The organism is Cellulomonas iranensis NBRC 101100 = JCM 18110, from assembly GCF_001552375.1.
Taxonomy (GTDB): Bacteria; Actinomycetota; Actinomycetes; order Actinomycetales; family Cellulomonadaceae; genus Cellulomonas; species Cellulomonas iranensis.
This window is the reverse complement of the sequence record NZ_BCRB01000026.1, coordinates 1-44,764: the sequence shown is the minus strand read 5'-3', so window position 1 is coordinate 44,764 and position 44,764 is coordinate 1. Positions and strand designations below refer to the sequence as shown.

Annotated in this window: 37 protein-coding genes and 2 pseudogenes; 18 read left to right on the top strand and 21 right to left on the bottom strand. The window is 75.5% G+C overall.

Going from position 1 to position 44,764, the window contains the following annotated elements; all coding sequences use genetic code 11:
- Positions 1–59: 59 nt before the first annotated feature.
- The 6 genes from CS2_RS07805 to CS2_RS07780 form a co-directional block, all read right to left on the bottom strand.
- The gene (locus CS2_RS07805) at positions 60–1,019 is read right to left on the bottom strand and encodes an SPFH domain-containing protein (protein ID WP_070319541.1); all 960 of its coding nucleotides are present in this window, start codon (positions 1,017–1,019) and stop codon (positions 60–62) included.
- A 107-nt stretch (positions 1,020–1,126) separates the two neighbouring features.
- On the bottom strand, positions 1,127–2,044 hold the full coding sequence (locus tag CS2_RS07800) for a cation diffusion facilitator family transporter (RefSeq protein WP_062101444.1): 918 nt from the start codon (positions 2,042–2,044) through the stop codon (positions 1,127–1,129).
- Positions 2,041–2,406 (bottom strand): ArsR/SmtB family transcription factor, encoded by a 366-nt coding sequence (locus CS2_RS07795; protein WP_082739962.1) that lies wholly within the window; start codon positions 2,404–2,406, stop codon positions 2,041–2,043. The genes CS2_RS07800 and CS2_RS07795 overlap by 4 nt, the downstream gene beginning before the upstream one ends.
- Before the next feature lie 103 nt (positions 2,407–2,509).
- On the bottom strand, positions 2,510–4,987 hold the full coding sequence (locus CS2_RS07790; RefSeq protein WP_082739961.1) for a heavy metal translocating P-type ATPase: 2,478 nt from the start codon (positions 4,985–4,987) through the stop codon (positions 2,510–2,512).
- A gap of 62 nt (positions 4,988–5,049) precedes the next feature.
- Positions 5,050–5,280 carry a heavy-metal-associated domain-containing protein gene (locus tag CS2_RS07785; protein WP_070319538.1) on the bottom strand — a complete coding sequence of 77 codons (231 nt, stop codon included), beginning with the start codon at positions 5,278–5,280 and terminating at the stop codon, positions 5,050–5,052.
- Between the two features lie 172 nt (positions 5,281–5,452).
- A complete protein-coding gene (locus CS2_RS07780) occupies positions 5,453–5,830 on the bottom strand; it encodes a metal-sensitive transcriptional regulator (RefSeq protein ID WP_082739960.1) in 378 nt (125 codons plus the stop codon).
- 80 nt (positions 5,831–5,910) lie between these two features.
- On the opposite strand from CS2_RS07780, the gene CS2_RS07775 reads away from it, so the two are divergent.
- Positions 5,911–6,369, top strand: coding sequence for an RrF2 family transcriptional regulator (locus CS2_RS07775; RefSeq protein WP_046530933.1), 459 nt, complete (start codon positions 5,911–5,913; stop codon positions 6,367–6,369).
- 121 nt (positions 6,370–6,490) lie between these two features.
- Here the strand turns inward: CS2_RS07775 and CS2_RS07770 are convergent, their stop codons facing one another.
- On the bottom strand, positions 6,491–6,904 hold the full coding sequence (locus CS2_RS07770; RefSeq protein WP_046529561.1) for an NUDIX hydrolase: 414 nt from the start codon (positions 6,902–6,904) through the stop codon (positions 6,491–6,493).
- Between the two features lie 182 nt (positions 6,905–7,086).
- On the opposite strand from CS2_RS07770, the gene CS2_RS07765 reads away from it, so the two are divergent.
- On the top strand, positions 7,087–8,082 hold the full coding sequence (locus tag CS2_RS07765; protein WP_082739959.1) for a sulfite exporter TauE/SafE family protein: 996 nt from the start codon (positions 7,087–7,089) through the stop codon (positions 8,080–8,082).
- A gap of 109 nt (positions 8,083–8,191) precedes the next feature.
- On the opposite strand, the gene hemL is transcribed toward CS2_RS07765, so the two are convergent.
- The 6 genes from hemL to hemE all read right to left on the bottom strand — a co-directional run bounded on the left by hemL (position 8,192) and on the right by hemE (position 15,635).
- Positions 8,192–9,568: a glutamate-1-semialdehyde 2,1-aminomutase gene (gene hemL / locus CS2_RS07760; RefSeq protein ID WP_070319537.1), complete on the bottom strand. Its 1,377-nt coding sequence runs from the start codon at positions 9,566–9,568 to the stop codon at positions 8,192–8,194.
- Positions 9,568–10,560 (bottom strand): porphobilinogen synthase, encoded by a 993-nt coding sequence (gene hemB / locus CS2_RS07755; RefSeq protein ID WP_062103829.1) that lies wholly within the window; start codon positions 10,558–10,560, stop codon positions 9,568–9,570. The genes hemL and hemB overlap by 1 nt, the downstream gene beginning before the upstream one ends.
- The gene (locus tag CS2_RS07750) at positions 10,557–11,831 is read right to left on the bottom strand and encodes a uroporphyrinogen-III synthase (RefSeq protein WP_070319536.1); all 1,275 of its coding nucleotides are present in this window, start codon (positions 11,829–11,831) and stop codon (positions 10,557–10,559) included. The genes hemB and CS2_RS07750 overlap by 4 nt, the downstream gene beginning before the upstream one ends.
- Complete coding sequence (gene hemC / locus CS2_RS07745; RefSeq protein WP_070319535.1) at positions 11,828–12,850, bottom strand: hydroxymethylbilane synthase; 1,023 nt, start codon at positions 12,848–12,850, stop codon at positions 11,828–11,830. Before hemC ends, CS2_RS07750 begins: the two co-directional genes overlap by 4 nt.
- A gap of 203 nt (positions 12,851–13,053) precedes the next feature.
- Positions 13,054–14,574: a protoporphyrinogen/coproporphyrinogen oxidase gene (locus tag CS2_RS07740; RefSeq protein WP_233421108.1), complete on the bottom strand. Its 1,521-nt coding sequence runs from the start codon at positions 14,572–14,574 to the stop codon at positions 13,054–13,056.
- Entirely contained in the window at positions 14,571–15,635 is a 1,065-nt protein-coding gene (gene hemE, locus CS2_RS07735; RefSeq protein WP_070319534.1) for a uroporphyrinogen decarboxylase, read from the bottom strand. Before hemE ends, CS2_RS07740 begins: the two co-directional genes overlap by 4 nt.
- A 47-nt stretch (positions 15,636–15,682) precedes the next feature.
- Between hemE and CS2_RS07730 the strand changes: the two genes are divergently transcribed.
- Positions 15,683–17,026 (top strand): glutamyl-tRNA reductase, encoded by a 1,344-nt coding sequence (locus CS2_RS07730; protein WP_070319533.1) that lies wholly within the window; start codon positions 15,683–15,685, stop codon positions 17,024–17,026.
- A 315-nt stretch (positions 17,027–17,341) separates the two neighbouring features.
- Here the strand turns inward: CS2_RS07730 and CS2_RS07725 are convergent, their stop codons facing one another.
- On the bottom strand, positions 17,342–18,196 hold the full coding sequence (locus CS2_RS07725) for a UCP033725 family protein (protein WP_233421109.1): 855 nt from the start codon (positions 18,194–18,196) through the stop codon (positions 17,342–17,344).
- A 207-nt stretch (positions 18,197–18,403) separates the two neighbouring features.
- A complete protein-coding gene (purB, locus tag CS2_RS07720) occupies positions 18,404–19,852 on the bottom strand; it encodes an adenylosuccinate lyase (RefSeq protein ID WP_070319532.1) in 1,449 nt (482 codons plus the stop codon).
- A 229-nt stretch (positions 19,853–20,081) separates the two neighbouring features.
- Between purB and CS2_RS07715 the strand changes: the two genes are divergently transcribed.
- The 3 genes and pseudogenes from CS2_RS07715 to CS2_RS07705 all read left to right on the top strand — a co-directional run bounded on the left by CS2_RS07715 (position 20,082) and on the right by CS2_RS07705 (position 29,046).
- Complete coding sequence (locus tag CS2_RS07715; protein WP_070319531.1) at positions 20,082–27,815, top strand: DNRLRE domain-containing protein; 7,734 nt, start codon at positions 20,082–20,084, stop codon at positions 27,813–27,815.
- Between the two features lie 13 nt (positions 27,816–27,828).
- Positions 27,829–28,308 carry a hypothetical protein gene (locus CS2_RS07710; protein WP_070319530.1) on the top strand — a complete coding sequence of 160 codons (480 nt, stop codon included), beginning with the start codon at positions 27,829–27,831 and terminating at the stop codon, positions 28,306–28,308.
- 115 nt (positions 28,309–28,423) lie between these two features.
- Positions 28,424–29,046 (top strand): annotated as a pseudogene (locus tag CS2_RS07705) (DDE-type integrase/transposase/recombinase).
- Here the strand turns inward: CS2_RS07705 and CS2_RS19520 are convergent.
- Positions 29,043–29,325: pseudogene (locus CS2_RS19520) on the bottom strand (integrase core domain-containing protein); the annotation flags it as partial. The pseudogenes CS2_RS07705 and CS2_RS19520 sit on opposite strands and share 4 nt — an antisense overlap.
- Before the next feature lie 99 nt (positions 29,326–29,424).
- Between CS2_RS19520 and CS2_RS19515 the strand changes: the two are divergent.
- Positions 29,425–29,700: a hypothetical protein gene (locus CS2_RS19515; protein WP_070319529.1), complete on the top strand. Its 276-nt coding sequence runs from the start codon at positions 29,425–29,427 to the stop codon at positions 29,698–29,700.
- A 122-nt stretch (positions 29,701–29,822) separates the two neighbouring features.
- On the opposite strand, the gene CS2_RS07695 is transcribed toward CS2_RS19515, so the two are convergent.
- Together CS2_RS07695 and CS2_RS07690 are read right to left on the bottom strand one after the other, a co-directional pair.
- Positions 29,823–30,950 carry a class I SAM-dependent methyltransferase gene (locus CS2_RS07695; protein ID WP_082739958.1) on the bottom strand — a complete coding sequence of 376 codons (1,128 nt, stop codon included), beginning with the start codon at positions 30,948–30,950 and terminating at the stop codon, positions 29,823–29,825.
- Positions 30,951–31,006: 56 nt separating this feature from the next.
- The gene (locus tag CS2_RS07690; protein WP_070319527.1) at positions 31,007–33,010 is read right to left on the bottom strand and encodes a hypothetical protein; all 2,004 of its coding nucleotides are present in this window, start codon (positions 33,008–33,010) and stop codon (positions 31,007–31,009) included.
- Positions 33,011–33,277: 267 nt separating this feature from the next.
- On the opposite strand from CS2_RS07690, the gene CS2_RS07685 reads away from it, so the two are divergent.
- From CS2_RS07685 to CS2_RS07660, 6 genes are all read left to right on the top strand, one after another.
- Positions 33,278–34,090 carry a DUF4129 domain-containing protein gene (locus tag CS2_RS07685; RefSeq protein ID WP_070319526.1) on the top strand — a complete coding sequence of 271 codons (813 nt, stop codon included), beginning with the start codon at positions 33,278–33,280 and terminating at the stop codon, positions 34,088–34,090.
- Positions 34,087–34,638: a hypothetical protein gene (locus CS2_RS07680; protein WP_070319525.1), complete on the top strand. Its 552-nt coding sequence runs from the start codon at positions 34,087–34,089 to the stop codon at positions 34,636–34,638. The genes CS2_RS07685 and CS2_RS07680 overlap by 4 nt, the downstream gene beginning before the upstream one ends.
- Positions 34,635–35,627 carry an AAA family ATPase gene (locus tag CS2_RS07675; protein WP_070319524.1) on the top strand — a complete coding sequence of 331 codons (993 nt, stop codon included), beginning with the start codon at positions 34,635–34,637 and terminating at the stop codon, positions 35,625–35,627. The genes CS2_RS07680 and CS2_RS07675 overlap by 4 nt, the downstream gene beginning before the upstream one ends.
- On the top strand, positions 35,624–36,997 hold the full coding sequence (locus tag CS2_RS07670; RefSeq protein ID WP_070319523.1) for a DUF58 domain-containing protein: 1,374 nt from the start codon (positions 35,624–35,626) through the stop codon (positions 36,995–36,997). The genes CS2_RS07675 and CS2_RS07670 overlap by 4 nt, the downstream gene beginning before the upstream one ends.
- Positions 36,994–37,620 carry a hypothetical protein gene (locus tag CS2_RS07665; RefSeq protein ID WP_087508445.1) on the top strand — a complete coding sequence of 209 codons (627 nt, stop codon included), beginning with the start codon at positions 36,994–36,996 and terminating at the stop codon, positions 37,618–37,620. Before CS2_RS07670 ends, CS2_RS07665 begins: the two co-directional genes overlap by 4 nt.
- Positions 37,621–37,754: 134 nt before the next feature.
- A complete protein-coding gene (locus CS2_RS07660; RefSeq protein WP_070319521.1) occupies positions 37,755–38,027 on the top strand; it encodes a hypothetical protein in 273 nt (90 codons plus the stop codon).
- Positions 38,028–38,781: 754 nt separating this feature from the next.
- Here the strand turns inward: CS2_RS07660 and CS2_RS07655 are convergent.
- Positions 38,782–39,204, bottom strand: a complete 423-nt coding sequence (locus CS2_RS07655; RefSeq protein ID WP_156442044.1) for a hypothetical protein — start codon at positions 39,202–39,204, stop codon at positions 38,782–38,784.
- Positions 39,205–39,649: 445 nt separating this feature from the next.
- Positions 39,650–40,027 carry a phage holin family protein gene (locus CS2_RS07645; protein ID WP_046529540.1) on the bottom strand — a complete coding sequence of 126 codons (378 nt, stop codon included), beginning with the start codon at positions 40,025–40,027 and terminating at the stop codon, positions 39,650–39,652.
- A 105-nt stretch (positions 40,028–40,132) separates the two neighbouring features.
- On the opposite strand from CS2_RS07645, the gene hisC reads away from it, so the two are divergent.
- Positions 40,133–41,200 (top strand): histidinol-phosphate transaminase, encoded by a 1,068-nt coding sequence (gene hisC / locus CS2_RS07640; RefSeq protein ID WP_070319518.1) that lies wholly within the window; start codon positions 40,133–40,135, stop codon positions 41,198–41,200.
- A gap of 28 nt (positions 41,201–41,228) precedes the next feature.
- On the opposite strand, the gene CS2_RS07635 is transcribed toward hisC, so the two are convergent.
- Complete coding sequence (locus CS2_RS07635; protein WP_046529528.1) at positions 41,229–41,408, bottom strand: hypothetical protein; 180 nt, start codon at positions 41,406–41,408, stop codon at positions 41,229–41,231.
- 134 nt (positions 41,409–41,542) lie between these two features.
- Here CS2_RS07635 and CS2_RS07630 point away from each other — a divergent pair, with 134 nt between their 5' ends.
- The 4 genes from CS2_RS07630 to CS2_RS07615 all read left to right on the top strand — a co-directional run.
- Positions 41,543–41,842 (top strand): DUF805 domain-containing protein, encoded by a 300-nt coding sequence (locus CS2_RS07630; protein ID WP_201775274.1) that lies wholly within the window; start codon positions 41,543–41,545, stop codon positions 41,840–41,842.
- Positions 41,843–41,986: 144 nt separating this feature from the next.
- A complete protein-coding gene (pdhA, locus tag CS2_RS07625) occupies positions 41,987–43,147 on the top strand; it encodes a pyruvate dehydrogenase (acetyl-transferring) E1 component subunit alpha (RefSeq protein ID WP_070319517.1) in 1,161 nt (386 codons plus the stop codon).
- Positions 43,144–44,208, top strand: a complete 1,065-nt coding sequence (locus tag CS2_RS07620) for an alpha-ketoacid dehydrogenase subunit beta (protein ID WP_070319516.1) — start codon at positions 43,144–43,146, stop codon at positions 44,206–44,208. The genes pdhA and CS2_RS07620 overlap by 4 nt, the downstream gene beginning before the upstream one ends.
- Before the next feature lie 17 nt (positions 44,209–44,225).
- Positions 44,226–44,764: biotin/lipoyl-containing protein (locus CS2_RS07615; protein ID WP_305764279.1), on the top strand; the 539-nt coding region annotated here is incomplete at its 3' end.

The following is a 44,764-nucleotide window of genomic DNA, read 5'->3' as shown; positions in this document are numbered from 1 at the left end:
GGCGGGCGTGGTCGCGTCGTCCGCGCCCCCGCCCGCCGCGCCCGTGCGCTCGTCGTCGGTCACGCGTACAGGCTCCCGGCGTTCACGACGGGTGTCGCGCGGGACTCGCCGCACAGCACGACCAGCAGGTTCGACACCATCGCGGCGCGGCGCTCGTCGTCGAGCTGCACGATGCCGTCGGCCTCGAGCCGGCCGAGCGCGCCCTCGACCATCGACACCGCGCCCTCGACGATGCGCTCGCGGGCCGCGATGATCGCGCCGGCCTGCTGACGCTGCAGCATGGCCTGCGCGATCTCGGGGGCGTACGCGAGGTTGGAGATGCGCGCCTCGATGACCTCGATGCCGGCGATGACGACGCGGGCGGCGACCTCGGCGGCGATCTCGGCGGAGATGACGTCGGTCGCGCCGCGCAGCGAGGTCTCGCCGTCGTCGGCGTGGTCGTACGGGTGGGACATCGCGACGTGGCGCAGCGCGGACTCGGACTGCACGCGCACGAAGTCGGCGTAGTCCTCGACCGCGAACGTCGCGGTGGCGGTGTCGGCGACCTGCCAGACGACGATCGCGGCGATGTTGATGGGGTTGCCGTCGGCGTCGTTGACCTTGAGCTCGTTGGTCTCGAAGTTGCGCACGCGCACCGAGACGTTCTTGCGCGTCGTCAGGGGGATGGTGAGGACGAGCCCGGTGCGGCGCACGGTGCCGACGTAGCGGCCGAAGAGCTGCACGACGCGGGTCTGCCCGGGGCTGATGACGGCGAGCCCGCTGAGCAGCAGGACCGCGGCGCCGACGCACAGGGCGCCGAGGAACCCGAGCGCGTCGACGCCGCTGGCCTCGGCCTCCATGAACAGCAGGATCGCGCCGGCGACGGCGACGAGCACGAACAGCAGCGCGATGACGGCCCCGCCGGCGCCGGTGGACCACGCGGACCGCTCGGCGACGTCGACGCGGGCGCCGGCGTGGCCGACGGGACGGCCGCTGGGGTCGCCTCCGACGGACTCCTGCGGCGGGGCGGTGTCGGGCATGGGGACCTCCGGGGGACGGGCGCCGCGGCGCGGTATCAAAGTGATATCACTTTAGCAGCGCCCCGCGGCGTCCGGTGCGGGACCTCCGACCGTCACCCGTCCGGCCGTCAGGCGTGCCCGAGGAACTCGTGCGTCCGGTGCGACGCGGGCTCGATCTGGAACGTCGAGTGCGCGACCGACACCTCGAAGTGCGTCGCCAGGCACTCCTGCAGCTGGTCGAGGATCCGCGGGCCGTGCCCGTCGCCGAAGCACGAGTCGTCCACCACCACGTGCGCCGTGACCACCGGCAGGCCCGTCGCGACGAGCGACGCGTGCAGGTCGTGCACGTCGAGCACGTGGTCGACCTCGAGCAGGTGCGCGCGCACGTCGTCCAGGTCGAGCCCGGGCGGGGTCGACTCGAGCAGCACCGACGCCGTCTCGCGCAGCAGCCGCGCGGCGCGCGGCACGATCAGCACGCCGATGAGCAGGCCCGCGACCGCGTCGGCCTGCTGCCAGCCGGTCGTCGCGATGACGATCGCGGCGACGATGACGCCGACCGACCCCAGCGCGTCGTTGAGGACCTCGAGGAACGCCGCGCGCATGTTGAAGCCCGACGAGCGCCCGCCCGCGAGCACGGTGAGCGACACGACGTTGGCCACGAGGCCGATCACGCCGAACACCACGAGCTCGGTCGACGGCACCTCGGGCGGCGCCGTGAGGCGACGCACGCCCTCGACCAGCACGTACACGCCGACCGCGAGCAGCACGGCCGACTGCGCGAGCGCCGCGAGCACCTCGGCGCGGCGGTACCCCCAGGTGCGCCGCGCGGTCGCCGGGCGTCGCGTGAGCTGCGCCGCGACGAGCGCCATGAGCAGGCCCGCGGTGTCGGTGAGCATGTGCGCGGTGTCGACCAGCAGGGCGAGGCTGCCGGTGAGGTACGCGCCGACGGCCTGCGCGACCAGCACGGTCGCGGTGAGCCCGAACGCGACGGCGAGGCGCCCGCGGTGGTCGGTGCCGCCGTGCGCGTGGTCGTGGCCGTGGCTCACCGGTCGGCCCCCGCGAGGTGCGCGCACTCGTCGGGGTGCGGGCCTGCGTCGAGCAGCGACTCGGCGGCGGCGATGAGCCCGGCGAGGCGCTCGGGGTCGGCGATCGCGTAGATCGACGCGCGCCCGCGCTGCCGGACGGTGACGAGCCCGCAGTCGCGCAGGCACGCGAGGTGCGCGCTGACGGTGCTCTGCGCGAGCCCGAGGTGGTCGGTGAGCTCGCGGACCTGGTGCTCACCCGTGAACAGGTGGCGCAGCAGGGTGAGGCGTGCGGGCTCGCCCAGCGCGCGGAACAGTGCGGCCGTCGGGGCGGTGAGACCGGCGTCGGTGCTCCAGACGCCCTCATCGTCCTCAGCAGATGTCATCGTCATAGAGCGATGATAGTCCGCGGCCCCCGACGGTGTTACCACCGCCGGGGGCCGCATCCGTCACACCGCGTCAGTCACGCGGGACGTCTCGCCGTGGACGTCACGCGAAGCGACGCAGCCGCAGCGAGTTCGACACCACCAGCACCGACGAGAACGCCATCGCCGCACCCGCGATCATCGGGTTGAGCAGGCCCAGCGCCGCGAGCGGGATCGCCGCGACGTTGTACGCGAACGCCCAGAACAGGTTCTGCCGGATCACCCGCAGCGTGCGCCGCGACAGCCGGATCGCCTGCGGTGCGGACGCCAGGTCGCCGCGCACGAGCGTGAGGTCGGCCGCCTCGATCGCGACGTCGGTGCCCGTGCCCATCGCCAGGCCCAGGTCCGCCGTCGCGAGCGCCGCGGCGTCGTTCACGCCGTCGCCGACCATCGCGACGCGCGCACCGCCGGCCTGCAGTCGCTCGACCGCCGCGACCTTCTCGTCCGGCATGACCTGCGCGACGACGTCCGCGTCGGCGATCCCGACGGCGCGGGCCGTCGCGAGCGCGGCGCCCCGGTTGTCGCCCGTGAGCAGCACGGGGCGCAGGCCCAGCGCGCGCAGCTCGCGCACCGCGTCGGTCGACGTCGGCTTCACCGGGTCGCGCAGCACCAGCACGCCGCGCGCCCGGCCGTCCCACGCCGCGACCACCGCGGTCGCGCCGTCGGCCTCGGCCGCGTCGACCGCCGCCGCGACGTCGTCGGTGCGGACGCCCTGCTCCTCGAGCCAGCCACGCCGGCCCACGAGCACGCGCCGTGCGAGCGCGACGCCGCTGTGCGCGGTGCGGACCACGCCGCTCACGCCGCGCCCCGCGTCGGCGCGGAACTCGCGCACCTCGTCGGCGCCGACCCCGACCCCGTCGGCCCCGACCCCGACGCCCGATCCCCCTGTCGCGAGAGTGCGATCCAGCCCGGTGCTCTCGGTGGGGTTGTCGGATCGCGCTCTCGTGACAGGGCGATCCGGTTCCGGTGCGGCCTCCGCGATCGCGCGCGCGATCGGGTGCTCGGCGAGCCGCTCGACCGCCGCGGCCAGCCGCCGCACCTCGTCGGCGTCCTCGCCCGCGGCCGGCACGACGTCGACCAGGGCCATGCGCCCGGCCGTGACCGTGCCGGTCTTGTCCAGCACGACGGTGTCGACGCGCCGCGTCTCCTCGAGGATCTCGGGGCCCTTGATGAGGATCCCGAGCTGCGCACCACGCCCCGTGCCGACCAGCAGCGCCGTGGGCGTCGCGAGCCCCAGCGCGCACGGGCACGCGATGATCAGCACCGCGACGGCCGCCGTGAACGCGGCCTGCACGCCGCCCCCGGTCGCGAGCCACACCACGAGCGTGCCGACCGCGATCACGAGCACGACCGGCACGAACACCGCCGAGATCCGGTCGGCGAGCCGCTGCACGGGCGCCTTGCCGGTCTGCGCGCGCGCCACGAGCCGGCCGATCTGCGCCAGGCGCGTCTCGGAGCCGACGCGCGTCGCGCGGACCACGAGGTGCCCGGACGTGTTGACGGTCGCGCCCGTGACCTCGTCGCCGGGGCCGACGTCGACGGGCACGGGCTCGCCCGTGAGCAGCGACGTGTCGACCGCGCTCGTCCCCGTCACCACGACGCCGTCGGTCGCGACCTTCTCGCCCGGGCGCACCGCGAACTCGTCGCCGACCGCGAGCCGGTCCACGGGCACGCGTCGCTCGACGCGGCCCCTGGGCCCGTCGACCAGCACCGCGACGTCCTTGGCGCCGAGGTCCAGCAGCGCGCGCAGCGCGTCGCCCGCGCGCCGGCGCGAGCGGTGCTCGGCGTACCGGCCGGTGAGCAGGAACGTCACGACCACGGCCGCGACCTCGAAGTACAGCTCGGGCATCGCGGTGCCGTGGCCCGCACCCGCGGCCGGGAAGAGCGTCGGCGTCATGCGCATGCCGAGCTCGCCCGCACCGCCCAGCAGCAGCGCCCACAGCGACCACGCGCTCGCGGCGACCACGCCGATCGACACGAGCGTGTCCATGGTCGACGACCCGTGCCGTGCCGCGCGCACGGCCGCGCGGTGGAACGGCCACGCCGCCCACGTCGCGACCGGCAGCGCGAGCGCCGCGACGAGCCACTGCCAGCCGCGGAACTGCGTCGCCGGGACCATGCTCAGCACGACCACGGGGACGGTGAGCACGGCCGCGACCCGCAGGCGGCGGCGCAGGTCGGCGCCGCGCGCGTCGACGGGGGCGGACGTGTCGTCGTCGGCGTCGTGCTCCATGCCGGCGTGCTGCATGCCCGACAGCGCGTGCTCGATCTCGTCGTGCGCGCCGTGGTCGCCGGCGCCGTCGTGCGCCGCGTGGTCCGCCGCGGCGCCGTGGTGCGACGCGCCGGGCGCGGGGACCGGGTGCGCGTCGTACCCCGCAGCGCGCACGGCGGCCACGAGGTCGTCGACGGTCGGCGCGGGGGCGCCGTCGGTCGGGGCGATCTCGACGTGCGCGGTCTCGAGCGCGAGGTTCACCGTCGCGGTCGCGCCCGGCACGCGGTTGAGCCGCTTCTCGACGCGCGCGACGCAGGACGCGCAGGTCATGCCCTCGACCGCGAGGTCGATCCCCGCGGCCCCCACCCCGTCCGGGGCGGTCCCGGGCGCGCTCACAGCAGCGACCGGGTGGGCGTGACGGCGTAACCGGCCTCCTCGACGGCGGCCGCGACCGCGGCGTCGTCGAGCGGTGCGTCGGACGTGACGGTCACGGGGGAGGCCCCGCCGGTCACGAGCTCGACGGTGACGTCGGTGACGCCGGGCAGCGCGGTGAGCTCCTCGGTGACGTGCTTGACGCAGTTGCCGCAGGTCATGCCGTCGACGCGGAACGTGGTGGTGGCCATGGTGGTGCTCCTTCGGTGCGGGTGTCCGGTGCGGCGGGGGCCCGGGCGAGCGGGCGGGGGCGGCCGGGGCGACGCGGACGGCGGGTGGGTGGCGCGGCTCCGGGTGGGGGGCCGTGCCGCGGGACGTGTCGCGGCGACCCGGGGCGGGTCGGACGCGAGGTGCGGGGGTGGGTCAGCTGCGCACGAGGCGCGCGATCGCGGCCGAGGCCTCGCGGACCTTCTCGGCGCCCGCCTCGGGGGACTGCCGCGCGGCGTCGACGACGCAGTGGCCGAGGTGGTCCTCGACGAGGCCGATGCTCACGGCCTGCAGCGCCTTGGTGACGGCGGCGACCTGCGTGAGGACGTCGATGCAGTAGACGTCCTCGTCGACCATGCGGGCGATGCCGCGGACCTGGCCCTCGATGCGGCGCAGGCGGCGCAGGTACTCGGCCTTGGCGGGCGAGTAGCCGTGCGTCGCGTGGTCGTGCTCGGGGGCGTCGGCGGAGGGTGCGACCGCGGGAGGGTCGGCGTGGGGGGTGTCGTGCGTGACGCGTGCCGTCTCGGTGGACATGCGTCGATCATACCCCTGGGGGGTATACGCACAAGCGTGTTCGCGCCCGGCGGACGCCCCGCGCAGGGGATGATCGACCCATGCGTGTCTCGGCGAAGGCGGACTATGCGGTGCGGGCGTGCGCCGAGCTGGCCAGCAGGCCGGCGGACGACTCGGTCTCGAGCGAGGTGCTCGCCGAGGGGCAGGGCATCCCCACGAGCTTCCTCGAGCGGATCCTCGGGGACCTGCGCCGGGCCGGCGTCGTGACGAGCGTCCGCGGTCGCGCGGGCGGGTACCGGCTCGCGCGTGGTGCCGACGAGATCACGCTCGCCGAGGTCATCCGGGCCGTCGACGGCCCGCTCGTCACGGTGCGCGACGTGCGGCCGCCCGGGCTCACCTACGAGGGGTCGGCGACCGCGCTGCTCGACGTCTGGGTCGCGCTGCGGGCGTCCGTGCGCGACGTGCTCGAGGGCGTCACGCTCGCCGACGTCGTGCAGCGCGAGCTGCCCGAGCTCGTGGTCCGGCAGGCCGCGCGCGAGGACGCCTGGCTCAACCCGTGACGGGCGCGCCCGCCCCGTCACGGTGGCGCGGCGACCTCAGACGGCGCACGGCCAACCGCTGACGGTGGCGCGGCGACCCCCGACGGTCGCGCGGCAACCCCGGGCCGGGCGCCCGGCGTCGTCAGGGTCGGGGCGAGGCCTGCAGCAGGGGCAGCACGCGGTCGCGCAGCAGAGGCGCGAGGTCGGGCGGCAGCGGGGCGTCGGGGTCGAGCCAGCGCAGCTCGGCGATCTCGGCGCCGACCGCGACGGGCGCGTCGAGCGCGTGCTCGAAGACGTCGGCCTCGACCTCGAACCCGTCCTCGTTCGCCGCGGCGGCACGCAGGACGCCGAGGGGGCGCAGCGTCTCGACGCGCAGCGTGAGGCCGACCTCCTCCTGCACCTCGCGCACCGCGGTCTGCGCGGGCGTCTCGCCGGTCTCGGGCTTGCCCCCGGGGAGCATGAACCGCGACGTGCCGCGCTTGCGCACCGTCAGCACCGCGCCCGTCGCGTCCCGCAGCACCACGGCGCTGACCCTGATCACTCCCGCGGTCGTCACGGCGGACGACCCTACGCCCCGTGCCGTGCCGCCGCGCCGTCCGCTCACGAGACGGCGTCTCAGGATGCGACCGATCCTTGAAATCCCGCTAACCAGGTCGGAATTATCAGCAAGGTACGGACAACCGCCCGTGCGCGTCACCCGCTCCCGGCCTCCCCGCCGGCCGCCCCGAGGTGGTCCCCGTGCCCTCCTTGATCCTCCTGGCCCTCGTCGGCCTCGCCGCACAGCTCGTCGACGGCAGCCTCGGCATGGCCTACGGCGTCACCTCGACGACGCTCCTGCTCGCGATCGGCACCAACCCGGCCGCGGCCTCCGCCACCGTCCACCTCGCCGAGATCGGCACGACGCTCGCGTCCGGCGTCTCGCACTGGCGGTTCGGCAACGTCGACTGGAAGGTCGTCCTGCGCATCGGCGTCCCCGGCGCCGTCGGCGCGTTCGCCGGTGCGACGTTCCTGTCGAACCTCTCGACCGACGCCGCCAAGCCCGTGATGTCCCTGCTGCTGCTCGCGCTCGGCGTCTACCTGCTCGTGCGTTTCACGCTCAAGGGCCTGCGCACCGACCGCCAGCACCTGCCGCTGCGCAAGCGGTTCCTCGCGCCGCTCGGCGTGTTCGCCGGGTTCGTCGACGCCACGGGCGGTGGCGGCTGGGGCCCCGTCGGCACGCCCGCGCTGCTCGCGTCCGGGCGGCTCGAGCCCCGCAAGGTCGTCGGCTCGATCGACACGTCCGAGTTCCTCGTCGCGCTCGCCGCGAGCCTCGGCTTCCTGTTCTCGCTCGGCTCGCAGGGCATCGACTTCACGTGGGTCGCCGCGCTGCTCATCGGCGGGTTGATCGCGGCGCCCTTCGCCGCGTGGCTCGTGCGCAAGGTCCCCGGCCGCGTGCTCGGCTCGGCTGTCGGCGGCGTCATCGTGCTCACCAACACCCGCACGCTGCTGCGCTCCGACTGGGTCGGCGTCGGTGACACCCCCACCGAGGGGCTCGTGCTCGCGGCCATCGCGCTCGTGTGGGTCGCGGCCGTGACGTGGTCGGTCCGCGCCTACCGCCTCGACCTCGCAGCCGGGCGCGGCGCCGCGACGACGGCCCACGGGCCGGCGGAGGACGCGGACGCGCCCGGCACGTCGTCGCACGCCCCGCAGGCCGTCGACGCGGAGTCGGCCTCTCCGGTCGCGCCGCGCGCCTGACGCGGCACCCTCGAACGGTGGAGGGCCGGCCCGGCGCACCTGTCCGGAGCCGGGCCGGCCCTGCCACCCGCGCGCGGGCGGCCCGGATCCCGGGCCGCCCGCGTCCGCGTCACTCGGGACGCGTGGCCTCCGCGGCGGCGCGCGCCGCACCCGGCAGCGCCTCGACCACGCGGTCCAGCACCTCGTCGTCGTGCGCCGCGGACAAGAACCACGCCTCGAACGCCGACGGCGGCGCGAGCACGCCCGCGTCGAGCAGCGCGTGGAAGAACGGCGCGTACCGCCAGTGCTCGGACGCCTGCACGCCCGCGTAGTCGCGCGCGCCCTCGGCGGCGGCGCGCTCGCCGAACACGATGCTGAACAGGCTGCCCGCCCACTGGATCGCGTGCGGCACGCCGGCCTGCACGAGCGCGCCCGAGACCTCGCGTCGCAGCCGCGCGGCCGCCGCGTCGACGCGCGCGTACACGTCGCCGTCCGCGAGCCGGAGCGTCGCCAGCCCCGCGGCCGTCGCGACCGGGTTCCCCGACAGCGTGCCCGCCTGGTACACGGGCCCGAGCGGCGCGAGCTGGTCCATGACGTCCGCGCGACCGCCGACCGCGGCGACGGGCAGCCCGCCGCCGATCACCTTGCCGAACGTCAGCAGGTCGGGCGCCCACTGCTCGGCGGCGCCCTCGAGGCCCCACCACCCGGCCGGACCCACGCGGAAGCCCGTGAGCACCTCGTCCTGCACGAGCAGCGCGCCGTGCTCCGACGTCAGGCGCCGCAGCTCGCGGTTGAACCCGGGCAGCGGCGGGACGACGCCCATGTTGGCGGGCGCCGCCTCGGTGATGACCGCGGCGATCGAGCCGCCGTGCTCGGCGAACGCCGTGCGCAGCGCGTCCAGGTCGTTGTACGGCACGACGATCGTCTCGGCCGCGACGGCCGCCGTGACGCCCGCGGACCCGGGCAGCGCGAGCGTCGCGACGCCCGACCCCGCCTGCGCGAGCAGCGCGTCGACGTGCCCGTGGTAGCAGCCCGCGAACTTCACGACCTTGTCGCGGCCCGTCCACGCGCGCGCCAGCCGCAGCGCGGTCATGGTCGCCTCGGTGCCCGTCGACACCAGACGCACCCGCTCGGCCGCGGGCACGCGTGCGCGCACCTCGTCGACCAGCTCGACCTCGGTCGTCGTCGGCGCGCCGAAGCCCAGGCCCCGCGCGGCCGCGCGCTGCACGGCGTCGACGACCTCGGGGTGCGCGTGGCCCAGCAGCGCCGGGCCCCACGACCCGACGAGGTCGACGTACGTGCGCCCGTCGACGTCGGTCACGTGCGCGCCCGCCGCCGACGCGAGGAACCGGGGCGTGCCGCCCACCGAGCCGTACGCCCGCACGGGGGAGTTCACGCCGCCCGGGATGACGGCGGTCGCGTGCTCGAACGCCGCGGTGCTGCTGCCCGTCCACGCCGGGCCGTCCACGGGGCCGGCTGCACCCGCGACGTCGTCCACCTGCGTCATCACCGCTCCTCCGCCAGCCACCCGGCCAGCTCCGTCGCCCAGTAGGTCAGGATCGCATCGGCGCCCGCGCGGCGGATGCTGAGCACCGACTCGGTGATGGCACCCCTGCGGGTGATCCACCCCTGCGCGGCCGCGGCCTCGATCATCGCGTACTCGCCCGACACCTGGTACGCCCAGACGGGCACCGGTGACGTCGCGGCGACGTCGGCGAGCACGTCGAGGTACGACATCGCGGGCTTCACCATGACGACGTCCGCGCCCTCGGCCACGTCGATCGCGACCTCGCGCGCGGCCTCCCGGCGGTTCGCCGGGTCCATCTGGTAGCTGCGGCGGTCGCCGTCGAGCTGCGACTCGACCGCCTCGCGGAACGGCCCGTAGAACGCCGACGCGTACTTCGCGGCGTACGCGAGCACGGCGACGTCGGTGTGGCCGGCCGCGTCGAGCGCGTCCCGGACGACACCCGTCTGGCCGTCCATCATGCCGCTGAGCCCGACCAGGTGGGCGCCCGCCTCGGCCTGCGCGACGGCCATCGCCGCGTACCGCTCGAGCGTCGCGTCGTTGTCGACCGCGCCGCTCGGGGTGAGCACGCCGCAGTGGCCGTGGTCGGTGAACTCGTCGAGGCACAGGTCGGCCTGCACCACGAGGTCGTCGCCGACCTCCGCGACCACGTCGGCCACGGCGACGTTGAGGATCCCGTCGGGGTCGGTCGCGCCCGTGCCCGTCGCGTCGCGGTGCGCCGGCACGCCGAACAGCATGATCCCGCCGAGCCCGGCCTCGACCGCGCGCGCGGCCTCCTGCCGCAGCGAGTCGCGCGTGTGCTGCAGCACGCCCGGCATCGAGCCGAGCGGGCGGGGCGCGTCGAGGCCCTCGCGCACGAACACCGGCAGCACGAGGTCGGCCGGGTGCAGGCGCGTCTGGGCGGCGAGGCGGCGCAGGGCGGGCGTGCGGCGCAGGCGGCGCGGGCGCAGCCGGCCGGGTGAGGGGGTGGTCATGCGGGGTCCTCCGCGGGGGTGGGGGGTGCGGACGGGGCGGGTGCAGGGGTGACCGACGGGGCAGGGGCGGGGGCGTCGGGTGCGGGTGCGCCGGGCGCAGCGCCGGTGCGCGTGACGACGTCGGTGAGCGCCGCGACGAGCCCGGCGAGGGTCTGCCGCTCCGCGACCGCGTCGACGCGCAGCCCCAGGCGCCGGGCCTCGGCTTCGGTGCTGGGGCCGATGACGACGACGAGCGTCGCGGGCGGCGGGGGCCCGAGGTGGTCGAGCAGCGCGCGCACCGTGCTGGCCGACGTGAGCAGCGCGGCGTGCACGTCGCCGGCGTGCCACGCCCGCGCGACGTCGGGGTCCGGCGGACCGGCGGGGACCGTGCGGTAGACGACGAGGTCGTCGACGTGCCAGCCGGCCTCGGTGAGCCCGTCGGCGAACGTCGGCGCGGCGAGGTCCCCGCGGGGGAACAGCACGCGCCGGGCCACGACGTCGTCGGTCCGCCGCGCGGCCGGGCGCAGCTCGCGCACGTCCGCCCCACCGGCCGGTCCCAGGTCCTCGTCGCCCGCGTCCGCCGTCCCCCCGCGCCGCCGGTCGCCCAGCGCCGCGAACCCGTCATCGGTCGCGTCGACGGTGACGGCCGAGCGACCGGTCGCGGGGTCGACGTGGGAGGCGCCCGGGTCCGGGAGCGCCACGAGCGCCGCGACGAGGTCGACGGCCGTCGAGCGCACGGGCGGGACGACGTCGACGGGCACGCCCAGGGCCTCGAGCGCGCGCGCCGTGCCCGGGCCGACGGCCGCGACGCGCACGCCCGCGCGTGCGACGACCGCCGCCAGACCGTCGTCGTGCGCCGCGGCACGCTCGGCGAGCACGGCGACCGCCGCCTGGCTCGTGACGGCGAGCCACCCGTACCAGCCCGCACCGAGCGCGAGCAGCGCGTCGTCGAGCGGCGTGAGGTCGTCGACGGGCAGCGTGCGGACGAGCGGCACGACGAGCGGCTCGGCTCCGGCCGTCGCCAGGGCGACCGCCGCCGGGCTCGTGCGGCCCGGTCCCGTGCCCGCCTCGAGCGGAGGCTGTGGCACCAGCACGCGCCACCCCGCGAGCTCCGGCGAGGGGCGGCGTGCGCTCGCGGGCCGCTCGGACGTCGTGCCGTCGGGGGTCGCGGCCTCGGGCGTGGTGCTGTCGGGCGCGGCGGCGTCGGACGTGGTCTCGTCGGGTGTCGCGACGTGGCGCGGTGCGGCGTCGGACGTGGACCCGTCGAACGCGCCGGCGGCGCCGGGCGTCATCGCACCGGTCCGAGAGGTGCGAGGTCGGCCGCGCCCGCGTCGAGCAGGTCCTCGGCGAGCCGGCGGCCCAGGCGGTCGGCAGCGGCGTCGTCGTCGCCCGGACCCCGGGCGCCCAGCCGCAGCACGCGTGCGCCGTCGACCGCCGCGACGACCGCGTCGAGCACGAGCTCGCCCGTCGCGTCGTCGAGCCGCCCCCACGCGCCGATCGGGGCGGCGCACCCGGCCTCGAGGCGGGCGAGCACGGCACGCTCGGCGACGACCGCGCGGCGGGTCGGGGCATGGTCGAGCGCGCGCAGCGCGTCCGCGAGCGGCGTGGCCGCCTCGGCGTCGGTGGTGCGCACCTCGACCGCGAGGGCACCCTGCCCGGGGGCCGGGGCCAGCACGGCGGGGTCGAACCACTCGGTCACGGCGTCGAGCCGCCCGAGGCGGCCGAGCCCCGCGGCGGCCAGCACGACCGCGTCGAGGTCGCCGCGCGGCGCGTCGGTGCCGACGCCCGGGTGCGGTGCCGCGCCGTGGTCGCCGGTGGCGACGGTGGTCGGGTCGAGCCCGCGCACGCGGCCCAGGCGGGTGCCGACGTTGCCGCGGATGTCGACGACGTCGAGGTCGGGGCGCAGCGCGCGCAGCTGGGCGGCCCGCCGCGGCGAGCCCGTGCCGACGCGGGCACCGGCGGGCAGCGTCGCGAGCGTGAGCCCGTCGCGCGCGCACAGCGCGTCGCGTGCGTCGGCGCGCTCGGGCACCGCGGCGATCACGAGGCCGTCGGCCGGGCCCGTGGGCAGGTCCTTGAGCGAGTGGACCGCGACGTCGCAGCGGCCGTCGAGCAGCGCGTCGCGCAGCGCGGTCACGAACACGCCCGTGCCGCCCAGGCTCGCGAGCGACGCGCGGGTGCGGTCGCCCTCCGTGCGCACGCGCACGGTGTCGACCGCGAGGTCGCCGAGCGCGGCGAGCGCGTCGGCCACGTGGCCCGTCTGCGTGAGGGCCAGGGCGCTCGCGCGCGTGCCGATCCGGACGTCCTGGGGCATGTGTCCAGTGTCGTCCGCGGGTGCGCGGATGTCGAAACAGGGGCGAAGGTCCAGGTGGCCGCGAAATGCGTCTGCCGGATCGTTCTGACAATGCGTCAGGTCGGTGCGTCGGGCGTCGGCAGAATGTGACGCACGACATTCCTGTGAGTATTTCTGACAGGTCGTCAGATCCCTGGCGAAAATGCGTCCGCGACCGCCCGGCGTCAGGCGGGTGCGTCGCCCGCCACCAGCGAGCGCGCGGCCGCCCGCGCGTCCGGCACGACCGACGCCAAGCCGTTGCCGGCCGCCCAGGCGCCGCACACCGCGACCCCCGGCAGGCCCGCGACCGCCGCCCGGACCGCCGCCACGGCCTCCCGGTGCGCGGTGCTCGGGCGCGGCAGCGACTGCGTCCACCGCACCACCGCCGACCCGGCGAGCGCGCCGCGGTCGAGACGCACGCCCAGCAGGGTCGACGCGTCCCGCAGCGCGAGGTCGACCAGCGCGTCGCCCGTCGGCAGGTCCGCCGGGGCGGCGCTCGCGTCGTGGTCGGCGCCGGGGTCGGCGCCCGCCCCGGCCGCGCGCCCGTACGACAGCCGCACGACGTGCCGACCCGGGCCCGCCGACTCCGCGGCCCAGCCCCACTTGGCCGTCGCGTGCGTGAGCGCCTTCGCGCGGACGTCGTCGACCCCCGGCCCCACCAGCACGCCCGTGCCGCGCGGCGCCGCGTCGAGCACGGGCGCGTCGAGCACGAGCGTCACGAGCGTCACGGGCGCGCCGGCGTCGAGCTGCACGTCGCCCAGGGACGTGCCGTCCAGCCCGTCGAGCAGGCGTGCCGCACCCGGTGCGGCGACCACCAGCCGCGCCGTGCGCAGCTCGCGCGCCGGGCGCGGCGGCTTGTGCCGGTCCTGCGTGCCGACGACGAGCGTGCCGTCCTCCGCGCGCTCGACCGACGCCGCGCTCGTGCGGGTCAGGACCACGCCGCCGTGCGCGGTGACGTCCGCGACGAGCGCGTCCACCAGCCGGTGCAGACCACCCGCGACGCCCTCGACCGCGGTGCCCGCCGGGGCGGCCGCGCGCAGCCGTCGCACGCCGCGCGCGAGCGACCCGCGCTCCGCCGCGGCCGCCTCGCGCAGCCCGGGCGCGGCGGTGTCGACCGCGAGGTCGTCGGGGTCGGCCGCGTGCACGCCACCCACCACCGGGTGCACGAGCCGGTCGACCACCGCGGCACCCATGCGCGCCCGCACCAGCCCGCCGAGGGTCGTCTCGCGCGCGCCCACGCGCGCCGGCAGCACGAGGTCGAGCAGTGCCCGCAGCGCACCCGGCGTGCCGAGCGTGCGCCGCACGTCGGGCGCCCACGGGTGCGCGGGGACGCCGAGCAGCCCCGTGCGCGGCAGCGGGCCGTCGCCGCTGGTCAGGTGCACCCACGCGCCGCGCGGCTGCGGTGCGACGACGTCGTCCGCGAGGCCCAGGCCGGCCAGCAGCGCCGCCACCGAGCCGTTCCGCGTCGCGTACGACTCGGCGCCCGCGTCGAGCGTCAGCCCCGCGACCTCGTGCGCCCGCACGACCCCGCCGGGTGCGTCCCGCTCGTCGATCACGAGCGTGCGCAGGCCCGCGTGCACGAGCTCGCGCGCCGCCACCAGGCCCGCGACGCCGGCCCCGACCACGACCGCCTCCCAGGCGGGCGCGGACCCGGCCTCGGGCGGCGTCGCGTCGGTCCCGGGCGCGGTGGCGGCGGCGTCGGTCACGGCGCGTGGACCAGCTCGACCAGGCGCGTCAGGACCGTCGGGTCCGTCTCGGGTGGCACGCCGTGCCCCAGGTTCACGACGTGCCCGGGGGCGGACCGCCCGCGCCGCACGACGTCGCGCACGTGCGCCTCGAGCACGTCCCACGGCGCCGCGAGCAGCGCGGGGTCGACGTTGCCCTGCAGCGGGGTCCCGCCGCCCAGGCGGCGCGACGCCTCGTCGAGCGGCACGCGGTAGTCGACGCCCATGACGTCGGCTCCCGCGTCGCGCATCGCGACCAGCAGCTCGCCCGTCGCGACGCCGAAGTGCACCGTGCGCACGCCCAGGGCGCGGACCCGCGTCAGCACCTGCGCCGACGCGGGCGCGCAGTGCGCGGTGTAGTCCGCGAGCGACAGCGCGCCGGCCCAGGAGTCGAAGAGCTGCCCCGCGCTCGCGCCGGCGAGCACCTGCGCCTCGAGGAACGCGCCCGACATCTCGGCGGCCCACGCCATGAGCGCCGACCAGGCCGCGGGGTCGGCGTGCATGAGGCGCCGTGCGGCGAGGTGGTCGCGCGACGGACCACCCTCGACGAGGTACGCGGCGAGCGTGAACGGCGCGCCCGCGAAGCCGACGAGCGGCGTGCCGCCGAGCGCCGCGACCGTGCGGGCCACGCCCTCGGCGACGGGCGCGAGGCGTGCGGCGTCGAGCGGGCCCAGGTCGCGCAGCCGCTCGACGTCGTCGAGCGTGCGCACGGGCGAGCCCATGACGGGGCCGGTGCCGGGCACGATCTCGACGTCGACGCCCACGAGCTTGAGCGGCACGACGATGTCCGAGAAGAACACGGCGGCGTCGACGCCGTGGCGACGCACGGGCTGCAGCGTGATCTCGGCAGCCAGGTCCGGGTCGAGGCACGCGTCGAGCATCGCGACGCCCGCGCGGGACTCGCGGTACTCCGGCAGCGACCGGCCGGCCTGGCGCATGAACCACACCGGCAGCCGTTCCGGACGCGTCCCGGAATAGGCGCGCACGAGCGCGGAATCCGTGGTGCGGCCGTCGACGAGGGGATGGTGTGGGGCAAGACTCACGCCGTCGATTGTGCCGGACTTTTCCCGGGATGATTGAATCGGGCCCCGTGGTGCTCCTGTCCCTCGTCGCGAGCCACCACGACCTCGACCTCGCCGTCCTCGAGCGTCTGCAGTCCGACGTCCAGGCAGTCGGCCGGGAGGTGGTCGCCGCGACCCCCGCCGTGACCGGTGCCGTCGTGCTCGCGACGTGCAACCGGTTCGAGCTGTACCTGGACGTCGACGACACCGCGCACACGCCGCGCGCCCGCCGCGCCGTCGCGAAGGCCGTGGCCGCGCGCTCCGGCTACGCGCCCGACGCCGTGGTCGAGCACCTGCGTCCCCTGGTGGGCGGCGACGCGAGCGAGCACCTGTTCGCCGTCGCGTCGGGGCTCGAGTCGATGGTCGTGGGGGAGCGGGAGATCGCCGGGCAGGTGCGCCGCGCGCTCACCACCGCACGCCGCGACGGCACGACGACGTCGACGCTCGAGGCCCTGTTCCAGGCCGCGTCCCGTGCGTCGCGCGCGGTCGAGGCCGCGACGGGGCTCGGGTCGACGGGACGGTCGGTGGTGGGTGTCGCGCTCGACCTGGCGGCGCGCACGCTGCCGCGCGGCGGGGCGACGGGCGCCGCCGTGCCGGCCGTCGACGGGCCGGGCGCGCCCGAGACGGCGGCGGAGGCACCGGACGGGGCCGACTGGCAGGCCGTGCGGTGCGTGCTCATCGGCACCGGCTCGTACGCGGGTGCGAGCCTCGCGGCGCTCAAGGCGCGCGGCGTGCGCGACGTGCGTGTGTTCTCGCCCAGCGGACGTGCCGGGCAGTTCGCGGCGCAGCGCGGCGTCACGGCGCTGCCGGCGGGTGCCGACCTGCTGGCGGAGGTCGCGCAGGCGGACCTGGTGGTCGCGTGCTCGGGCGCGGCGGGTGCCGTGCTGGGGGTCGAGGCGCTCGCCGCGGTGCGGCGCACCGCGCAGCGGCCGCTGACCGTGGTCGACCTGGCGCTGCGGCACGACGTCGACCCCGACGTGCGGACCCTGCCGGGCGTCGCGCTGGTGTCGTTGCAGTCCGTCGCGGAGCACGCTCCGGCCGAGCACGCGGCGCTGCAGCACGCGCGCGACGTCGTCGAGCGGGCCGCCGACGACTTCGAGGCGGACCGGCGCGTCCGCGAGTGGGACCCGGCGGTCGTCGCGGAGCGCACGCGCGTGCTCGGCGGGCTCGAGGCGGCCCTCGACGCGCTGCCGGACGCGAGCCCGGACGACGCGCACGCCCGCTCGCTGCGGCGCCGGGCCCGCGCGCAGCTGCACGGGCCCACGGTCGCGGCGCGGGCCGCGGCGCGGGCGGGCGACGCCGCGGGTTACGCGCGTGCCCTGGCCGAGCTGGCCGCCATCGAGGTTCCCGCGGTCGTGCCGACCCGCGGCTGACGCTCGCGCACGAGCGTCGTGCCGCGCGCGTCGTGCGGTCGTGCCGCGCGTCACCGCGTTCCGCGTCGTGCGGCTGCGTGACGTCGTGCGGCGCCGCGGACGCCAGCCCGGCTGCGTGCAAAAAGCGCACCGGGCCTGGTCGGGGGGGAGGACCAGGCCCGGTGCGGTCTGGGGGGTCAGGCGGCGTCGCGCTGACCGTGACCGGGGCGCTGGGCACAGCGCCGCACGGGTTCGTGCCGGTATGTCATGGATGCTAGTGGAGCGGAGTGCCCCGTGTCCGGGGTTTCGCGGACCAGTTCTCACGCGTTCCCGAGGTCACGAGTGAGCCCAGTGCCGCTGCTGCGCCGCCGGCCCGGGTGCCCACGTGTGCGGGACGACCTGGTTGGTCTGAATGTCGGTGAGCTCGGCCGCGTAGACGATCGCCTCGTACACGCCCGCCTCGACGCGCTCGAGGTGCAGCCGCTCCGCGCGCTCGATGTCGTCGCCCAGGTGCGAGATCCGCGCGACGACGTACCGCTGCGCGTCCTGCCACTGGTCGACCACCCGGACCGACAGGCCGTTCCACCGGGCCGTCAGGTCGAGCTCGAACAGCTCGGTGACGTCCTCGCGCGCGACCCGGCGGTACCACCGGCCCGACGGCGACTGGTGGAACCCCGTCTCGGCGAGCGGCGGGTTGGCGAGCGCCAGCACGACCGTGTGCCCGCCGTCGACCACGTCGGCCTCGAGGTACGCGCCGTGCCACTTGGCGACCGGGCCGACGCACCGCGACAGCGACGCGAGCGAGGGGCGGGGTGCGCCGAGCTGCGTGACGGTCCAGCCCGTGCCGACGTCGCCGTACCGCGCGAGCAGCGTCGACGTGCCGTCGTCGTGCACGCGGATCAGCTCCGCGCCCGGGGGGATGCGCGAGTGGCGCAGCCACCACAGCGGGACGATGTAGCCCGGGACGTCGCGGTACTGCAGCTGGGGCGACGACTCGAACCGCAGGATGTCGATGGATCGGTCGTACGGGCTGAACGGCGACCCGGGGTAGCCGAGACCGTGCACCTCGAAGAGCTGGGCCGGGGTCGTCGCGAACGCCACGTCCTCCGCGCGGACCACGTAACCGGCGATGCGGTCGTGGCCCTGCGTGAGGTGCGCCTGCGTCAGCGACGGGGTGATCGCCTTCTGCATGAGAGTCACGGGAGGGCTTCCTTGCCGGATCGGATGAAGGGGAGGATTCCGACGACGGCGACGATTCTGGCGCCCATCCCGGGCGGATGTCCAGGTGTCGAAGCGCCTCGACGGGGATCGCTCCCACTGACAGGTGAGAAATGATCCGAACGGGTGACGCAGACGAGGGACGATCCGACCCCGAACCGGACAGACCGGGCGGCCCGGCTACCCCAGGTGGGCGACGAGTCGTGCCGCCATCCCGGTGTACGCCGCCGGGGACATGACACGCAGCCGCTCGGTGACGTCCGCGGGCAGCCCGAGACCGTCCACGAAGGCCCGCATGTCCTGCGCCGTGAGGCGGTGGCCGCGCGTCAGCTCCTTGAGGCGCTCGTACGGGTTCTCCATGCCGGGGACCCCCGCGACCGACGCCGCGCGCATGGCCGACTGCACGGCCTCGCCCAGCACCTCCCAGTTCGCGTCGAGCTCGCGCTCGAGCATCGCGCGGTCCACCGCGAGCGCCCGCAGGCCGCGGCGCACGTTGTCGATCGCGAGCAGCGAGTGCCCGAACGCCGGGCCGATGTTGCGCTGCGTCGTGGAGTCCGTGAGGTCGCGCTGCAGGCGGCTCGTGACGAGCGTCGAGGCCAGCGTGTCGAGCAGCGCCGACGAGATCTCGAGGTTCGCCTCGGCGTTCTCGAACCGGATCGGGTTGACCTTGTGCGGCATCGTCGACGAGCCCGTGGCCCCCGCGACGGGGATCTGCGTGAACACGCCCCGGCTGATGTACGTCCACACGTCGGTCGCGAGGTTGTGCAGCACACGGTTGAAGCGCGCGACGTCGGAGTACAGCTCGGCCTGCCAGTCGTGCGACTCGATCTGCGTGGTCAGCGGGTTCCACGTCAGGCCCAGGTGCTCGACGAACGTGCGCGAGACGACCTGCCAGTCCGCGTCCGGCACGGCCGCGAGGTGCGCGCCGTACGTGCCGGTCGCGCCGTTGAGCTTGCCGAGGTACTCGTCGCCCTCGATGCGGCGCAGCTGGCGGCGCAGGCGGTGCGCGAGCACCGCGATCTCCTTGCCGAGCGTCGTCGGCGTCGCCGGCTGGCCGTGCGTGAGCGCGAGCATCGGCACCTCGGCGTGCTCGACGGCGAGCGCCGCGACCTCGTCCGTCAGCGCGACCGCGGCCGGGAACCAGACCTCGCGGACCGCGCCGCGCACCATGAGCGCGTACGACAGGTTGTTGACGTCCTCGCTGGTCAGGGCGAAGTGCACGAGCTCGTTGACCTGCGGCAGCACGGTGTCCGCGCGCAGCGCGTCCGGAGCCGCGGCGATGCGCCGCTTGAGGAAGTACTCGACGGCCTTGACGTCGTGGACCGTCGTGCGCTCGATCTCCGCGAGCTCGGCGACCTCCGCGGCGCCGAACGTCGCGACGACGTCCCGCAGGTACCGCTGCTCGTCGGGCGCGAGCTCGGGGGCGCCCGGGACCACGGCGTGCGACGTCAGGTGGATGACCCACTCGACCTCGACCTCGACGCGCGCGCGGTTCAGCGCGGCCTCCGACAGGTGGTCGACCAGCGGCGCGACCGTCGGCCGGTAGCGGCCGTCGAGCGGGCCGAGGGCGATGGCCGGCGTGACGTCGGCGAGGGGGACGCGGGGCGCGGGGGCGTCGTCGAGCGGCATGGCGCCAGTGTCCCAGAGGCGCCGGTGCCCCGCGCCGACCGCCCGCGCCGCGCGCTGCGTTGGGCCGTTCGGATGACGCGCGCGACGTCGTCCTCCCGTTCCCGCCCGCGGTCCCCCGGGGTGCCGCTAGGTTGCCGCCAGCCGCGACGTCGCGGCTGGTCGCGAGGCGTTCGCGACGGGGGGCCGGGGCCTGGCGAGGGCGACCGGTGTGCGTGGAAGAGATGTGCGCATGGCCGGTCTGCTGACCTCGTTCGGCGTGCCCGCGTCCTGGACGGCCCACGTCCCGGTGACCGCGTTCGCCGTCGCCGCGGTGTTCGTCGTCTCCGGAGCGGCTCCTGTCGCGGCGCAGCCGCCGGAGCCGGCGTCGCCCGGCCCCGCGCCCGCGGCGACGTCGGAGACGTCGGCACCGCTGACCGCTCCGGACGCCGCCACGGCCGCGGCGGTCGCGCGGCTCGAGGACGCCCCGGTGGAGGTCCTCGCCGAGCGCACCGAGTACGGCTCGGTCTTCGTGCTCCCGGACGGCACGCGAGCCGCGGGCCACGGTTCCGGCCCGGTGTGGGTCCGCACCGGCGGCGACGGGACGCAGGAGGCGGACTGGGCGGCGGTCGACCTCACGCTCGAGCGCGGTGAGGACGGTGCCGTGGCCCCGGTCGCGCAGAGCGGTGACCTGACCTTCGCGGGAGCGTCCGACGCCGCCGACGGCGTGGACCTCGTCGCCATGACGGACCCCGCGACGGGGACCCGCACGGCGGTCCGCTGGGAGGGCCCGCTCCCGGAGCCCGAGCTGCAGGGGCGTCGCGCCGTCTACGCCGACGTCCGCCCGGGCGTCGACCTCGTCCTCGAGGCCACCAGCACGGGCTTCGAGCAGTTCTTCGTCATCGACGAGCGTCCGGAGCCGGGCACGCGTCCCGACCTGCCGCTGACGGTCACGGCGAGCGGGGACGCGCGGGTCACGGCGGCGGACGACGGCGGCCTCCAGGTCGTCCGCGGCGAGGACGTCCTGGCGACGTCTGCCGTGCCGCTGATGTGGGACGCCGAGGCCGACCAGGACCGCGCCTACCCCGTGACGGAGGACAGGCCGGCGGAGCAGGCGGACGCGCCCGTGCTGTCGCCGATGCCGGCGTGGGTCATGACGCCCGACCACGAGCCGGCCGGCTCGTCGACCGCGCGCCTCGACCCCGGTGCGGACGTGCCGTCCGTCCCGGTCGTCGGGGACGGCGTCGAGCCGCCCGCCGCGGGGACGGTCGAGGTGGAGCGGGAGGTCGAGCCGGCCGCGGACGGTGCGCTCGAGGTCGCGCTCGCGCCGCAGGACGCCTTCCTGCAGGACCCCGCGACGCAGTTCCCCGTCGTCGTGGACCCGGACGTGAACTTCAACTGGGGCTTCGACACGTACGTCCTGTCCGGCTACTCGAACGACCGCTCGGGCCATGCCGACATGTCGATCGGGACGTACGACGGCGGCGCGCACGTCGCCCGCTCGTTCATCCACTTCCCGACCGGCCACATCGCGGGACGGAACGTCCTGGCCGCGCGGCTCGAGCTGTTCGCGTTCCACTCGTGGTCCTGCCAGCCCCGCAACTGGCAGGTGTGGTCCACGTACGCGGCGGGCCCGGGGTCGACGTGGAACAACCAGCCAGGCTGGGGCGGCCACTACTCCACGTCGTCCGAGACGCGGGGCTACTCGGCGTCGTGCGACGACGGCTGGATCAACGCCGACATCACGTCGATGGCCCGCGACTGGGCCGCGGGCGGCGGCCAGGAGGGGTACGTCGGCATCAAGGCCGAGAACGAGCGCGACAACTACGGCTGGAAGCGCGTCTACCAGGCGAACAACGGTGCGTACATCCCGTCGGTGTGGGTCACGTACAACTCGACGCCGAACGTGCCGACGGGGCTCAACGTGTCGCCCCGCAACGCGACCGCGTACAACGGCGTCTACTGGACGAACACGCTCACCCCGCGGCTCTCCGCGACGGTCAGCGACCCCGACGGCGAGAACGTCGACGCGAACTTCTACCTCTTCCGCGGCGCCGGCACGCACGTGTGGGGGTGGGGCAACGGCCGCAACTCGGGCTTCGTGACCTCGGGCGCGCAGGCCTACAAGGACGTGCCCGCCGGGACTCTCGTCGACCAGGAGACGTACTTCTTCATGGTCGGCGGCAGCGACTGGAAGCACGAGAGCGCGCCGTCCGCCAGGTTCACGTTCGGCGTGGACACGACGGCACCCACCGCGCCGCTCGTGACCTCCACCGACTACCCCGACGACAACAGGTGGCGGCGCGCACCGGGCACCGCGGGCGTGTTCCGTCTGGCACCGTCCGCGGCCGACGCCTCGATCGTCGAGTACCAGTGGGCGCTCGACAAGGCGCCCGACCCGAACCAGAAGGTGGCCGCGGTCGGGGGCACCGCCCAGTCGCTCACCGTCACGCCCGCGACCGCCGGGCGGCACGTCCTGCAGGTCAGGGCGGTCGACCGGGCGGGGAACGCGTCCCCGGTGCGCAAGTACGCCTTCAACGTCGGGCTGGCCGGGGTGGTGGCCCCCGAGGAGGGGGCGCGGGTCGTGCGGCGGGTGCCGATCCGCGTGCAGGCGGCGGACGGCTACGCCTACGTCAGCTACGAGTGGCGCCGAGGCCCGGACTCGACGACGCGCGCCGCGGTGCCGGTCGGTGACCTCAGCACGTCGGACGGCCGGGTGTGGACCACGACGTGGCAGGCGCTCCCCACCGGTGACGCGTACACGACGTGGGACGTCGGCGCGACGCTGGGGCACGAGGGCGGGCCGGTGCAGGTCCGCGCGCTGGTGTCGGCGTCAGCCGCCGGGACCGCTCCGCAGGAGACGCAGTGGGTGACCCTCACGGTCGACCCCGACGCCGACGGTGCGGCGTCGGCCGACGTCGGCCCGGGCAGCGTCAACCTGCTCACGGGCGACCACACGCTGTCCGTCACCGACGTCGACGAGTTCGGGCTGTCGGTGGTGCGCACCGCGTCCTCGCGCGAGTCCCGTGCGGGTGTGCAGCTGCACGGCGACCGGCTCCCGGAGACGATGCGCGAGGCGCGGGCGGTGACCGACATCGGTCAGCACACCGCGGCGGTCGCGGTCGACACGACGCGGTTCCACGCCGGCACGTCGTCGTTCAAGGTCACCTCGAAGGGCAACGCCGACTCGTACGCCTCCCTGTACGCGGACACCGGCCCGTTCTCCTCGAACAAGCTCGGACTGCAGGCGGGACGCACGTACCGCGTCTCGACGTGGGTGTACGTCCCCGCGGCCACCGGGCTCACGCCCGACAACCCCCGTGGCCTGGGCATCAACGTCTTCTGGCGCAACGCGGACGGCACGTACAGCAACCCGCCGCTCGTCGGCGCGCGCACCCCGATGCCGACCAAGCGGGACCAGTGGGAGCGGGTCAGCGTCGACGTCACGATCCCGCCGACGGCGACGGAGGCGTTCGCGCGGCTCTACAACGGCTTCACGTCGACGGCCAAGCCGGTCTACTTCGACGACGTCTCGATCCGGGAGACGTGGTCGCCGTTCGGCAAGGAGTGGGCGCTCGGGACCGCCGACGAGTGGTCGGGCACGGCGTACACGCACGTGTCGCGCCCCTACGACGACGTCGCGGCGGTCCACCTGACGGGCGGCGGCGAGATCTGGTTCACGTCCGGCGACGGGCAGAAGTGGTTCCCCGAGCCGGGCGCCGAGACGCTCACGCTGCGCCCCGAGGGCAACGGCTGGCGCCTCACCGAGCTCGACGGGACCTTCAGCCTGTTCACGCGCCCGGGGTCGTCGGGCGACTACGCGATCGCGCAGTCGTCCAGCGCGGTCGCGGAGACCGAGGCGCGGTACGTCTACGCGACGTCGGCGACGGGGCCGGGCCGGCTCGAGCGCATCATCGCGCCTCGCGAGCCCGGGGTGTCGGGCTGCGAGGCCGCCGTGCCCGCGGCCGGCTGCAAGGTCGTGGAGCTGGAGTACGCGACGGCGACGACCGCGGTGGGCGCGACGTTCGGCGACGTCGCGAACCAGGTGCGTGCGGCGTACCTCTGGTCCGCGGAGCCGGGCAAGGCGAGCACGCGCACGGCGGTCGCCGCCTACTCCTACGACTCGCTGGGGCGGCTGCGTCAGGTGTCCGACCCGCGCATCGCTCCCGCGCTCGTCACCACGTACACGTACGACGCGACGGGGCGTCTGGCTTCGGTGGGGGCGCCCGGCGAGAAGCCCTACCGGTACGCCTACGGCCCGGGCGGTGCGCAGCGCACGGGCGCCGGCGACTGGGTCGACGCGGGCGGCGGCCGGCTGCTCACGGCGACGCGCGAGAGCCTCGTGCCGGGGTCGCGGACCGAGGCCGGTCCGGACAACACGACGACCGTGGTCTACGGCGTGCCGCTGACGCGCGGCGCCGGGGGGCCGTACGACCTGGGGCCGGCCGCGCTGGCGACGTGGGCGCAGCAGGACGGCCCCACGGACGCGACGGCGGTGTTCCCGCCGCAGGAGCCGCCGACGGTGACGACCGCGACGGCGTCCGTCCCGGGCCGTGACGGCTACCGTGCCGCGACCGTGCACTACCTCAACGCCTCGGGCAACGAGGTCAACACGGCCTCGCCGGCCGGTGCGGGAGCCCCGGTCGAGGGCTTCGTCGACACGACCGAGTACGACGGCAAGGGGCGCGTGGTCAGGACCCTCGACGCGACCAACCGGCTGATCGCGCTCGGGAAGCTCCCCGAGTCGTCACAGCTCGGCTCGTGGGGGATCACGGGGTCGTCGGCGACGATCGCGCAGGTCCTGGACACCCGGACGTACTACACGCCGGACGACCTGGCGGTGCACGCGACCCGTGGCCCCGCCCAGCGGCTCGCGGTCGGCAACGACCCGAACGCGACGGTCACCGCGCACGCGGCGACGCGGTACGGCTACGACGAGGGTCGCCCGGCGACGGTCGTCGCCTCGCAGCTCACGACGCGTGAGCGGTCGGGCACGGTCGCCCTGGGTGCCGACGTGCGCACGGCCGACTTCCTCGACGGCGCCCTGACCACCTACGGGTACGACCCGCTGGAGGCGGGCGCGGCGGTCACGGGGCCGACGTCGGGCTGGGTGCACAAGCAGCCGACGAGCGTCACGGTCGACGCCGACGGACCGGCGCCGCTGCGTGCGACGACGATCTACGACGTGCGCGGGCGGGTGCTCTCGTCGTCGAAGCCGGGCTCGTCCGGAGCCGACGCCGGCACGGTGCGTTCCGTGCTCTACACCGCCGACGGCTCGGCGGCCGACGCCGCGTGCCGCAACCGGCCGGAGTGGGCCGGGCAGCCGTGCGTCACGCGCTACGCGGGCGCCGTCACGGGGCACGACGCGACGCGCATGCCGGGCCAGCTCACCGAGAAGCGGGTCACCGAGTACAACCGTTTCGGCACCGCGACCCTCACGACCGAGGCCGCCAACGGCCAGACGCGGCAGACGCGGACGGTCGTCGACGCGGCCGACCGGGTCACGGCGGTCGAGATCTCGGGCGGCGCCGGCGCGGGTACGGCGGTGGCCCGGACGACCACGACGTACGACCCGCAGACCGGCGACGTCGTGGCCAACGCGACGGTCGACGCCGCGGGCACGCCGACGGCTGCGGTCGCCAAGGAGTACGACGCGCTCGGCCGGCTCGTGAAGTACACCGACGCGCAGGGCGGCTGGACCGCGACGCAGTACGACCGGTACGGCCAGCCCGTGAAGGTCACCGACTCTATCGGCACGACCCGCGGGTACGAGTACGACCGGACGGCCGACCCGCGCGGGTACGTCACGCGGATCACCGACTCGGTCGGTGGTGCCGTGGTACCCACGTGGGGGCCGGACGGCCAGCTGGAACGCCAGACGCTGCCGGGCGGCGTGACCATGACCTTCGGGTACGACGCGGCGCGGGTGCCCGTGTCCCGGACGTACACGCGTGACTCCGACGGCGCGGTGATCTGGCAGGACTCGGTCGTCGAGAACCACCGGGGCCAGTGGGTGCGCCACACGTCGACCACGGGTGAGCGGACGTACGGCTACGACCGGTACGCCCGCCTGGCCTCGGTGGACGACGTCGGCGCGGTGGGCGCACCGTGCACGTCGCGCCGGTACGGCTACGACGCGCACTCGAACCGCACGTCGTTCTCGACGGCCACCGCGGCGGCGGGGGCGGCCTGCCCCGGGGCCACCGGAGCGACCACCGCGACGTCGACGTACGACTCGGCGGACCGGCTGGTGTCGACGTCGGGCGGCAACGGCCAGGCGTGGGCGTACGACGCGTTCGGCCGGACCACCGCGATGCCGACGGCCGACGGCGCCGGTGTGGCGACGACCGGGTACTTCGTCAACGACCTGGTGGCGACGCAGGAGGTGCCGGGCGCCGAGAAGGCCGCGTGGACGCTGGACCCGTTGCAGCGGTTCTCGACGCAGCGCACGTGGGCGTGGGTGAACGACCAGTGGGCGGCCTCGACCGAGCAGGTCGTGCACTACGACGGCGACGGCGACGAGCCGGGGTGGATCGTGGAGGACGCGACCCGCCCCGACGAGGTGACCCGGTGGGTCGAGGGCGCTGACGGGCAGGTCGCCGTGCAGACCGGTGCCGCGGGCGGGCGGGTGCTGCAGATCGTGGACCTGCACGGCGACGTGGTCGGGACCCTGCCGGTGGACGACGGTGCGTCGGCGGCGTCGTGGTCGGCGCTGCGGTTGTCGTCGTTCGACGAGTTCGGGAACCCGGTGCCGATGAGCGGCGCGGCGTCGTCGAACGCACCGCCGGCGCGGTACGGGTGGCTGGGTGCGGCGCAGCGGTCGGCGGACACGCCGGCGGGCGTGCTGCTGATGGGGGTGCGGCTGTACCACCCGGCGATCGGGCGGTTCCTGCAGGTCGACCCGGTACCGGGTGGGTCGGCCGGCGCGTACGACTACTGCAACGCGGACCCGGTGAACTGCACGGACCTGGGCGGGACGATCGCCTGGGGCAAGGTGCTGGGTGTCGTGGCGGCCGTCGGGGAGGTCGCCTCGATGATCCCCGGGCCGATCGGTGCGGCGTCGGCCGCGGTGTCGGCGGTCGCGTACGCGGCGAACGGCAACAAGGGCAAGGCCCTGGAGATGGGGGTCACGGCCGCGGCCTCGCTCGTGGGCGCGGGCCTGGGTGTCCGTGCGGCCTTCAAGGCGACGTCCGTGTCGGCCAAGCTGGGCCAGCGGGCGAAGCGCGTCGTCGACACGGTCAAACGGGTCGCGGGTCGTGCGTGCTCGTTCGTCCCGGGCACGTTGGTACGGATGGCCGACGGGTCGTTGACGCCCATCGAGGACCTGCAGGTCGGAGACCTCGTCCTGGCTGGTGATCCTCAGACGGGCCAGACGTCGGCCGAGGCGGTCATCACCCCGTTGACGTCGACGGGGGACAAGCACCTCGTGGCGCTGCGGTTCGACGGCGACGTCGAGGCTGTCGTCGCGACCGACAACCACCCGTACTGGGTGCGTGACGCCGGGTGGGTCGCAGCCGGGGAACTGGTCGTCGGCGACACGACGCTCGCGTCGGACGGCGCCGTGCGTACGCTCGTGCAGACCACGGACCTGGGGTGGTTCCAGGACCAGACGGTGCACAACCTGCATGTCGCGGGTGAGCACACGTACTACGTCACCGCTGATCCCGCGCAGGCCGATCAGCTCGTCCACAACGCGGCCGGGCCAGCGTGTGATATCGCCCAGGGGGCGTTGAACAAGCACCTGAGGGGCACGAACGAGCATCGCATCGCGTCGGCGGCCGACCCGAGAGGAAAATCGGTATTCTTTGGGCCGGCTAGTGCGCGCAAAATCGTAGAAATGGCCGTGCGACGAGGCGTTTCGATTGGTTCGGGGGGGCGTAAGATTTGGCGGGCTCCTGTTGCGGTCGGGATGACAGCAAAGGGACGAGTGACGCGGACGGTTATCGTACAGAAGTCGAAACGAGGGTGGCATGGGTTCCCTTACTAACGATGCACTCGTTATGAACGCATTCCTCGAGGTTGCAGTCGGCTCGTGGAGGGTCAAGACCTGGAGTCACCAGGAGAGCCGTAGCCTTGCGGACCGATCGGTGTGGGACTCCGTTGTGAGTGGGCTACCTCTGAGGCTCACGTCTGTCACTAACTCGACGATTCACACGGCATGCGCGTACGAGATCGACTTCGACGGCCGCCCCTCGGGGATTTTCCTCTACCTCTCGACAGTTCTTCCGGCGATGACGATTTTCGAGGAGTCGACGAGGAGATGTCTCGATAGAGACTCGCTTTGCCGGGACGTCGGGGGTGCGATCGTAAGACTAGAGGAGATCGGGTTCCGCTATGTCAACGACAGGCTATGTCGCACCGTGAGTCCCTACCGCGATCCAGAGTTTGACTACCCTCTTGTGTATTTTGAGATGCTCTTCGAGTGGTTCGAGGGTGAAGAGATGTTCAACCCTTCGGATCGGATTGCACCGTGGATCTAGGTGTGACGTCCAGGCAGGTTGTTGGTGGACTCGCCCGTGAGGGTGTGCTGACGCGCGAAGACCTCTGATGTGAAGTGGAGCTGTCGATGAACCGCTTCACGGACCAGAGGCCTTTATGTCCCACGCTAACGCTGCTCTGGCCTCGCGCGCTCGACTGCGCATGGCTCGTCTGATCGTCGAGGAGGGGTGGCCGGTCGCTGTGGCGGCGAAGATGTTCCTGGTCTCGCCGCCCACGGCCCGTAAGTGGGCCGCCCGCTACCGCGACCAGGGCACCGCCGGGATGGTCGACCGCTACCTGCACACCGTCATCGACGACCACTCCCGGGTGGCCTACGTCGAGATGCACGCCGACGAGAAGGCGGCCACCGCGATCGGGGTCCTGCAACGAGCGAGCGCGTGGTTCGCCGAGCGTGGCGTGAGCGTCGAGCGGGTGCTGTCGGACAACGGGTCGGCCTACCGGTCCCACGCCTGGCGCGAGGCCTGCGCCGACCTGCAGATCATCTCCAAGCGCACCCGGCCCTATCGCCCGCAGACCAACGGCAAGATCGAACGCTTCCACCGCACCCTGGCCGACGGCTGGGCCTACGCCCGCTTCTACACCAGCGAGACCGAACGCCGCGCAGCCCTACCCGCCTGGATCCACTTCATCCACTTCTACAATCGCCACCGACTCCACACCGCGCGGTCAGCGGCACGCCCATCAGCAGGATCAACAACCTGCCTGGACATCACATCTAGGTGTTCTGTGTCATGGCGTTGGTGACGCCTGCGTGGAGGCGTGAGGCCGGGGGTCGGTCGCCGGCGGCGGTGTGAGCGCGATGGTACTGGTAGTGGATGTTCCAGGTCGTGATCGCGGCGGCTCGTTCGGCTTCGCTGGTTCCAGACGCGCGCGTGGAGGAGTTCCTCGGCCAGGATCCGGTTGTAGCGCTCGACCTTGCCGCTGTGCCGCGAGGTGTGCGGGCGGATCCGCGGATGCCGGGAGGCGACCGCGGCCACGGTCCTGGTGAACGCGGTGGCCGGTTGACGGATAGTCGAGAGGAGCGGTTGCTCGTGACGTCGAGGTGGGCAGGGAGGGGCGGTAGGGTGCACGACACAAGTGGTCGTGAAATTGGAACGGTGTTCCTCGAGGAGGAGTTTCTCACTCGCCGTCCGGAGCGCGGACCGGGTTTTTATCGAAACGAGAGTGTAACGGTTCCTGCAATTCACCAGCACTACTTGGAGCCGGGTGTCAGATATGACGACGGGATCATCTTCGGTGAGGGGCTCGAGGGGTCGGAGCGGCTCTGGGGCCGCGGGCTCGTCGAGATCGAGGGGGAGTACCTGCCGGTCGTCTGGTGTGGCGAAGCGGAGTCACGCGAGATCGGTCGGCAACTGGTGATGTGGGGGAGTTGAGGGTGTGTTGCGGGCGCGGCCGTTCGTGAGTCGCTCGCGCGCGTAGTTCCGTCGATCGTTCGCCATGCGCTGGCGGTCTCACGCACACTTGCTCAGTCATCAGCGGTAGCGAGCACCCCACGTCACCGTCGCACCGACGCAGTCACCGTGAACTTCGGGTCCCGCCTCACCTGCCGCGTCGGCCCGACGACGCGCTCGAGCACCGGCCGGTACCGCAGGTGGGAGTTCCACACGGCCCACAGCTTGCCGCCGGGGCGCAGCACGCGCGCGGCCTGGGCGAACAGATCGTGGGCGACCTGCGGTGCGATGGTCGCGCCGACGTGGAACGGCGGGTTGAGCAGGACGAGGTCGACGCTCGCGTCGGGCAGGTCGTCGGCGCCGGCGGCGCGCGTGACGCGCACTCGGTCGGCGACGTCGTTCGCGTCCACGGTGGCGCGGGCGGACGCGACGGCGGCGGCGGACTCGTCGGTCGCCACGACGTCGAGGCCGGGGCGCAGGCGGGCGAGCGCGACGGCCAGCACCCCCGTGCCGCAGCCGAGGTCGACGGCCGTCCCGGTGGTCGTCGGCACCGCGTCGAGGTGCCGCAGAAGCGCGCGCGTGCCGATGTCGACGCCGGTACCCGCGAACGCGCCGCCGTGCGCGCAGACGACCAGGCCGAGGTCGGGGTGCTCGGCGCGCTCGGGCCAGCGGCGCGCGGGCCGCTCGGCGGCGGGGCGCGGCGACGACGCGACGAGCGCGCGGGACTTCTGCCGTGCGAGCCGCGCCTCGACCCGGCCCAGGTGCCGCGCGAGCACGTCGTTCATGGCCGTCGTCATGTGCTTGACGCGCCCGCCCGCCACGACCACGACGCCGGGGTGCGCGTGCTCGGCGACGAGCGCCGCGACCTCGTCCAGGGCATCGAGCGCGCGCGGCAGCTGCAGCAGCACGACCCGCGCACCCGCCACGAGGTCCGGTGTCAGCCCGTGCGATGTGAAGCCGCCCAGCCCCAGGCGCTCGGCGTTGGCGTGCAGCGCACGCTCACCGGTCAGCCGGTCCTGGTGCACGCGCACGCCGCTGATCCCGTGCCGCGCGATCGCGCCCAGGGTCAGCGCGCCGTACCGGTCGCCGATCACCACGACGCTCCCGGCGGGTGCGCCCGTGAGCAGCGACGCCGCCTCGTCGAGCAGCAGCCGGTCCGTCGCGTCGACCGCGTGCAGGTTCTCCGCCTCCACGTCGGGGTGACGACGCAGCGCGTCCAGGACGTCGCTCACCGGGCCCACCGCATCACCGGGCGAGGCTAGCAACCGGCCGCCCGGGTGGCGGTGCGCTACCGGGGCGCCGCGTAGCCCACGACGTCCACCGCGACGTACGCGTCACCCTGGGGGCTGTCCGCGTAGAACGAGACCGCGCCTCCGTCGCCGATGCCGACGACCACCAGGTTCGGGACGTCCCTGCCTGGCACGAAGTTCAGCGACGAGGTCGTCGGAATCTCGGTGGAGGTGCGGTCGACCGGGAACACCCGCAGGTTGCCCGTCCCGCGCACGTCGACGGCCGTGACGTTGAGGACGGCGAGCGTGGCGTTCGACGGCACCGGCCCCACGCCCGCGACCGGGAGCTTCGCCCGCCCCCACCCGTAGAACCGTCCGGTGAGCGGACCGACCTGTGAGCCGGGACGGGAGTCCAGGATCCGGGTCGGCGCGACGCTCGTGAGCGTGCTGGTGCCCGTGCTGAACCCCACGACGTCGAGCACGACCTGCACGGGGTTCCGCGTCACCGGCGCGCCCGTGTCGGAGTAGAAGGACACCTTGCCGTCGACCAGCTCCACGAGGGTGGTGTTCGCCTTGTCCTGACCCGGGGCGTAGTTGACGACCGACGCGTTCGGCACAGCGGCGCCCCCGGGGAACACGCGGAGGTTCCCGGGTGCCTTCGCGCCGACCACCGTCGCGTTCAGCAGCACGGACGTGGCGTCGGCAGGCACGCCGCCCAGTCCGGCGACCTGGACCGTGTGCACCGTCCGCGGCGTGACGGCGCCGTCGAGCTCGCCGACGCCACCGGGGCGCGTGTCGAGCACGCGCGAGGGTGCCACGGGGGTCGTGCCGTGGTCGCCCAGGACGAACCCCGTCACGTCGATGATCTTGCGGACCTGGGCCCCGCCACCCGTCGCGTAGCAGATGCGACCGCTGGGCGGCACCGCGACGAGCGCGAAGTTCGCGACGTCGGCCCCCGGCTCGAAGTTGACGGTCGACCCCGCCGGCGCCGGGGTCGTCCCGTCCCCGGCGGTGTCGCCATACACCACCCCGTAGCCGACGCCGGTGGGGCGGGCGGCGGTCACGTTCGTCAGGACCGAGGTCACGCCCTCGGGCAGGTCGGCGGCGCTGCGCACGTCCACGCACACCGTCCCGCGCGCGGACGAGTCGAGGACCCGTACCGGTGCGGACCCGACGATCTCGGGACCGACGTGCACGCTCCGATGCCTGCGCGTCTCGTCGAACACGGCGTCACCGGCGAAGTGCAGCGTGACATGGTGCTCGCCCATGGGCAGCGGCGTCGCGAGCGTGATCCGACCGCGGCCACCGTCCTGCGGGCCGAGCGTCGTGCGCCCGATCTCCGTACCGTCCGCGTCCCGCAGGACGACGTCGCCCGTGGGGGTGCTGCCGGTGCTCTCCTCCAGCAGGGTGAACGGCACCGTGGGCGGCACGCCCCGGAAGGCGGTGATCGGACCGGTCTCCTCGAATTGCGTGAGCAGGGTGAGCTGGCCCGTGATGCCGGTGGTCATGATGCCCGGCTCGACGGTGAACATGGTGGCGGTCTCCAGGTCGTACCCGCCGCCGAGGTACCGGAAGCCCGCACCGACGAGGAGAAGCGAGTACCGCCCGGCCGCCACGCCGCGGAGCTCGAACGTGCCGTCGGGTGCGATCCGGAACATGCGGTCGCGCGCATCGCCCCGCAGCCAGAGGACGCTGTCCCCGAAGGTCACCCCGGGCGGCGCCGAGACCTGACCTGCCACGCCCCCGCCCAGCCGGGGGTGGAAGTCGAACCCGGGTCCGGCCGTCTCCGGGGTGATCCTCCCCGGCATGACCTCGGGCACGAGCATGGACGTCGCCGGCATGACCGTCCGCAGGCTGACCGGGCCGGTGAGGGGGACCGTGAACGAGCCGTCGGACCCGACCGTGACGTCGTAGGACAGCCCTCCGTCGGGAGACACGCGAACGACGATCTCCGGCAGCACGGCGGGGTCGACGCCGTCGGGCAGGATCACGCGGCCCGAGACCTGCACCGTCTCGGCTGCGGCGGGGGTCGCCGCACCGACGACCAGGGCCAGTGCGGCCATCAGGACCGCCAGCCGCGCCCAGCGGCTCGCGGGCGCATCGCCCGCACCACCTCGACGGGGAGTGCTGGACACGGGCATGCGAGCTCCAGGGCGCGTCGGGACGTCGGCTGCACGGACGGTATCGCGAGGTGGGCGCGTGATTCCGGGACTTCGCGTGGCCGAACGGGTGACGTGCCGGTCCGGTGCACGCCGGCGCCCGGCCGTCGCCGCAGGACGCTAGCCTGACCGGCACGTCCGCCCCGCCGTCGTCGTCCGGAGGTCCTGCCCGTGCCCACCCGCCGCGCGAGCGTGGTCACGGCGCTGGCCGCGCTGCTCGTGGTCGTCGGGGTGCTGGGTGCGGCGCTGTCCGGCCCGCTCGACCTGCAGGCGCGCCGCGTGGACGTGCCGGTCGCGACGTTCACGCCGCCCCCGCCGCCCGAGGTCACGGAGGCGCCCGAGCTCGCCGACGGCACGCAGGAGACGCCCGAGCCGCCCGCGTGGCTGCCGTGGCTGCTGCGCGCCGTGCAGGCGGTCGCGCTGCTCGCGGTGGTCACGGTGCTGGTGCTGGTGGGGCGGCAGCTCGCGCGCGGCTGGCGGTTCGACCGCCGCGACGACGAGGACGACGAGCCGCTCGGCGACGGCGAGACCGGGGAGCTCACCGAGTCGGGCGTCGCGGCGCTGCGCGAGGGCGTCGCGACGGCGACGCGCGCGCTCGAGGAGGACGTGCCGCCCGGTGACGCCGTGGTCGCGGCGTGGGTCGCGGTCGAGACGGCCGCCGCGCGCACCGGCGTCGAGCGGGACCGCGCGCAGACCGCGAGCGAGTTCGCGGTCGCGGTGCTCGGCGCGACGCGCGCCGACCCGGCCGCGACGCGCGCGCTGCTGGGCCTGTACCTCGCGGCGCGCTTCGGCTCGCACCCCGTGACGTCCGACGACGTGCGGCGCGCGCGGGACCTGCTCGAGACGGTCGCGCAGGGGCTCGTCCTGCGGGGCGACGGCGCCGGACGGCCGGGCGGCGCGGGCGGGTCCGGCGGCGACGGGTCGGCCGACGGTGCACCGGGTGACGCGCGCCCCGGCGCGCCCGACGACGGGACGTCTACATGAGCCGCGCAGCCACCCGCCTCCGTGACGCGCTCGCGGACGCACGCGGCGCGATCCTGCGACCCGCGGTCGTCGGACTGGTCGTCGCGCTGCTCACGTGGGCGCTCGGCTCGCACCCGGTCCCGGCGGGCGTCGTCGGGACCGCGGTGGCCGCGGCCGTCGCGGTGCTGCAGCGGCTCGACGCCCGCGTCGAGCCCCGCGCGGCGCGCGGCACGGCGCAGCGCAGCGACGGTGCGCGCGGCGAGATCGCCGAGACCGCGTGGACCATGCAGAGCCGCGACGGCCGCGCGGGGGAGCGCGCGCTGCGCCGCCTGCGCGAGGCCGGGGCGCGGCGGCTCGCGCGGCACGGACTGGACCTGTCCGACCCGGCCGACGCCGACGCCGTGCTCGCGCTGATCGGCGCGCGGGCCCGCACCACGCTCACGCAGGTGCAGCACCCCCGGCCGTCCGTGGCCGACCTGGCCCACACCCTGAAGGTCCTCGAGGACCTCGGTGCGCAGCGCGCGCCCGGCACCGACCCCCACCCGCCCACCGCGAGGAGCCGACGATGACCGAGACCACCGCCGTGACCCCCGCCGCGTTGCCCGTGCCCGACGTCGCGCGCTCCGGCCGCGCCGTCCTCGACGAGGTCGCCACGGCCGTCGTCGGCATGGCCGAGCCGCTGCGCATCGCGCTCGCGGCGCTGCTCGCGGGCGGGCACGTGCTGTTCGAGGACGTCCCGGGCCTCGGCAAGACCCTCGCGGCCCGCAGCCTGGCCACCGCGCTCGGCCTGGACTTCCGCCGCGTGCAGTGCACGCCCGACCTGCTGCCGTCCGACGTCACCGGGTCCAGCGTGTTCGACCCCGCGACGTCGCAGTTCACGTTCCGCCCCGGCCCGGTGTTCACGGGCCTGCTGCTGGCCGACGAGATCAACCGCACCGCCCCCAAGACGCAGTCGGCGCTGCTCGAGGCGATGGCCGAGCGGCAGGTCAGCGTCGACGGCACGACGCACGCGCTGCCCGCGCCGTTCCACGTCGTCGCGACGTCCAACCCCGTCGAGTACGAGGGCACGTACCCCCTGCCCGAGGCGCAGCTCGACCGGTTCATGGTGCGCCTGGCCGTCGGGTACCCCGCGCGGGACGCCGAGGTCGACGTGCTCGCGCGGCGCCTCGAGCGGCGCCGCGAGGCCGCGCCCGTCGGCCAGGTGGTCGACGTCGCGACGCTGCTGGCCATGCAGGCGGGCGTCGAGGCCGTGACGGTCGACCCCGACGTGCTCGCCTACGCGGTCGACCTGGCCGCGGGCACGCGCGCGCACGCGGCCGTCGAGGTCGGGGCGTCGCCGCGCGGCTCGCAGGCGCTCGTGCTGGTCGCGCGGGCGCTCGCGGTGCTCGACGGCCGCGACTACGTGACCCCCGAGGACGTCAAGGCCGTCGCCGTGCCCGCGCTCGCGCACCGTCTGTCGCTGTCGCCGCAGGCGTGGGCGGCCGGGCTCGCGCCCGAGGCGGTCGTGCGGGAGGTGCTCGCGCAGGTCCCCGGGCCGACGACGGCGCGCCGCGCGTGAGCCTGCCCGAGCGGCCGCCCGCGCGGCCCCCGACCTGGCGCGACGACGACGCCGCGCCCGTCGTCGTGCCGCAGGGCCCGTGGACGCCCACGCTCGCGACGACGTGCGCGTCGGCGGCCGCGCTGCTCCTGCTGCTGCTCGGCGTGCTGCTGGCTCGGCCCGACGTCGCGGTGCTCGCCGTCGCGCCGCTCGTGCTCGCGGCGCGGGCGCTCGCGGCCCGCCCTCAGGGCGCCGTGACGGCCACGTTCGAGGGACCGGGCGTGACCGACGACGACGCCGACGGCACGGCGGGCCGGTTGCGCGCGACGCTGCGCGTCGAGGGCCCGGGCCCGTGGGCGACCGTCGCGGTGGGGCGCGAGGGCCGCGACGGCGCCGACGTGCTGGTGCGCGTCGACGGCACGCGGCGGCTGCCGGTCGTCGCCCGCACGGTCCGCACGGGCCCGCAGGAGGTCGCGTCGGCCGACGTGCAGGGCGCGGGCCCGGACGGCGCGTCGCTCGCCGAGCCGACCCCACGCGTCACGCGCCGCACGACCGTGCTGCCCGCGACCGCACCGCTGCTGGAGGTGCCGCTGCCGCCGCGCCTGCGCGGCCTCACGGGACCGCACCCGTCGCGCCGCCCCGGCGAGGGCGGCGACCTGCGCGACGTGCACCCGTGGGCGCCCGGCGACCGGCTGCGCCGCATCGACTGGCGCGTCACGGCACGGCGCTCGCCCGACCTGCGCGAGCTGTACGTCCGGCGCGAGCACGCGCTCGCCGAGGCGGTCGTCGTGCTGGTCGTCGACTCGCGCGACGACGTCGGGCCCGACCCCCGCACGTGGCGCGGCTCGCTCGCGCCGCACCCGCAGGACGCGACGTCCCTCGACCGGGCGCGGCAGGCCGCCGCGGCCGTCGCACGTGCCTACCTCGACCGCGGCGACCGCGTGGGGCTCGACGACCTGGGCGTGCGCCGCAGGCCCGTGGCACCGGGCGGCGGGCGGCGGCAGCTCGACCGGATCCGCCACGCGCTCGCGCTGACCGCGCCCGAGGGTGCACCCGCCGAGCGGCTGCGCCCGCCGCGGCTGCCGTCCGGCGCGCTGGTCGTCGTGTTCTCGACGTTCCTCGACGACGAGTCGGCGCGCGTCGCGGCGCGCTGGCGGGCGGCCGGGCACCGCGTCGTCGGCGTCGACGTGCTGCCACGGCTGCGCACGTCCGGCCTGTACGACCGCGAGCGGCTCGCGCTGCGCATCGCGACCCTCACGCGCACCGACCGGATGGCCGAGCTCGCGGACCAGGGCGTCGAGCTCGTGACGTGGCGCGACGACGCGGCGGTCGCGCTGCGCGCGCTCGCGCGCCGCCGGCAGCGCCGCGCCGGGGCGGGGGTACCGGGATGAGCGGGCTGCTGCGCACCGAGGGTGTCGGCGCCTGGGTGCTGGACCGGCTCGGCGCCGGCGCGCGCACGCCGCGCGTCCGCGGCGGGCCGCCCGAGGTCGAGGTGCGCACGGGACCGGCGGTGCCGGCCGTCGTGCTGCGCGTCGTGCTCGCGCTCGCGGGTGCCGGGGCGGTGCTGGTCGCGCAGGGTGCCCCCGGCGCCGCGCCCGGCACGGGCGGGCTGGTCGTGCTGCTCGCGGTGGGCGTCGCGCCCGCCGTGGTGCCGCGGCTGCCGTCGGCCGCCGTGCTGCTGCTCCTGCTGGGGGCGTGGCTCGTGGTGCACGACCCCGCGCCGCCGCTCGTGCTCGCCGGGCTCGTGCTGCTGGTCCACGTGGTGCTGCGCCTGGCGCCGGTCGTCGCGCTGACGGGGTGGCGCTCGCGCGTCGAGGTCGCGGTGCTGCGCACGGACCTGCGTGCGGCCCTCGCCGCGCAGGCGGGTGCGCAGGCGCTCGCGCTGGTCGCGGGCGCGGTCGCCGGGTCGGGCGGCGGCAGCGGGTGGCGCGTCGCGGGGCTCGTGGTGGTGCTGGTGCTGACGTCGCTCGCGCTCGCGCGGCCCGAGCGCCCGTGGTGGCGCGCGCAGCCGTAGCCCGACGGCCGACGCCCGGACGAGGTCGTCCCGCGGGAGCGGCGACGTGACCCCAGGCGGACTCGTGGGCCGGCGCTCCCCAGGTCCCGCGAGCACCGGCCTGGCGGTGCGGCCGCGACCCTAGCGTCCTGCGCATGTCGTCGTCGGTCATCGGGTCCGCGCTCGCGGACGTCAGGGCGCAGGTCGCGTCCGCGCGGGCAGCCGTGCTGCGCTCGCGCGCGGTCACGTGGACGGGCACGGCCGCGGACGCGGCGGACCGCCGCCGCGGCGACCTCCTCACGGCGCTGCGGCGCTGCGACGAGGCCCTCGACGCCGCGGACGGGGTGCTGGAGGTCGCGCGCCGCGCCGAGATGCAGTGCGTCCCGGGGCGGCCCGCGGGCCTCGCGAGCGCGCTGGTCGGGCGGTGACCGGGGCCGTGCGCGAGGGCAGGTCGTTGACCATCGGCCGGGACGGGCGCGTTCTGGTCGACGCCGACGAGCTCCTGGGCTCCGCGCGTGACCTGCGGGCCGCCGCCGACGGGCTGGACGCCGCCGACCAGCGCCTCGGGTCGACGGTCGTCCGGTCGCCGGTGCTCGCGTCCCCGGTGCCCGAGGTGCAGGTGCTGCACGACGCGCTCGCGACGCTGCGCCGCGCCCTGCACGGGCCGGCGGCGCTCGCGCACGACGTGCGGGAGCTCGCGTCGCGCACGGTCGACGCCGCGCATGCGTACAGCCTCGCGGAGACCGACGCGCAGGCGCACTGGCGTGGGTTCATCGGGGCGTTCGGGTCGGCCGCGGGAGTGCCGGGCGCGGGCATGCTCGGCGGCGTCGCGATCGCCACCGCGCTCGGCGACGTGCTGCTGGCCGAGGCGCGGGACCTGCTCCGCGACCCGTGGGGGACCGTCGCGCCGCGGGGTCGCGTGGACTTCGCGGCCCGCCTCGCCGGGACGCCACAGCGGATCGTGGCCGACGGCCGCGCGGGCCTCGTGCTGCAGCTGCTCGGCGGCGCGCTCGGCACGCTCGTGGGCGCCGGCCCGCGGCACCTGGACCCGGTGCGGCGCTTCACGGCGCACGTCGCCGGTCTGCTGCCCTCGCGGGACGTGCGCCTCGTGCCGCGCGCGGACCCGCCGGACCTCCCGGCGCCCGACGGTCTCGCGGGGATGGTCGACCTGGTCGCACGGACCTACGACGAGGACACCGAGACCGGTGAGCCCGGCACGCCCCTCGCGACCGTCACGGTGCAGCGGCTCGAGCGCGCCGACGGGTCCGTCGCGTGGGTCGTCGCGATCCCCGGCACGCGCGCCGCGGGCCTCGCGAGCGACGTGCCCACCGACAACGGCACCAACCTCGCGCTGGAGGGCGGCGTCCCCGACGTCATGACGGGCGCGGTGCTCGACGCGATGGCCGCGGCAGGGATCGGCGCCGACGAACCGGTCGCGCTCGTCGGGCACAGCCAGGGCGGCATGGTCGCGACGACCGTCGCGGCCGCGGCCGCGAGCAGGTACGCGGTCCGGCTCGTCGTGACGGCGGGCTCGCCCGACGTGCCGGCCGTCGCGCCGCCGGGCGTCGCGGTCGTCGCGGTCCGGCACCGCGAGGACGCGGTCACGCTGCTCGACGGGGTCGTCGGCGAGCGCGGCGGCCCGGGCGCGTTGTCGGTCGTGCGAGACCTGGCGGCCACGGGCGGCCCGCCCGCGCCGTCGTTCAGCGAGGCGCACGCGGTCAGCGGCTACGTCGGCACGGCCGCGATGGTCGACGAGGAGATCGGCGACCTGCCGACCGACGACCCCGTCCGCGCCGCGCTGCGCGACGTGCTCGGCGCCGACGGCACGCCCGCCGCCGCCACGACTCGTCAGTACACCGTGACGACGGACCCGCTGGAGGCGTGCGAGCCGCCCCCGTCCGGGCCGAGCCGGCCTCCGGTCCCGCGCCGACCCCCGCACCGACGCCGGACCGGCGCGTGCCGCCGCCCGAGGGCTTCGAGGACTGGTTCGGGGCGCGGCCGATCGTCCCGGTGCCCGAGGGGTTCCTCCGCCGGCCGGAGCCGGCCGAGGTCAGCGCTTCGAACCCGTGAGCCCCGAGAGCACGAAGCTCACGACCGAGACGATGAGCGCCCCGATCACGGCCGTGCCGAAGTTGTCGATCCGCAGCCCCCACGACGTCTGCTCCGTGATCCACGCCGTGAGCATGAGCATCAGCGCGTTCACCACCAGCGTGAACAGCCCCAGCGTGAGGATGTACAGCGGGATGGACAGGACGGCGACGATCGGCTTGACGATCGCGTTGACCAGGCCGAACACGAGGGCGATCAGCAGGATGATGCCGACCTTCTCCGCGGTCGTCTGCCCGCCCACGATCTCCAGGCCCGACAGCAGGACGGTCGCCAGCCAGATGGCGACCCCGTTCACCAGCACGCGCGCGACGAATCCCATGCGTCGATCCTGCCAGGTCCGGCCCGTCCGCACCCGTGCACGGCACCGGGGACGTCCGCTGGGACGTCCGCAGGGGTCCCGGCCCACCGGTGGCACCATGGCCCCGTGAGCCGCGTCCCCCTCCGCCGTGCCATCGCCGACGTCCCCGCCTACGTCCCCGGCGCACGCGCCGCCGTCGGTGCGGCCGCGTTCAAGCTGTCGTCGAACGAGAACCCGTACCCGCCGCTGCCGTCGGTGGTCGCCGCGATCGCGGACGGTGCGGTCGACGTCAACCGCTACCCCGACATGTTCGCGACCGAGCTCACCGAGGCCGTCGCGCACCGCCTGGGCGTGACGCCCGAGCAGGTCGTCACGGGCACCGGCTCGGTCGCGGTGCTGGGGCACGTGCTCGCGGCCGTGTGCGAGGCGGGCGACGAGGTCGTGCTGCCGTGGCGGTCGTTCGAGGCGTACCCCATCGCCGTGACGCTCGCGCACGCGCAGCAGGTGCGGGTGCCCGTGCACGCCGACGGCCGGCTCGACCTGCCCGCCATGGCCGCCGCCGTCACGCGCCGCACGCGCGTCGTGCTCGTCTGCACCCCCAACAACCCCACCGGCCCGGCCGTGCGGGACGCCGAGCTGCGCGACTTCCTCGCCGCCGTCCCGGGTGACGTGCTCGTGGTCCTCGACGAGGCGTACGTCGAGTTCGTGCGCGACGCGCAGGCGCCCGACGCGGTCGCGCTGCTCGCCGAGCACCCCAACGTCGTCGTGCTGCGCACGTTCTCCAAGGCGTACGGGCTCGCGGGCCTGCGCGTCGGCTACGCCGTCGCGCGCCCGCGCATCGCCGCCGGCATCCGTACCGCGTCCACGCCGTTCGGGGTCTCGCACGTCGCCCAGCTCGCGGCGCTCGCGTCGCTGCGCGCCGAGGGCGAGCTGCTCACGCGCGTCGAGGCCGTCGTCGCCGAGCGCGAGCGCCTGCTCGACGGGCTGCGCGCGCAGGGCTGGGACGTGCCCGACAGCCAGGCGAACTTCGTGTGGCTCGGCCTCGGCGACCGGTCCGTGACGTTCGCGGAGCGCTGCGCGCAGGCCGGTGTGCTCGTCCGCCCGTTCGCGGGGGACGGCGTGCGCGTGAGCGTCGGCGAGAAGGAGGCGACCGACATCTTCCTCGAGGTCGCCGCGGAGCACGCCCCGCGCTGACGTCAGGCGGCTCCGGCTGCCGCGCGGGTCACCGGTCGCACGCGCACACGAGGTTCAGCTCGAGGACCTCCTCGCCCGGGCCCGCCCACGCCTCGGCCTCGGCGCGCGACGCGAAGCGCCGCCCCGCGAGGCGCCCGTCGGCGAGCTGCACGACGACCTCGGTCTCGTCGCGCGGGTCGGTCCAGGTCGTGAGGCCCGGGGTCGTCATGGCGTCTCCTCCGTCCCGCCCGCCGCGGAGGTGCGGTGGTGCGTCCCTCCATGGTGCGCCCCGGAGGCGCGGCACGGCGGGATCGCCCGTCGGGGGTGGTGCGCCGCAGCGAGGTCAGCGGCACCATGGGGCCCATGGACACCGACCCGACACCCGTCCCCACCGTCGAGGGGACCAGCTGGGGCGCCGACGCCGAGTGGACCGCGTGGCTCGCCACGGGCGTGGGACTCGCGGTCGTCGCGGCCTGCTACCTCGTCATCCTCGTCGCGTACATCCGCATCATCCAGAAGGCCGGCTACTCGGGCTGGTGGGTGCTGGTCGGGCTCGTGCCCGTGCTCAACCTCGTGATGTTCCTGGTGTTCGCGTACAGCCGCTGGCCCGTGCTGCGCGAGAACGACCTGCTGCGCTCGCAGCGGGGCGTCCCGCGCTCCTGAGCGGCGCCGCGCGGCGGGGCCGGGGGGCCGGTGTGGGGTTCCGACAAAGGTGTCGGACGAGCGTTGTCCGTCCCGGTCCCTCGTAACCTACGGAGGCGTAGCCTACGCTGACGTAGGTTCGACCCCGAGGCGAAGGAGACCCGCGTGATCCCGACCGGACCCGCGGCCGACGGCCCGCTCACCGACGACGGGCTCGTGCAGCTGCTGACCCCGGCCGGCGAGCGCGTCGAGCACCCCGAGTACGACGCGTGGGCCGCCGACCTGGACGCCGACCGGCTGCGCGCGATGTACCGCGACATGGTGCTGACCCGCCGGTTCGACGTCGAGGCCACGGCGCTGCAGCGTCAGGGGGAGCTCGCGCTGTTCGCGCAGTCCCTCGGCCAGGAGGCCGCGCAGGTCGGCTCGGGGCACGCGCTGCGCCCGCAGGACCACGTCTTCCCGTCGTACCGCGAGCACGGCGTCGCGCAGGCCCGCAGCCTGGAGATGACGCAGCTGCTGCGCCTGTTCCGCGGCGTCGACCACGGCGGCTGGGACCCTGCCGAGCGCAACTTCCACCTCTTCACGCTCGTCATCGGCTCGCACACGCTGCACGCGACCGGCTACGCGATGGGCGTGCAGCGCGACGGGCTCGTCGGCACCGGCGACGCCGAGCGCGACGCCGCGGTCGTCACGTACTTCGGCGACGGCGCGACCGCGCAGGGCGACGTCAGCGAGGCGCTCGTCTTCGCGTCGGTCAACCGCGCACCCGTCGTGCTGTTCTGCCAGAACAACCAGTTCGCGATCTCCGAGCCGACCACGCGCCAGGCCACCGTCCCGATCGCGCACCGCGCACCCGGGTTCGGCGTCCCCGCCGTCCGCGTCGACGGCAACGACGTCCTCGCGACGTACGCCGTGACGCGGCAGGCGCTCGAGCGCGCGCGCAGCGGCGGCGGCCCCACGTTCGTCGAGGCGTTCACCTACCGCATGGGCGCGCACACCACGTCCGACGACCCGACGCGCTACCGCACGTCGGCGCAGGAGGAGCACTGGCGTCGCCGTGACCCGATCGAGCGGCTGCGCGCCCACCTCGACCGCACGGGCGAGCTCCCCGAGGTGTTCCAGGCGCAGCTCGCGAGCGAGGCCGACGCGTTCGGCGAGCACCTGCGCACGACCGTCCGCGGCATGGGCCGCCCCTCCGGGCCGTCGATGTTCGAGCACGTCTACGCCACGCCGCACGCCGTCGTCGACGCCGAGCGCGCGTGGTTCGAGCAGTACGAGCAGTCCTTCGTCGACCACGAGGGTCACCAGACGGGAGGCCACCGATGACCGTCACGTCCGACCGCACCACCGACCTGCCCCCGGCGCCGGCGCCCGCGCCGTTCCCGACGGGCACGCAGCGGCTGCCGATGGCCAAGGCGCTCAACCTCGGCATGCGCCGCGCGCTCGCGAACGACCCGCGCGTGCTGCTCATGGGCGAGGACATCGGCCGCCTGGGCGGCGTGTTCCGCGTGACCGACGGCCTGTTCGCCGAGTTCGGCGAGGACCGCGTCGTCGACACGCCCCTGGCCGAGTCGGGCATCGTCGGCACCGCGATCGGCCTCGCGCTGCGCGGCTACCGGCCCGTGTGCGAGATCCAGTTCGACGGCTTCGTGTTCCCCGCGTTCGACCAGATCACGACGCAGCTCGCCAAGATGCACTACCGCTCGCAGGGCCGCCTGACGCTGCCCGTGGTGATCCGCATCCCGTTCGGCGGCGGCATCGGCGCGGTCGAGCACCACAGCGAGTCGCCCGAGGCGCTGTTCGCGCACACCGCGGGCCTGCGCGTCGTGTCCCCGTCGACCCCGGCCGACGCGTTCACCATGATCCAGCAGGCCGTCGCGTCGCCGGACCCCGTGATCTTCCTCGAGCCCAAGGGCCGGTACTGGGAGAAGGGCGACGTCGACCTCGACGCGCCGCTGCCCGCACCGCACGGCGGCACGTCCGACCTCGACCACGCGCGCGTCGTGCGCCCCGGCACCGACGTCACGGTCGTCGCCTACGGCCCGACCGTCGCGACCGCGCTCAAGGCCGCCGACGCCGCCGCGGCCGAGGGCACGAGCCTCGAGGTCGTCGACCTGCGCAGCATCTCGCCGCTCGACACCGCGACCGTCGCCGCGTCGGTGCGACGCACCGGCCGCTGCGTCGTCGTGCACGAGGCGCCCGTGCTCTACGGGTCCGGCGCCGAGGTCGCGGCCCGCATCACCGAGGAGTGCTTCTACCACCTGCAGGCCCCCGTGCTGCGCGTCGGCGGGTTCCACACCCCGTACCCCGTCGCCAAGCTCGAGCACGACTACCTGCCGAGCCTCGACCGGCTGCTCGACGCCGTCGACCGCACCCTCGCCTTCTGACCACCCGGAGCCCCCGCGTGCCCACGTACCAGCAGTTCCCCCTGCCCGACGCCGGCGAGGGCCTCACCGAGGCCGAGATCGTCGCCTGGCACGTCGCCGTCGGCGACCGCGTCGAGGTCAACCAGACGATCGTCGAGATCGAGACCGCGAAGTCGCTGGTCGACCTGCCGTGCCCGTGGACGGGCGTCGTCACGCGGTTGCTCGTCAGCGAGGGCACCACGGTCGAGGTGGGCACGCCGATCATCGAGGTCGACACCGACCCCGACGGCGCGCCCGCGCCGGGCGCCCCGGCCGACGGCGCCGAGACGCAGGGCGGCGTGCGCGCGCACCAGCCGCACCCCGACCGGTCGTCCGCCGAGCCCGGCGGCGCCGACGAGGTCGAGGCGTCCCGCGCCGAGCCCGAGGCGGGCGAGAAGCCCGGCGCCGTGCTCGTCGGGTACGGCGTCGCCGACGGCACGAGCGCGCGCCGGCCCCGCACCACCGCGGCACCGGCCGGCCCCGCCGGCACCACCCCCACGAACGCGCCCGCGCCGGTGACCCCGGCGACGGGCGCCCG

Bases quoted from the DNA above. Each gene is read 5' to 3' on its own strand.
- CS2_RS07785 (WP_070319538.1), bottom strand. From the start codon at position 5,280: ATGGCCACCACCACGTTCCGCGTCGACGGCATGACCTGCGGCAACTGC.
- CS2_RS07750 (WP_070319536.1), bottom strand. From the start codon at position 11,831: ATGACGCCCGGCGCCGCCGGCGCGTTCGACGGGTCCACGTCCGACGCC.
- CS2_RS07790 (WP_082739961.1), bottom strand. From the start codon at position 4,987: ATGACCTGCGCGTCCTGCGTCGCGCGCGTCGAGAAGCGGCTCAACCGC.
- CS2_RS07725 (WP_233421109.1), bottom strand. From the start codon at position 18,196: ATGCAGAAGGCGATCACCCCGTCGCTGACGCAGGCGCACCTCACGCAG.
- CS2_RS07630 (WP_201775274.1), top strand. From the start codon at position 41,543: ATGGACACCGACCCGACACCCGTCCCCACCGTCGAGGGGACCAGCTGG.
- hemB (WP_062103829.1), bottom strand. From the start codon at position 10,560: ATGACCACCCCCTCACCCGGCCGGCTGCGCCCGCGCCGCCTGCGCCGC.
- CS2_RS07710 (WP_070319530.1), top strand. From the start codon at position 27,829: ATGAACGCATTCCTCGAGGTTGCAGTCGGCTCGTGGAGGGTCAAGACC.
- CS2_RS07645 (WP_046529540.1), bottom strand. From the start codon at position 40,027: ATGGGATTCGTCGCGCGCGTGCTGGTGAACGGGGTCGCCATCTGGCTG.
- CS2_RS07805 (WP_070319541.1), bottom strand. From the start codon at position 1,019: ATGCCCGACACCGCCCCGCCGCAGGAGTCCGTCGGAGGCGACCCCAGC.
- CS2_RS07620 (WP_070319516.1), top strand. From the start codon at position 43,144: ATGACCGTCACGTCCGACCGCACCACCGACCTGCCCCCGGCGCCGGCG.
- purB (WP_070319532.1), bottom strand. From the start codon at position 19,852: ATGCCGCTCGACGACGCCCCCGCGCCCCGCGTCCCCCTCGCCGACGTC.
- CS2_RS07795 (WP_082739962.1), bottom strand. From the start codon at position 2,406: ATGACATCTGCTGAGGACGATGAGGGCGTCTGGAGCACCGACGCCGGT.
- CS2_RS07680 (WP_070319525.1), top strand. From the start codon at position 34,087: ATGAGCCGCGCAGCCACCCGCCTCCGTGACGCGCTCGCGGACGCACGC.
- CS2_RS07715 (WP_070319531.1), top strand. From the start codon at position 20,082: ATGGCCGGTCTGCTGACCTCGTTCGGCGTGCCCGCGTCCTGGACGGCC.
- hemC (WP_070319535.1), bottom strand. From the start codon at position 12,850: ATGCCCCAGGACGTCCGGATCGGCACGCGCGCGAGCGCCCTGGCCCTC.
- CS2_RS07775 (WP_046530933.1), top strand. From the start codon at position 5,911: ATGCGTGTCTCGGCGAAGGCGGACTATGCGGTGCGGGCGTGCGCCGAG.
- CS2_RS07660 (WP_070319521.1), top strand. From the start codon at position 37,755: ATGTCGTCGTCGGTCATCGGGTCCGCGCTCGCGGACGTCAGGGCGCAG.
- CS2_RS07780 (WP_082739960.1), bottom strand. From the start codon at position 5,830: ATGTCCACCGAGACGGCACGCGTCACGCACGACACCCCCCACGCCGAC.
- hemL (WP_070319537.1), bottom strand. From the start codon at position 9,568: ATGACGCAGGTGGACGACGTCGCGGGTGCAGCCGGCCCCGTGGACGGC.
- CS2_RS07675 (WP_070319524.1), top strand. From the start codon at position 34,635: ATGACCGAGACCACCGCCGTGACCCCCGCCGCGTTGCCCGTGCCCGAC.
- CS2_RS07635 (WP_046529528.1), bottom strand. From the start codon at position 41,408: ATGACGACCCCGGGCCTCACGACCTGGACCGACCCGCGCGACGAGACC.
- CS2_RS07690 (WP_070319527.1), bottom strand. From the start codon at position 33,010: ATGGCCGCACTGGCCCTGGTCGTCGGTGCGGCGACCCCCGCCGCAGCC.
- CS2_RS07665 (WP_087508445.1), top strand. From the start codon at position 36,994: ATGAGCGGGCTGCTGCGCACCGAGGGTGTCGGCGCCTGGGTGCTGGAC.